This window comes from Streptomyces misionensis, assembly GCF_900104815.1.
Classification (GTDB): domain Bacteria; phylum Actinomycetota; class Actinomycetes; order Streptomycetales; family Streptomycetaceae; genus Streptomyces; species Streptomyces misionensis.
This window is the reverse complement of sequence record NZ_FNTD01000004.1, coordinates 5,131,529-5,186,786: the sequence shown is the minus strand read 5'-3', so window position 1 is coordinate 5,186,786 and position 55,258 is coordinate 5,131,529. Positions and strand designations below refer to the sequence as shown.

Genomic DNA, 55,258 nt, shown 5'->3' with positions numbered 1-55,258 from the left:
CTCGGACCAGAACACGGACGCCTGGCCGTCGAAGCGGTAGATCGAACCCCAGATGTACGGCTTGTTCAGCAGCACACAGGCGTCGTTGACCAGATAGCGGGTGGCGAAGTTGTCCGTGCCGTCCACGATCAGGTCGTACTGGCTGAAGATGTCCATCACGTTGTCGGCCTCGAGCCGCTCCTCGTGAAGGATCACGTCCACGTACGGGTTGATGCCCTTGACGGTGTCACGCGCGGACTCGGCCTTGGAACGGCCGATGTCGGACTGGCTGTGGATGATCTGGCGCTGCAGGTTCGACTCGTCGACCTCGTCGAACTCCACGATGCCGAGCGTGCCCACGCCCGCCGCGGCCAGGTACATCAGCGCGGGCGAGCCCAGCCCGCCGGCGCCCACGCAGAGCACCTTGGCGTTCTTCAGCCGCTTCTGCCCGTCCATGCCCACATCGGGGATGATCAGGTGGCGGGAGTACCTGCGGACCTCGTCTACGGTGAGCTCGGAAGCCGGCTCGACCAGGGGTGGCAGCGACACGGGGACTCCGTTGGTCGGTCAATCACTACGTTTGTTCTCCCGTCAACACTGCCACGCCCTTCTTCATTCCGAGACACCCGTTTCGAGGCGCGAGACGATTTCGTCCCAGTAGCCGGGCATGGCCTCCCAGGGGTCACCCTGGCCCCGGCCGCCGGTGCGGTCCGTGAAGTAGATCGTCGCCGCGCCCTGCCAGCGGGCGATGCGCAGCGCCTCCTCCAGGTGACCGCGGGGCACTCCGTGCACGAAGTGGCAGAACCGGTCGGGCGGGTAGTCCGCCGTCCACTCCGCGACCTGGGACCAGCGGTAGTCGGCCCAGGGCCCCGCGAAGGTCACCAGCTGGTCGGCGCACTCCGCGTAGCCCGGGTGCGGATGGGTGCCGTGACCGAGGACGAGGTGGGCGGGGCCGGCGTCCGTCCGCAGGCCGGCGAGCAGCCGGCGGACGACGGGGAGCTCGGCCGCGCCGCCCGGGCAGTGGTCCAGCAGGAAGCCGTCCACCTGGTACCAGTCGAGGTAGCGCAGGGCCTCGTGGCGCAGTTCGGCGTGGTCGCGGGCGCCCTGGGCGGCATCGAGGCGGCCGAGGACGCGGACGCCCGCGTGGTGCAGCTGGCCCGCGGCTTCCAGGCAGTGCGGGTCGGGCCGGGCGCCCGGGCCCGCGCAGACGTCGAGCGCCACCCAGTCCAGCGGGGTGCCGGGGCGGGCCAGCTCGGCCCACTGGGCGGGGGCGACCAGGGGGTGGGCGTAACCGGGGACACCGAGGGCGGTGCGCACCGCGGTGCTGGTCAGATGCGGCATGCCGCCTCCATCCAGATGTCCGCCAGGGATTCCTCCAGATTGATCCGGGGCCGCCAGCCGAGCCGGTCGCGCGCGGTGCGCACATCGGCCTGCTGCCAGCTGCCGCAGCCGTCCGGGTAGGGGAACGCCGCCGGGGAGGTGTGCTCGGCCTCGGCCCGCGGGTGGCCGAGGGCGCCGCGCAACGGGCCGGGCGGGCCGTCGAGTTCGTGCAGGGCGCCGCCGTAGCCGGCCACGCGGGCGAGGATCCCGGCGGCGTCCCGCAGCCGTACGGCCCGGCCGGAACCGATGTTGATCACGCCCTGTGCGGCGGAGAGCGAGGCGGCGTGCACGGCGCGCGCGACGTCGCGCACGTCCACGAAGTCGCGCTGGATGCCGAGGCCGGCGAGCTTCAGCTCACCGTCGCCGGACTGCATGGCGCGGCGCATCGCCTCGGCGAGCCGGCCCAGCGGGGAGCCGGCCGGGGTGCCGGGGCCCGCGGGCGAGAAGACCCGCAGCACGACGGCGTCCAGACCGGAGCCGAGGACCAGTTCGGTGGCGGCGAGCTTGCTGACGCCGTACGGGCCGCCGGGGCGCGGTACGGCGTCCTCGGCGGTGGAGGAGCCGGGCTGGCTGGGCCCGTACTCGGCCCCGCAGCCGATCTGCACCAGCCGCGCTCCGCAACCGCTGCGGCGCAGCGCCTCGCAGACGGTGGCCGCGGCGACGGTGTTGTGCCGGGTCAGCTCCCGCGCCCCGCCGCGGGTGGCGCCCGCGCAGTTGATCACGACGCCCGGGTGGACCGCGTCCAGGAACCGGGTCAGCGCCCCAGGGCTGCCGGTCGCGAGGTCGAACCGTACGTCCGCGTCGTCGCCCCGCCCGAGCGCGGTGAGCTGGACGGCGGGGTCGGCGAGCAGGCGCTCGGCGACGAACCGGCCGAGGTATCCGTTGGCACCCATCAGCAGGACCCTCATCGGGCGGCTCCCGGGGCGCCGACGGGTTCGGTGGGTTCGGGGACTTTCCGGTGGGCGGTGAGCATGTCGGGTTCTCCTTCAACGGGTGGTGCCGGTGGCTTGTGGGGGGCGCTCACTCGGGGGCTCCGACGGGTGCGTGGGCCGAGGCCCGGGTGAGCGTGCGGCCGGCGTGGAGCAGCAGGGTCAGCGCCGCGATGCCGCAGGCGAGGGCCGGTACGGCGGCCTCGCCCCAGGCGTCCACGAGGGTCCGGACGGGTGTCGCCAGGAAGCCGCAGTGGGGCAGCCGGCCGGCCAGGGGCAGCGCCAGGGCCGCCGCCTGTGTGACCGCCGCGGCGGCCTGCGCGAGGGCGGGGGCGCGCCGGTGGCGGTGCACGGTGAGCAGGCGCGCGAGCAGGAGCAGGGCGCCGAGGGTGAGCGCCTGCGGGCGGGCCGCGGGTTCGCCGAGGACCGGGCCGCACAGCGCGAGCAGTGCGGCGAGCGCGCCGAGGAACAGGGTGAACGTGCCGAAGAGCAGGGGGCGTACGGCCGCCGTGAAGTCCTCCAGGCCCCGGCTGCCGGCCAGTCTCCGGCGGGCGCCCGCGGCGAGGAGGTGCGCGCACCAGGCCGCCGGGGCGACGGCCAGGGCGAGGGCGAGCGGGGGCAGGAGTGCCGTGGGCCAGTCGCCGTCCGGGGTGCCGTCGGGCAGGGTGTCGGGGCCGCCGGTCAGCACGTTGTGCAGCAGGCCGTCGCCGAACAGCGCGTAGCCGAGCAGCCAGAGGGTCCAGGCGCGGGGGCCGGGCGGACCGGCGAGGGGCCCGGTGCGCAGTGCGGCGCGGACGGCGAGGGCCACGGCGAGGAGACCGGCGACGGCCACCAGGAGGCGGGGGTGGCCGTGGGTGAGGCGCAGCCCGGCGACGGTGGCCGCGCCGGCGGCGCCGGGCAGCAGGGCGGTCAGGGCCCAGCGGGCGCGGATTCGGGGCACGGGAAGCGGGGGCGCGGGCTCCGGGCGGGCCTCGCCGGTGCGCGGCACGCGGGCGTACAGCTCCTCGGCCAGCGAGAACACGTCCCGGTGCCGGAAGCGCGCGGCGGTCCGGTCGGTGATCCCCTCGGCCTCCAGCCCGGCCGCGATCTCCAGCGGGTCCACGGCCCGCTCGCACAGTTCCCGGTGCCGGTGCAGCAGCGCTTTGACGGGGTCGACGACGCCGGACCCGGGGGCCGGTGCGCGCCCGCCGCCGGGCGCGCGGACCGCGGACTCGGGCCGGTCCGCCCGCGCGCCCGTGCCGGGGGCGCCCGGTTGGCGCGGGGCGGGCATGTGCGGGGCGGGCGTGCGTGCGGCGGGTGTGTGCGGGGCGTCGCCGGGCATTCCGCCCGGCCGCTCCTCGCCGGCCCCGAAACCGCGCTCCCCCGCCTGCGCCGACCGGGCCCACACCGGCCCGGCGTCCACCGCTCCGGCGGACGGCCCCGCCGGGGCCGGCTCGTCGGCCGTCCCGGAGGAACGTGTGGCCGCTCCTGGCGGGCCGCTCGCGGCGGGTGCCGTGAAGGCCCCCGCCCCCGTGCCCCATGGCTCCGCTCCCCTGGGCGTCCCCGGTGTGTCGGTCATCGGGTGGCCTCCGGGGCGGCCCAGGCGGGGACGTGGGTCCTGGACCAGTGGGCGGGGACGTGGGACTCGGCGGGGGCGGCGAAGGGAAGGGGCGCGCCGGCCGCGTCCAGGACGTCCCGGCGGACCGGGCAGTGCGAGACGATCTCCAGGTAGATGCCGTGGAACGCGGCGATGTTCTGCTCGACCGTGAACAGTTCGAGCGCCCGGGCGCGCGCGGCGGCGCCGAGGCGCGCGCGGCGCTCGGGGTCGCGCAGCAGCGCCACGCAGGCATCGGCGAGCGCCCGCGGATTGCGCGGGGGTACGACGAGTCCCGTGCCGCCGATCACCTCCACCACCGCGCCGACGTCCGTCGAGACGGTGGCCCGGCCGCAGAACATGGCCTCGATGAGCCCGGTGGGGAAGCCCTCCACCACGCTGGACAGCACGACGACCGCGCCGGCCGCGTACGCGTCGGGCAGCGTGGGGGCCTCGGGGCCGCCGATCTCCTCGAAGGAGACGGGGTTGGAGCCCACGGCGTGGGCGCCGTCCGCCTCGTCCGGGAAGAGCTGGGCCGCCAGGGCCCGGCACTGGCTCAGATAGGCGGCGCCGTCGGGGCCGTTCGGCGCGCCGACGACGCGCAGCCGGGCCCGCGGTTCCTCCTTGCGGACCTCGGCGAAGGCGTGCAGCAGCGAGACCAGGTCCTTGGCGGGTTCGACGCGTCCGACCCAGAGCAGGGTGTCCGGGGCCGCGCGGTCCGGGGCCTCGCCGACCTCGGCGAAGCGGGCGGCCTCCATGCCGGGGTGGACCGTGCGGATCCTGGCCCGGTCGGCGCCGCACCGCTGCTGCCAGCGGCGGGCGTGCGCGTTGCCGGGGGTGAGGAGTTCGGCGCGGCGGTAGATCTCCGCGGCCAGCCGGCCGTGGAAGGCGGCGAGCAGGGTGCGGACGGCGGGCGCGGCGGCGTCGGGGCCGAGGGCCAGGTAGTGGGAGCGCAGCTGGACGCCGTACTCGGTGACCAGCAGGGGCACGCCGGAGAAGTGCCGGGCGAGCAGCCCGGGGAGGGCGGCCGGTCCGCCGGAGGTGGCGTGGCAGAGGTCGGCGGCGCCGAGGGCGTCGTCGCCGTACCAGTCGAGGGAGAGGGGGCGCAGGGCGCGTTCGAGGTGTGCGGTGACGGTGAGCAGATCGGCCACGCGCGCCGTGCGCGCCGGGCGCGGCGCGCCGGAGGCGCGGCAGGCGCGCTCCAGGGTGCGTACGGCGGTGTCGGAGCGCAGGGCGGCGCCGAGTCCGCCGTGTTCGCGGGCGAGGCCGGCGAGGCCGTAGAGCGCGTTGGCGAAACGGTCCGCCACCGCGTCACCGGCGGCAGTGTCCGGCGCGGCGCACAGCGCGCCGGCCAGTTCGCCGTAGTGCTCGGCGAAGCTTCGGCGCGCACGCCGTCCGTACGCCACCGCCCCGGCGTCGTCCCCCGCCGTCCACAGCGGTGCCGTACGGACCCGGGTCACGTGGGGCGGCAGCGGGAGCAGTCCCTGTTCCTCCTGGCGCCTGCTGCGGCTGAGCGCGTAGAGGTCGAACTCGTGCCGGTCCAGCCCGCGCACCAGCCGGTCGCACCAGAGGCCGGCGTCACCGCCCACATACGGATAACCACCCTCCGTAAGCAGTCCTGTGCGCACGTGTGCACCCCCGATCTTCCTCCTGGTCGGCCGCCGTCGGCCCGGCGGCTCGCAGCGGGACGAACGTAAGCGGACAAGCGGGTGGCGCGACGGACGGTTGTCCATCGCGCCACCAAAAGGGGTGAACGGCCGTAACTTTCCCGCACGGAGGGCGTTTCGTCGCGCTAGGCGCGCACGCGGGCACGGAACGTCAAGTCCGCGCCGGTGCGTGCCGTCAGGCCGCCGCCGGTGCGCCGCGCGCGGCCCGGCGCCGGGCCGCCGACTCCGGGTCCAGGGAGGGCACCGCGGCCAGCAGTTGCCGGGTGTACTCCTCGCGCGGGCTGTCGTACACCTCGTCGGCCGGGCCGTACTCCACCACCCGGCCCCGGCGCATCACCGCGAGCCGGTCGCTGACCTGGCGGACGACGGCGAGGTCGTGCGCGATGAAGACCAGCGCGAGGCCTAGTTCCCGCTGCAACTCGCCGAGCAGGGCGACCACTTGGGCCTGGGTGGTGACGTCGAGCGCGGAGACGGGCTCGTCGCAGACGATGACGCGCGGGTCGGCGGCGAGCGCGCGGGCGATGCCGATGCGCTGGCGCTGACCGCCGCTGAACTCGTGCGGGTAGCGGTCGTGGTGCGCCGCTTCGAGCCCCACGCGCTCCAGCAGTTCCGTCACCCGCCTCCGGATCCGCTCCTCGTCCTTCTCGCCCCGCGCGCGCAGCGGGTCGGCGATGGACTCGCCCACGCTGCGGCGGGGGTTGAGGGAGGAGACCGGGTCCTGGAAGACCATCTGGACGGCCGGGTTCACCCCGGTGTGCGCGGCCCCCGCGTACCGGATCGTGCCCGCGGTCGGCGCCAGCAGCCCGACCAGCATCCGGCCGAGGGTGGTCTTGCCGCTGCCGCTCTCGCCGACGACGCCGACGGTCTCGCCGCGCCGCACGGTGAGCGAGACGTCGTCCACGGCGGCGAACGCCCGCCTGCCGCGCCCGAACTCGCGCCGCAGCCCGGTGGCCTCCAGCACCACCTCGCCGGTGGCGGGCGAGCCGGTGCGGCGCGCGTCCACGCGGGGTACGGCGTCGAGGAGTTCGCGGGTGTACGCCTCGCGGGGCGCCGCCAGGACCGTACCGACCGTACCGTGCTCGACGGCCCTGCCGTGCCGCATGACCAGCACCTCGTCGACGCTCTCCGCGGCCACGCCCACGTCGTGGGTGACCAGCAGCAGGCCCATGCCGGTCTCCGCGCGCAGGGTGTGCAGCAGATCGAGGATCTGGGCCTGGACGGTGACGTCGAGCGCGGTGGTCGGCTCGTCGGCGATCAGCAGCTCGGGGGCGCAGGCGAGCGCCATCGCGATCAGGGCGCGCTGGCGCATGCCGCCGCTGAACTCGTGCGGGCGCAAGCGGGCCCGCCGGGCGGCGTCCGGGATCCCGACCCGGTCCAGGACCTCCACGGCCCGCGCGCGGGCGGCACGGCGCGAGGCCCGCGCGTGCACCCGGTACACCTCGGCGATCTGGTCGCCGATGGCGTAGTAGGGGTCGAGGGAGGACAGCGGGTCCTGGAAGACCATGGCGGCCTTGGCGCCGCGCAGCCGCCGCAGCTCCCGCTCGCCGGCCGTCTGGACGTCGGTGCCGGCGACCCGTACGGTGCCGCCGACCCGGGCGCCGGTGCCGTGGTGCAGGCCCAGCAGGGCGCCCGCGACGGTGGACTTGCCGGAGCCGGACTCGCCGACCAGGGCGAGCGCGCCGCCCTCGGCGAGGCGGAAGGAGAGTTTGTCCACGGCCCGCAGGGAACCGAACTCGACCGTCAGGTCCGTGACTTCCACCAGGCTCATGCGAGCACCACCCGTCGGTCGGCCACCGCGTACAGCACGTCCGCGACGGCGTTGGCGAGCACCACGAAGAACGAGATGACGAGGACCATGCCGACGACCACCGGCAGGTCCACCACCTCCACCGCGTGGACGAGTTCCTGGCCGATGCCGGGCAGCCCGAACAGGGACTCGGTGAGGACGGCGCCGCCGATGGCGGAGCCGACGTTGTTGGCGTTGAGCGCGATGACCGGGGCGAACGCGCCGCGCAGCGCGTGCCGTGCGACGATGGCCCGCTCCCCCACGCCGTACGCCCGGAAGGTGCGCACATGGTCCTCGGCGAGGGTCTCCAGCATGGCGCTGCGGGTCAGCCGGGCGAAGGTCGCCGCCTCGACCAAGGCCAGCGACAGCCAGGGCAGCAGCAGGTTCCAGGCCCACTGTTCGGGGTCGTCGGTGAAGTTCACGTACTGCGGGAAGGGCAGCAGCTGGAGTTGGCCGCAGACGACGATCATCAGCACCAGGCCGATGACGAACACCGGGGTGGCCATGCCCGCGAGGGTGATCGCGGTCAGCGTCCGCTCGGAGACCCGGCCCCGCCGCCAGACGGACAGCACCCCGGTGCCGACGCCGAGCAGGAGCCAGAGCACCATGGCGCCGACGACCAGGGAGAGGCTGACGGGCAGCTTGCCCAGGATGATGTCCAGGACCTGCTGCCCGGTCTGGTACGACTCCCCGAGGCAGGGCGCCGCGCAGTGCTCCACGGAGGTGCCGGTGGAGAAGTCCTGGCCGACGAACAGGCCCTGGAGGAAGTGCCAGTAGCGCACGGCGAGCGGGTCGTCCAGCCGCAGCCGCTCGGCGACCTGGTGCACCTGTTCCGGCGAGCAGCGCGGGCCGCAGGTGATCTGGGCGACGTTGCCGGGGGTGGCGTAGAAGACGACGTAGACGATCACCGAGACGGCGAGCAGGGTGATCACCGTGGCCACGGCCCGGCGCAGCAGGAATCCGCCGAAGCCGCTCATGCGGTCGCCTCCTTCTTCTCGTCCGCGGCGCCCGCGCGGGCGGGGTCCGCCGGCTTCTTGCGGCCGGTGCCGACGCGCAGCCGGGAGGCGGCGCGCGGGTCGAGGGCGGTGCGCACGCCGTCGCCGAGCACGGTGAGGGCGAAGACGGTGACGAACAGGGCTCCGGCCGGCAGCAGCAGATACTGGGGCGCGGCCTGGTACCAGACGTCGGCGGCGGTGAGCATCTGTCCCCAGGAGGGCGTGGGCGGCTTCACGCCGACGCCGAGGAAGGACAGCGCGGACTCGACCGAGATGTTCATGGGCACCAGGAGCGCCGCGTAGGTGATGACGGGCGCGGCGAGCCCGGGCAGCAGTTCGCGGCGCGCGATGTGCCGGGTCTTCCAGCCGCTGAGCCGGGCCGCCGAGACGTAGTCGAGCCCCTTGGCGGACAGGGTCTGGGCGCGCACGATCTTCGCGACGCCGCCCCAGGCGACCAGGCCGATCACGAGGGTGACCAGGACGGGCCGCGGGAAGCTCGGCGGCACGATCGCCAGCAGTGCCAACGACATGATCATCAGTGGCATGGCGACGATGATGTCGGTGATCCGGCTCAACACTTGATCAACCCATTGATTGCCGAGCGCGGCGCTCACGCCGACGACGACCCCGACGGCGACCTGGATGAGCGTGGCGGCCAGGGCCACCCCGAGCGAGATCCGGGCGCCGTAGACCAGGCGCGCGAACAGGTCGCGGCCGGTCTGGGGTTCGACGCCCAGCCAGTGGTCGGCGCCGATGCCGCCGAAGGAGCCGACGGGCACGCCGCCGCGCGCGGAGTCGATCAGCGACGGGTGGTAGGTGGTGGGGTCCTGGCCCTCGACCGCGGTGAGCAGCGGCGCGGCGAGCGCGATCAGGACGAGCAGCGCGACGACCGCCGCGGCGACCAGGGCGGCGCGCTGCGCCCGCAGCCGCCGCCAGAACAGACGGGCCCCCGAGGCCGCCGGGACGGTGCTGTCCGTCCCGGCGGCCTCGACGGCGACAAGTGCCTCGCTCACGGCGTCACTTCACCGCGACCTGGGAGATGTCCAGCACGCCGGTCCAGTCGCCGATGACGATGTTCCGGACGTCCTTGCCGTACAGGCGCTTGTAGACCGGGTGGAACAGCGGCACCACGAGGGCGCGCTCGCCGATCTTCTTGTCCAGCGCGCCCCAGCGCTTGGCGGCCGCGTCGAGGTCGGTCAACTTGTTGATCGCGTCAATCTCGTCATTGACCGACTTGTCGTCGAGCCGGCTCGCGTTGAAGTTGGCGCCGTCCTTGACGATCTGCCGGCCGTCGAAGATCGGGGCGAGGAACGGACCGCCGGAGGGCCAGTCGGCGCCCCAGCCGGCGAGGAAGAAGCCGGGCTCGGTCTTCACGTTGTGCACGGTGTCCCGGTAGTCGTTGTTCTCCAGACCCTGGAGCTTCACCGTGATCCCGGCCTTCTTGAGCGCGTCCTGGAGGGCGGTGGCGATCTCCGGGCTGGTCGCGAAGTCCTTGGCGTTGGAGTGCGTCAGCGTGACGGTGAGCCCGTTCTTGTAACCGGCCTGCGCCAGCAGCTGCCTGGCCTTCGCCGGGTTGCCGGACGGACCGGCCGGGAACGGGTCGTACGGCGTGTAGCCGAAGGACTTCTGGTTCGGCAGGAAGGTGGTGGCGGGCTCGGCGAGCGCGCTGCCGCCGGCCGCGTTGACCACCGAGGAGCGGTCGACGGCGTAGGCGATGGCCTCGCGCACCTTGGGGTTGTCGAACGGCTTCACGGCCGGGTTGAACGCGATGTAGTTCGTGTAGCCGAAGTGCCCGGTGCCCACGCGCGCGGCGAGTTCCTTGTCGCCGGTGACCTTGGCGAGTTCGGCCGGACCGAGGTTGGTGTCCGTGGTGACGGCGGCGGCGTCCGCGCCCTGGGACGCGGAGAGCCGCTGGTTGATCACCGAGGAGTCGAGCCCGGAGCGGACGTCGATGGTGTCCGGGTAGGCCTTGCGCTGGTCGTCGGTGGCCGCGGACCAGTGGGGGTTGCGCTTGAGCAGCACGTGCTCGCCGTCGTTCTCGTTCTCGACGACCTCGTAGGGGCCGGACGAGACCGGGTGCTCCTCGTACTTGGTGCCCGTGTCCTTGCTCCTGGGCACCGGTGCGAACTGCGTCTGGGTGGCCAGGAACGGGAACTCGCCCTCGGGCTTGTTCAGATGGAAGACGATGGTCCGGTCGTCGGGCGTCTCGATCGCCGACAGGCCCTTCTTGTCCTTGTACGGCCCCTGGTAGCCGGCCGCGCCGGCCAGCCAGTCCCGCAGGTAGGGGGCGCCGCCGGAGAGTTCGGGGGCGAAGGAGCGCTCGATGCCGTACTTGATGTCGGCCGAGGTGATGGGGGTGCCGTCCTCGTACGTGAGGCCCTTCTTCAGGGTGTACGTCCACACGGTCGCGTCCTTGCTGGGCCGCCCGGTGTCGGTGGCCAGGTCCGGCACGACCTTGGCGCCGTCCGCGCCGTCGGCGCGGTTGCGGGTGGTGAGGGTGCGGAAGACCAGCGAGGGGACGTTCCCGCCGCCCGAGGTGTACAGGCGCGCGGGGTCGAAGTCGGTCTGCGGCTCGGAGTTCAGGACCGTGAGCGTGCCGCCCTTGTGGGGCGTGGAGTCGCCACCGGAACCCTTGGCATCGTTGTCCTTCGGGCCGCAGGCGGCGGCGCCCGCTGCCACGACCAGGCTGACGGATGCCGCTGCCACGCGGCGCGCTATGACGGACGGTTGACGCATCGGAATGACGACCTCTCGGGGCTGGTTCGAGGATCTCTCGAATGGTGAGACGTTTGGACGGGGATTGAGACGTCCATGGACAGACGTCGCCCCGGGCGCCGGGTCGTCGGAGAGTCCGCGACCGGGGGTCACGGACGGGGATACGAGAAGGGTCGCGACGCGAACGCCAGGGGGGGCGGCGTCAGCGACAGTCGATGTCGGCCACGCAGAGTGCGGTCACACCGATCAGCGCCAGCTCGATGGCGGCGCTGCAGGAGACGGCGTGACGGGGCGACATGCGCAGAAATATGAACGAACTCGCAGCTCATGTCAATGTGACATAAGCGGGCGGGGTCAACTCCTGGGATAGGGCCAGGCGTTGGGCAGGCAGTGGATTCCGTCGTGGTCGAGGAACTTGGTCTGCTGCTGCATGACCGGCGCGAGTTCGCCGTTCCTCTGGCAGGTGACGTGGTTGTGGCCGAGCCGGTGGCCGACCTCGTGGTTGATCAGCATTTGGCGGTACATGTAGATCTTGTCGCCGTATGTCTTGCTTCCCTGGGCCCACCGGTATGCGTTGATCATCACGCGCTGGGTGGCGGCCGAGTCGCAGGAGACGTTGTCCTCGGTGGTGTCCAGGCCGGACTTGGCGCACCAGGTGGCCGTGGTGCCGGGGCTGGCCAGGGTGATCACGAAGTCGGGCTTGCCGGAGGAGATCCGCTCGAAGGTGCGGGCGCCGCCGTGCGCCCAGCTCCGGTCGTCGTTCAGCGTCTTCTGCACGGCCTGCGCGAACAGCGCGCCGTCCAGGCCCATACCCTGCTCGATGTCGACCCGGTAGCGGTACTTCTGGCCCGTGCCGGGCGCCTTGTCGAAGCCGGGGACCGTGTCGAACTTCCCGGAGCCCTTCAGGGTGGCGCTCAGCGGGTAGGTGCGGTCCATCTTCTGCTGGTACGTCAGCGGCGCGGCACTCGCCGGCGCGGAGGGACGGCCGCTCGCGTCGCCCTGGTCGGGCGCGGACCGGCCCGGCGCGGCGGCGTCGTCCCGCCCCTCGGTCACCTGTCCGGCGACGACCACCGCGAGCACGGTGGTGACGGCGGCCGCGGCGATGCCGGTGAAGGTCCGCCCCTTGCCGCCGCGCTGGGCGGGTAGCGCCTTGTCCCTGCCCTTGCCCTTGTCCGCGTCCGCGGCGGCGGCCTCGACCCGCTCGGCCGGCGCCTCCTTCGTACGCGTGGCCCCGGGTCCGCCGCGGCCCCGGTCGCCGTCGCCGTCGAAGGCGTCCAGGTAGTCCTGGCGGGGACCGCGCCCGGCCGGTCCGCCCGGGCCCGCCTGGCGCTGCCGGGGCAGCACCACACCGGGCGCGCCGGCTCCGGCTCGCCCCGCGAACTCGCCCCAGCCGCCGCCGGGTTCACGCTGCTCGGGGTGTCCGCCACGGGCCGCGGCGGCACCGGGGACACCGGACACGCCGTGGGCCGGGGTGCCCTCGGGAAGACGCGGCACGCCGTGGGCCGGGGTCCCCTCCGGCGAGCGCGGCACCCCACGACCTGGAGTCCCGTCCGGCAGACGCGGCACCCCACGCGCCGGAGTCCCCTCCGGCAGGCGCGGCACCCCGTGGGCGGGCGTCGCGTCCGGTCGTCTCCCCGCACCCGCCGGGCCCGGCGCTCCCCGCACACCGGCCCGCCCGCCGGCACCCGCCCCCGGCGCTCCGCGCTCCGTGTCCCGCTCGCTCCTGGCCGCTATGTCCGGACCGTTGTCCTTGGCGGCCGGCTGGGCCGGCCCTCGGCGGCTGTGGCGTCCCACGGTGTGCTTCAGCTCCCCGCTTCCGTACCGTCGGCGGCCCCGCGGCCGCCCGTGTCCGTGCTGTCGTCCCCGTCGTCGTCAACGACGGCCCCCCGCCCGGCGTTTCCCTCCGCGTCCTGCTGCTGTGCCAGCAGTTCCCGGAACGCCCGCGCCACCACGTCCGGGTATTCCATCATCGCCACGTGCCCGGCGTCCGGCAGGGTCAGCAGACGTGAGTCGCGGAAGGCGCGGGCGGCCTTGGCGGACATGCGGTAGCCGACGAGCTGGTCCCGGCCGCCGTAGACGAGCAGCGTCGGGGCGAGCACGCGCTCGGCCTGCCGCCACAGCCCGTGCTGCCCGCCGAGCGTGTAGGCGTTGACGATGCCGCGCGCCGAGCGGGCCATCGCGTCCCAGAAGTACGGCAGCCGCAGCCGCCGCTCCAGCTCCTCGACGGCGTACCGGAAGGCCTCCGGCGACACCCGGCCCGGATCGCCGTAACAGAGGCCCATGACCCCGCGCACCCGCTGCTCGGCCGTCCACTCCTTGGTGAACCGGGTGAACAGGGCGGCGATGCCGGGCACGCCGAGCAGTCCGGTCGGCACCGCGGTGCGCTGGATGCGCAGCTCCGGCAGGGCGGGCGAGACCAGGGTGAGGGTGCGCACCAGGTCGGGGCGTACGGCGGCCACGCGGGTGGCGACGGCGCCGCCGAGCGAGTTGCCGAAGAGATGGACGGGACCCTGCCCGGCCGCGTCCAGGTAGCGGATCACCGCGCGCGCGTGTCCGGTGACCGAGTAGTCGCCGTCGTCCGGGGGCGGCGAGTCGCCGAAACCGGGCAGGTCGACGGCCTCGCTGTGCACGACGCCGTCCAGGTGGGCCATCAGCTCCGACCAGTTCTGTGAGGAACCGCCGAGTCCGTGCACGTAGAGGGCGCGCGGCAGTCCCTCGCGCGCGGGCGGCCGGCAGCGCACCGACAGGGTGACCCCGGGCAGACCGACCGAGCGCAGCCGCTCCCCTTCGCCGACCCGGACGGGCGCCACCCTGGGGAGCACACTGGCGGCCGGCACGGAAGGCGACTCGGTCGAAGACATGCGGCAATGTTACGAGATGATCACACCGGGGTTCATGTGTTCGCCGTCACAGCGTCCGCCACCGCGCCGGGGACACCCGGTGAGCGAACGGGCGCGTACGGCATGGCATCCGGAACGGCCGCATCCTAGGCTCGTACCGAGGGCACCCGCATGTGGCCGCTGCCGGTTCCAGGGACGTTCGTAGGAAGGGAGCCCAACCATGACCCACGACCCCACCGAGCCCGACACGATCGAGGAGCTGGACGACGAGACGGCCCCCGAGCTGGGTGTCGAGGACCCGGAAGTGGACGCCGTCGAGCAGCAGGCCGACGTCCGGCCGGAGCGCGACGACACGTTGACCGAGGTGAACAAGGACCGGGCGAACGAGGCCGATCTGCTCGAACAGGCACGCGTGGTCTCGCTGGACGAGGACGACTACCGCTGATCCCGCGGGACGCCCGCGGCTTTCGCCGCCGTCCGGTACGTGAAATTCTGCGTTCGCACCGCGCACTCCACGGTTACCGAAAAGTACGATGGCCGCGCGGTCGACACCGCATGTGGACGACTTTGGGAGGCGGCGTGACAGCCATCGAGCAAACTGAGGCAGCACGCCCGCGCGGCACCCGGCTGCCGCGCCGAGCCCGACGGAACCAGTTGCTGGGCGCGGCCCAGGAGGTCTTCGTCGCACAGGGCTACCACGCGGCGGCGATGGACGACATCGCCGAGCGGGCCGGCGTCAGCAAGCCGGTGCTCTACCAGCACTTCCCGGGCAAGCTCGACCTGTACCTCGCCCTGCTGGACCAGCACTGCGAGGCGCTGATCCAGTCCGTGCGCAGCGCGCTGGCGTCGACGACCGACAACAAGCAGCGCGTCCGGGCGACCATGGACGCCTACTTCGCCTACGTGGAGGACGACGGCGGCGCCTTCCGGCTGGTCTTCGAGTCGGACCTGACCAACGAGCCGGCGGTGCGCGAGCGCGTCGACAAGGTGACGAACGAGTGCGCCGAGGCGATCTGCGACGTCATCGCGGAGGACACCGGGCTCTCGCGCGCGGAGTCCATGCTGCTCGCCTCCGGCCTCGGCGGGCTCGCCCAGGTGGTGGCACGCTCGTGGCTGCACAGCGACCGCAGCGTGCCGCGCGACCACGCGGTGCAGCTGCTGGCCTCGCTCGCGTGGCGGGGCATCGCCGGTTTCCCGCTGCACGGCAACGAGCACCACTGAGACCATTCCCGCACGGTGTTCGCTGATGGCGTTCCGGCCGCAGGCGTGTACGTCCCCTCCCCGGGCTAATGTGTGCAGGTACGGCGCGGAAGATCGCGCACATCACTGACCGTCGGAGGGACATAGCCGTGGAGGTCAAGATCGGCGTGCAGCACGCGCCCCGCGAGATCGTTCTGGAGAGCGGTCAGAGCGTCGAGGAGGTCGAGCGCCTGGTGTCCGACGCGCTGGCCGGGAAGACGCAGCTGCTGACCCTTGAGGACGAGAAGGGCCGCAAGGTCATGGTGCCGACGGACCGGCTGGCGTACGTGGAGCTCGGCGCGCCGACCGTGCGCAAGGTGGGCTTCGGCGCGCTCTAGGGCGAGGCCGTGCGAGGGCCCGGCGGCATGCGGCCGCCGGGCCCTCGCACGTCCCGCGTCGCACACAGGAACGACACGACTCCTCCACAGCGGAGGATTGCGCTCCGCAGGTCACGGGTAAGACGGGCTACGACCGATCAAGCAGACCGGCCGTGGGAGGGACCCCTCGTCATGATCCTGGAAACGCTCGGCGCCGCCGTGCTCGGTCTCCTGCTCGCCTGGGCCGCGGCGGGCCGTCTGGCCCACCGTCTTCCGGCCCGCCCCCTGATCTACTCGACCGCGGTCGCGGGCGCCCTTCTGGGCGACTTCGTCACGCGCAGCGCGCTCGACCCCGGCCCGGCCCTCGTCCCGCTCCTGGGCGCCTTCGTCATCTCGGCGGCGTCGCTGTCCCTGCTGCTGCGCCCCGCACGGGTGCGCCGTTCGGCGCCGGCGTAGCGGAGCCCTTTCCGGGGGCGCGCGGACCACCGTCGGCCCGGCGCCCGTGGTCGCGCACTCCCGGCAACCGTCCCTTCGGAGCGCGCCGCCGCTCAGGCCGCGAGGCCGAGCGCGGCCATCCGCTTGGTGTGCGCCTCCGTGATCCGGGTGAACATCCGGCCCACCTCCGCCAGGTCGAACCCGTCGGCCACCCCGCCCACGAGCATCGTGGACAGCGCGTCCCGGTCCGCCACGACCCGCTGGGACTGCGACAGCGCCTCCCCCATCAGCCGCCGCGCCCACAGCGCGAGGCGTCCGCCGACCCGCGGATCGGCGTCGATGGCGGCCCGCACCTTCTCCACCGCGAACTCCGCGTGCCCGGTGTCGTCCAGCACGGCGAGCACCAGTTCACGCGTGTCGGAGTCGAGACGCGCGGCCACCTCCCGGTAGAAGTCGCTCGCGATGGAGTCGCCGACGTACGCCTTGACCAGGCCCTCCAGCCAGTCCGACGGCGCGGTCTGGCGGTGGAAGCCGTCGAGCGCGGCGACGAACGGGTCCATCGCCGCCGTCGGCTCCTCGCCGATCTCGGTCAGCCGGTCGCGCAGTCGCTCGAAGTGGTGGAACTCGGCCGAGGCCATCTTCGCCAGCTCCGCCTTGTCCGCGAGGGTCGGCGCCAGCTTGGCGTCCTCCGCGAGCCGCTCGAACGCCGCGAGCTCGCCGTAGGCGAGCGCACCGAGCAGGTCCACGACGGCGGCGCGGTAGTGCGGCTCGGCGGCGGCCTGCGCCCAGTCCTGGGCGGCGACACCGGTCGGCGCGGGGGCGGCGGACGCCTTCTCAGCCTTGTCAGAGCTAGTCATGAGGCGCACAATAGCCCGCTCCGCGCCCCCCTCAAGCCCCTGGCCGGGCACTGTGACCACGACTACGTGACCTAATCGGCCATCGCATGTGCGCCGATCCGGGGTATGGTGGTATTGCGCATGCTGAGTGCGTCGACGGTGTTCGACGTGCCCTGACAGGGCGCACGCATGAGGATGCCCGGTCGGTGGCCCGATCGGCTCCGACCCGACAGCCCTCCGTGGCCGTACGGCTCAACGTACGACGACCGGAGGGACACCCTCAGCGGTACGAGCGCTAGAGCGTCGGCAGAGGTCCCGTGTCATACGGCTTGCCTTGACTGGTTGGCCCGTACGGCAAGCCGACGTCCCCGGCACGGTCAGCCACGACCCCCGCGCTCGCCTCGCACCGCGCCACACAGAAGAGGCAGCACCCTGACTACGACGTTTCGAGACCTTGGGATTCTCCCCGAGACCGCCGAGGCCCTGGAGGCCGTCGGCATCGTCAACCCCTTCCCCATCCAGGAGATGACGCTCCCCGTCGCCCTTTCCGGCACGGACGTCATCGGCCAGGCCAAGACCGGCACCGGCAAGACGCTGGGCTTCGGCCTCCCGCTCCTCGAGCGCGTGACCGTCCCCGCCGACGTGGAGGCCGGACGCGCCGCCCCCGAAGCCCTCACCGACGCCCCGCAGGCGCTCGTCGTCGTCCCCACCCGCGAGCTGTGCACGCAGGTCACCAACGACCTCCAGACGGCCGGCAAGGTCCGTAACGTGCGCGTGCTGGCCATCTACGGCGGCCGGGCCTACGAGCCCCAGGTCGAGGCCCTGCAGAAGGGCGTCGACGTCGTCGTCGGCACCCCGGGCCGGCTCCTCGACCTCGCGGGCCAGAAGAAGCTGGACCTGAAGCACGTCAAGTGCCTCGTCCTCGACGAGGCCGACGAGATGCTCGACCTGGGCTTCCTGCCCGACGTCGAGAAGATCATCGCCATGCTGCCGGCCAAGCGCCAGACCATGCTGTTCTCGGCGACCATGCCGGGCGCGGTCATCGGCCTCGCGCGCCGCTACATGTCCCGGCCCACGCACATCCGCGCCACCGCGCCGGACGACGAGGGCGCGACGGTCGCGAACATCAAGCAGTTCGTCTACCGCGCGCACAACATGGACAAGCCGGAGATGGTCGCCCGCATTCTCCAGGCCGAGGGCCGCGGACTGGCGATGATCTTCTGCCGGACCAAGCGCACGGCCGCCGACATCGCCGAGCAGTTGCAGCGCCGCGGGTTCGCCTCCGGCGCGGTCCACGGCGACCTCGGCCAGGGCGCCCGCGAGCAGGCGCTGCGCGCCTTCCGCAACGGCAAGGTCGACGTGCTGGTCTGCACCGACGTGGCCGCGCGCGGCATCGACGTCGAGGGCGTCACCCACGTCATCAACTACCAGTCCCCCGAGGACGAGAAGACGTACCTGCACCGCGTCGGCCGCACCGGCCGCGCGGGCGCCAAGGGCACGGCGATCACGTTCGTGGACTGGGACGACATCCCGCGCTGGCAGCTGATCAACAAGGCGCTGGAGCTGGACTTCAACGACCCGGTGGAGACGTACTCGTCGTCCCCGCACCTGTTCTCCGACCTCGGCATCCCCGAGGGCACCAAGGGCATCCTGCCGCGCTCGGAGCGGACCCGTGCCGGTCTGGACGCGGAGGAGCTGGAGGACCTGGGCGAGACCGGCGGACGGGGTGCGCGCGGCCGTGGCCGCGGTGGCCGTCCCGACCGCTCCGGTGCCCCGGCCCCCGAGAGCGAGCGCGAGCGTCCGGCCCGGACCCCGCGCCGTCGCCGCCGCACCCGTGGCGGCGCCCCGGTGGACCCGTCCGCCGCGGCCCCGGCCAGCGAGTCCGCGCCGTCCGTGGAGGAGCCGGCGTCCCCGCGCACCCCGCGCCGTCGCCGCCGTACCCGCGGCGGTGCCCAGGCCCCGGTCGCGGTGCCGGCGGAGGCGACCACCGAGACGCCGCAGGCGGCCCCCGTGGCCGCGCCCGTCGTGGAGTCCGCCGTGGCGGCGCCCGCCGTTGAGGCGCCCGCCGAGGAGAAGCCGCGTCGCCGTCGCACCCGCGCGTCCGCGGAGCGCGCCGAGACGGCCGCGGTCGAGACGCCGGCCCAGGAGGCCGTGGCCGCCGAGGCCGTCGTCGCCGAGGCCCCGGCCGTGGAGACGCAGCCGGAGCCGGAGACCAAGCCGCGCCGCCGCACCCGCAAGACCGCGGAGGCCGCGGAGGCCGCGGTGGACACGGCCGAGGCCACGGAGGCCAAGCCGCGCCGCACCCGCAAGACCGCGGCCGCCAAGCCGGAGACCGAGGCGGAGGCCCCCGAGGCCGAGGCCAAGCCCCGCCGCACGCGCAAGACGGCCGCCGCCAAGGCGGAGGCCGAGGCGGAGGCCCCCGAGGCCGAGGTCAAGCCGCGTCGCACCCGCAAGACCGCGGCGAGCGCCGAGGCCGCGGCGGAGACCGCCGAAGCCACCGAGGCCAAGCCGCGCCGTACGCGGAAGACGGCCGCCGCCACCGAGGCCGCGACCGACGAGGCCGCCCCGGCGGCCAAGCCGCGCCGCACCCGCAAGACCGCGGCCGCCAAGCCGGAGACCGAGGCGGAGGCCCCCGAGGCCGAGGCCAAGCCCCGCCGCACCCGGAAGGCGACCGCCGTCGAGGCGGACGCGCCGGAGGCCGAGGCCAAGCCGCGCCGCACCCGCAAGACGGCCGCCGCCAAGGCGGAGGCCGACGCCCCCGAGGCCGAGGCCGAGGTCAAGCCCCGCCGCACCCGCAAGACCGCGGCGAGCGCCGAGGCCACCGAGGCGGAGGCCGCGGAGGCGAAGCCGCGCCGTACGCGCAAGACCGCGGCCGCGGCCGTGGAGGCGGCCGACGGTGCCGAGCCGGCCGCTCCGAAGGCCCGGCGCACCCGTAAGGCCACGGCGGAGATCCCGGCGCAGGCCAGCGGCGAGCCGGAGACCAAGCCGCGCCGTACGCGCAAGACCGCCGCCGCCACCGAGGCCGCGACCGACGAGGCCGCCCCGGCGGCCAAGCCGCGCCGCACCCGCAAGGCGACGGCGGCCGTGGAGGCCCCGGAGGCCTGATCCGCGCTCGTCGGCGGTAGTCGGCGGTAATCGATGACGGCCCGGTCCACTCAGGTGGGCCGGGCCGTCGCCGTTCCCGGACGCATCCCGCCGCACGGCCGGCCGCCCGGCACGCCCGATAGCCTCTCCCCATGAGCATGCCCAGCACCTTCGTCCCGCCCCCCGGCGCCCAGGCGTACCCGCTGCGTACCGCGCGCGGGGAGTTCGCCGTGGTGGACGCCCCCGTGGCGGCGGGAGTGGAGCCGAGGGGGGTGGTACTGCTGGTGCCGGGGTTCACCGGCAGCAAGGAGGACTTCAACCCGCTGCACGTGCCGCTGGGCGAGCGCGGGTACCGGACCGTGGCCGTGGACGGGCGCGGGCAGTTCGAGTCGGACGGCCCGGAGCACGACGAATCCGCCTACGCACAGGCCGAGTTGGCGCGGGACGTGCTGGCACAGGCCGAGGCGCTCGGCGGGCCGGTGCATCTGCTGGGACACTCGCTCGGCGGCCAGATCTGCCGCGCGGCCGTGCTGCTGGACCACACCCCCTTCCGGTCGCTGACGCTGATGGCGTCCGGCCCGGCCCGGATCTCCCCGTCCCAGCAGGAGCGGGTGAAGCTGCTGCGGGACGCGCTCGCCGTGATGACGATGACCGAGGTGTGGGAGGCGATGCGGGCCATGGAGGCGCCCGAGGAGACGAGGACGCCCGAGCCGGGGGACACCCCGGCCGAGCGGGAGGACATGCGGCGCCGCTGGCTGGGCACGAAGCCCGCCCAGCTCATCGCCACCGGCCGCCAGTTGTGCGCGGAGCCGGACCGGGTCGCGGAACTGGCCGCCCTGCCGCTGCCGTTCCACGTGCTGTCGGGCGTCCGGGACGACACCTGGCCAGTGCCCCTGCTGGACGACATGGCGGTGCGCCTGGGGGCGCGGCGCACGGTCGTCGACGGCACCGAGCACTCCCCCAACACCGAGAGCCCCCTCGAAACGGCGCGCGCGCTCGCCGACTTCTGGGACGCGGCGGACGCGTCCGAACAGCGCGCCTAGCCCTGCTCGTGCCGCCAGTACTGCGCAGTCCTGCCCGTGCCGTCAGTACTGCGCCTGGAGGTGGTCCCAGAAGCCGTCCCGCAGGGCCCGGCGCAGGTCCGCCTGGCCGCGCAGGGAGTACTGGAGCAGGCCCTCGGCCTCGACCAGCAGGTCCTGGTCGACGGAGCCGGGCAGGTACGGGTGGCCGGGCAGCAGTTCGACCAGGGCGTCACGGCCCCGGGAGGCCAGCCATTTGGCGGCGATCTGGGCGCCGACGAAGCGGACGTCCTCGCGGGTGGGCCGGGCCCCCGCGCCGGCCTCGTAGGCGGCGGCCGTGCGTCTGGAGACGTAGGGCTTGAAGAACTCCAGGTCGAGGGTGCGCTGGCTGTCGACCTCCCACAGCAGCGGCTCGGCCTGGTTGCGGCCCTCGGGCGCCTCGATGCCCCACAGGTGGACGCGGGCGCCGTAGCCCTGGGCCGCCTCGACCGCGGAGACCAGGTCCTCGTCGCCGCCGAGCAGGGCCGCGTCGCTGATGGCGCGGTGCCGGGCGAGTGACTCCAGATCCGTGCGGATCAGCGAATCGACGCCCTTCTGCTGGTTGTTGGCGTTGAGGTTGCCGAGGCGGACCTTGACGTCGGGGAGTTCGGCGATGATCTGCTGCTCGGCGGTGTGGATGCGGCGCCGGGCGCCGTCGTACCAGTAGACGCGCAGCAACCGGCTGTCCGCGAAGACGGTGCGGGCACGGTCGATCAGCGCGTCGATCAGTCCTTCCGCGTCGACGTCGAAGGCCCGGCGGTCCTCGGTCCCGGCGACCAGCCGGCCCGCCGCCGCGTACAGATACCCCGCATCCACGAAGATCGCGTGTGTCGAGGGTGTCTTCGCCACCTCGGCGAGCATGCGTTCGAGCAGCTCGTTCGTACGGTCGATACGGGCGGCAAGGGGCGCCAGGTCGTCGTTCATCACCTCCATTCTCCTTGTCGTCACACTGTGAACACAACCGGTCCCGATCTGTCTCGAACGATACTTATCAGTCAGTAATTAGATGCGCGAAAAATTTCCTTAGCGTAGGGAATGTTTGCCACCAGCAGCACGTTGACCAGTACGACACCGGATACACGTCCGGTGCCATCGAGTAGTTCTCCGCAGGAGGATGACCAGACGAAGGGAGAAGCCTGTGCGCTTCGAAATCATGCGACTCGACGAGGTCGACGGCACCACCGTGGACAGCACCGTCGTGGACGCCGCCTCCGTCAACCGGATCGTTCAGCAGGCCGCCGCCGTAGGACAGCGCCTGTGGATCCGCCCGGCCGAGACCCCGGCCTCGTAACGGGGTTCCCGCTCACGCCTTCCGGGGGAACCGGGCCCGCGTCACGACGGCCCGGTCCCCCCGGATCACCTGAGCGTCAGCTTCCCCGGATCACCTGGGTGATCCCGTTGATGATCTGCTGCACGGCGATCGCGGAGAGCATCATGCCCGCGAGCCGCGTCACCAGGACCACGCCGCCGTCCTTGATCAGCCGGATGATCAGCAGCGAGTAGCGCATCACCAGCCACAGCACCACGTGGATCGCGACGATCGCGATCCACACCGATATCTGGGTGTCCACGCTGTGGGCCTTCTGCACGGCCAGGATGACGGAGACGATCGCGCCCGGCCCCGCCAGCAGCGGCATGCCCAGCGGCACGAGGGCCACGTTGACGTCCTTGGTGGCCTTCGGCTCGTCGTTCTTGCCGGTGAGCAGGTCGAGCGCGATCAGCAGGAGCAGCAGACCGCCCGCGATCATCAGGGCGGGCACGGAGACGTGCAGATAGTCCAGGATCTGGTGACCGAGGACGCCGAAGACGGCGATGACCCCGAAGGCCACGCAGACGGCCTGGAACGCCATCCGCTTCTGCGTCTTCGCCGGGCGGCCGGCGGTCAGGGCGAGGAAGATCGGGGTGATCCCAGGGGGATCCATGATGACAAAAAGGGTCAGGAACAGAGAGCCGAAGACGGCGATGTCGAACATGGGGGAAGTACTGGCCTTGCCGAAGGAAGAAGAACTGAGGGTGTGAGTGCGCGCGGGCCGGCCGTCGGAGGGCGGCCTCAGGCTCCGCCGGCCCCCGGGACCGGGAACGCGCCGGTCGCCCGGCGAGTGATCTCCCCGTACACCTCGGGGTCGGTGGTGTACGCGCCGAGCGCCACGGTCTTGCGCGTGCCGTGGTAGTCCGAGGAGCCCGTCACCAGCAGTCCGAGGTCCTTCGCCAGACCGCGCAGACGCTCGCGGGTCTCGGCGTCGTGGTCCATGTGGTCGACCTCGATGCCGTCCAGACCGGCCGCGGCCATCTTCGCGATGGCGGACTCGGGGACCGTGCGGCCGCGCTTGGCGGCGGCCGGGTGCGCGAACACGCAGACCCCGCCCGCGGCCTTGACCAGCCGGATCGCCTCGAAGGGGTCGGTCTCGTGCTTCTCCACGTAGGCCCGGCCGCCGTCGGCGAGCCACTCCTCGGTGAACGCGTCGCTCACCGTCTCCACCACGCCCAGCTCGACCAGCGCCGAGGCGACGTGCGGGCGTCCCACGGAGCCGCCGGCGGCGATCCGCTCGACCTGCTCCCAGGTCACCGGCACACCCAGCGCGTTCAGCTTGGCGACCATGCCCTTGGCCCGCGGCACCCGGTCGTCCCGGACCAGCTCGCGCTCGGCGAGCAGGGCGGGCTCCTCGGGGTCGAAGAGGTAGGCGAGCATGTGCATCGAGACGCCGTCGAGGCGACAGGACAGCTCGGCGCCGGGGATCAGGGTCAGCCCGGCGGGCAGCGCGGCGATCGCCTCGGCGTGGCCGCGGGTGGTGTCGTGGTCGGTCAGCGCGACGACGTCCAGTCCGGCCGCGGCGGCCTCGCGGACCAGCTCGGCGGGGGTGTCCGTACCGTCGGACGCGGTGGAGTGACAGTGCAGATCGATGCGCACGGTGACTCCAGACGGGACCAGGACGGAAGTGGACACCTCAGGATAACCGCCCCGCGCACCCCCTTTGTCACGGCCGCCGCCCGGGAGCGCCCCCTACATCCCTAGGGGCGCATCAGCCGCGGCGACAGGGCGCCGCAGGGCACCAGGTCCAGTTCGGCGCCCGCGTCGCGCAGATCGGTCAGGACCAGCTCGTCGTACAGGAGCAGGCCCGCCTGCTCGGGCCAGATCACCGCCCACAGCCACATGCCCAGTGCCTCGCCGGCGAAGACGGCGCGGTCGTCGGGGGTGCGGTAGACGTGCCACAGCGGGGTGGGGCGGCCGGCCGCGAGCACCTTGGTCTGGGGCGGCTTCTCGACGTTCATGTACGCCCCCGGGTCCGGGCCGTCGATGCCCGCGTAGCGCGCGCCGAGGCCGACGCCCATCTCCTCGGCGACCAGGATCAGCTCGCCCGGTCCGCCGAGCGGGCCCGGTCCGGAGCAGGCGACGGCGGTCGCCCGGCCGCCGCTGCGGTCGTCCCCGGCGTAGGCCGCCCCCGTGAAGAGCCAGCCGACCGGCAGCGGCCACGGCATCCACAGCGGCACATGCGTGCGGTGCACCACGGCACCGAGGGCCTCGACGCTGGGCGGGATCACGGGCTGCAGCGGAAACACCGCGCCGTGCGCATCGCACTGCCACGTATCGGCGAAGAGGCCGGGAGCCCTGACCCGGCCACCACACCGCGGGCAACTGGGTTCGCCCCTCATAGGGCCCCACGGTCCTACCCCGGCCCGTCCACGTCAAGGACGATCACCCGTCCGGAGGGAACCCCCGCGGCCACACCCCGGCCGCGGCCCGCCCACCAGGGATTTAGGTGCATCTTGCATTAATTAGCCGAGCTAACTTACTATGTGTATAAGCCAACTATCTGGACTGCGTGCCACACGCGGATGGGAGAAGCACATGGACCCCCTCGACGCGGGAGCCGGCGGCATCCTGCGGCAGCCCAAGGCGGTCTGGGCCACGGCCGGCGCCTCCGTCGTCGCCTTCATGGGCATCGGCCTGGTCGACCCGATCCTGCCGTCGATCGCGCAGGGTCTGCACGCCACACCCAGCCAGGTGTCCCTGCTCTTCACCTCGTACTTCCTGATCACCGCCGTGGCGATGCTGCTGACCGGCTTCGTCTCCAGCCGCATCGGCGGCAAGAAGACGCTGCTGCTCGGTCTCGCCTTCGTGGTGGTCTTCGCCGGTCTCGCCGGCACCTCCGGCACGGTCGGCCAGCTGGTCGGCTTCCGGGCGGGATGGGGCCTCGGCAACGCGCTGTTCGTCTCCACCGCCCTCGCGGTGATCGTCGGCGCGGCGGCCGGCGGCAGCGCCGCGGCGATCCTGCTCTACGAGTCCGCGCTCGGCCTCGGCATGGCCTGCGGCCCGCTGCTCGGCGCGGTCCTCGGCAACGTCAGCTGGCGCTACCCGTTCTTCGGCACCGCCACCCTGATGGCGATCGGCTTCCTGTGCATCACGGCGTTCCTGAAGGAGCAGCCGAAGCCGGCCCGCAAGACCTCGGTCCTGGACCCGCTCAAGGCGCTCGGCCACGGCGGTCTGGCCTCGGCGGCGATCTCGGCGTTCTTCTACAACTACACGTTCTTCACCGTGCTGGCCTTCACGCCGTTCGTGCTGGACATGACCCCGTACCGCTCCGGCGCGGTGTTCTTCGCCTGGGGCGTGCTGCTCGCGGTGTTCTCGGTGCTCGTCGCCCCGCGCATGCAGAAGCGGTTCGGCTCGCTGAAGGTGCTCGGCGGCTCGCTGGTGCTGCTCGCGGCCGACGTCCTGGTGCTCGGCTACGGCGACCACACCGCCGCGATCGTCTGCACCATCCTGTCCGGTGCGTTCATCGGCGTGAACAACACCGTCTACACCGAGCTGGCCCTCGGCGTGTCGGACGCCCCGCGCCCGGTGGCCAGCGCGGGCTACAACTTCGTCCGCTGGTTCGCGGCCGCGGCGGCGCCCTACTTCGCGCCGAAGATCGAGGAGTGGACCGACATCCACGTCCCGTTCGCGGTCGCGGCGGTCACCGCGCTGCTGGGCGCCCTCGTGGTCGGCGTCCGGCGCCGGGCCCTCACCCACGAGGCCGAGGAGCTGGCGCCCCGGCACGCCACCGAGGACGGCGTCACCGTCTTCGCCGACTGAGCCAGCCGAGCGGCGGCACGGTGAGCTTGCTCACTCCAGCGGCACGGACCTGCGGACCGGATCCCGCAGGTCCGTGCCGTGCGCGAGCCAGCGCTCCTGGAGCGCCTGGGCGCCGTGCACCCGCTTCCAGGCGGCCTCGTTCGGCGTCATGGGCAGCAGCGGCAGGAACCGCACGGGCTCCAGCGGGGCGTCCAGCTCCAGGTCCTCGACCAGCCCGCCGCCCTCGCCCACCAGGACCGAGGTGAAGGGGGCGCCCGGCCACAGCGGCTCGCCCACGTCCAGGGAGCTGCCCGGGGCCACGACCAACCCCTCCACCTGCGGGGACGCGGCGAGCACGGCGAGCGGGCGGAGCACCTTGTCGGTGTCGGCGACGCCCACGCGGAGCGACAGCACCAGTTCGGCCCGGGGGCCCTTGACGGGATCGGCGACCAGCGCGGTGGGATCGGTCATGGGATGCGCGGACATGCCGAGGGTCGCGTACCGGACGACGTCCCCCTCGGTGAAGCGGAGCACCTCGACGCGGTCCGTGCCGAGGAAGGTGACGGCCGCCCGCGCGTCCGCGGCGCCCAGCGCGGTGGCCAACCGTGCCTCGACCAGAGGAAGAACATCAACCATGCGGTGAGCATAGAACTCGTCAGTAGCGGGCAAAGCGGCACCTTGACAGCGAGGGCGGCTGGTACTCTGAGCCGGTGGTTCGGGACGGCACGCGAAGCGTCGCTATCAGGTCCCGGTACCGAAAGGACTCCCTTACGAGGGACCGGCCGGAGGAGGTGGGGCTGTCATGGATCGAAGTCGACCTGGTAGTACCACTCGCTCTTCCGCCCGCTGATGTAGTCACCGGCTCGTAGCCACTGGCTGATTCCCGATCTGGCCGGCTGCCACCTTCCCGTGCGCGTCACTGTCCGGAAGAGCACTTCGTTTCGCTTTGCCTGATCTGCGTCAGTTCTGCATCAGCAGCGAAGTCGCCACCGCAACGGTGCGGTGCTCCCCGCTTTGTGGACGAGCCAAACATCCTTCCCCTGCCTCGCGGGAGGGGAGACCCCTGAAGGACGTCCTCATTCCGGGTAGTTCCACCCGTCACCGGCGGTCTTTCGTTGCCTGCCGCGAAGGAGCCTGCCCATGTCGATGATCCGCGACCTGCGCGCCGTGGTCCGTCCCTCCCGCGTCGCGCCCCGCAAGGCCACGCCCGCGCCGTCGGCGCCGTACGACACCACGCGCGACCCCGCCACGCCCTCGGCCGTGGTCGACTGCGCCGTCTACCGCGACGGCCGGCGCCTGCCGAGCGCGAAGCCGCTGACCCCGCAGGAGGCGATGCGGCTGGTGCGGCGCGACGGGGGCTTCGTGTGGATCGGTCTGCACGAGCCGACCGAGGCCGAATTCGCCGGTATCGCCGGGGAGTTCGGGCTGCACCCGCTGGCCGTCGAGGACGCGGTGCAGGCACACCAGCGGCCCAAGCTGGAGCGGTACGACGACTCCCTGTTCACCGTCTTCAAGACCATCCACTACGTCGAGCACGACCGGCTGACCGCCAACAGCGAGGTCGTGGAGACCGGCGAGGTGATGTGCTTCACCGGCCGGGACTTCTTCATCACCGTCCGGCACGGCGGCCAGGGCTCGCTGCGGGCCCTGCGGCACCGGCTGCAGGACGACCCGGAGCTGCTGGCCAAGGGCCCCTCGGCGGTGCTGCACGCCATCGCCGACCACGTGGTGGACGGCTACATCGCGGTCGCCGCCGCGGTGCAGGACGACATCGACGAGGTGGAGACCGAGGTCTTCTCGCCGGGCCGGGGCGGGGTCTCGCGCGGTGTGGACTCCGCGCGGATCTACCAACTCAAGCGCGAGGTCATGGAGTTCAAGCGGGCGGTGGCGCCGCTGCTGCGGCCGATGCAGCTGCTCAGCGAGCGGCCGATGCGGCTGATCGACCCGGACATCCAGAAGTACTTCCGGGACGTCGCCGACCACCTCGCCCGGGTCCAGGAGCAGGTGCTGGGCTTCGACGAACTGCTCAACTCCATCCTCCAGGCCAACCTGGCGCAGGCGTCGGTCGCGCAGAACGAGGACATGCGGAAGATCACCGCGTGGGCCGCGATCATCGCCGTGCCGACGATGGTGTGCGGGGTGTACGGCATGAACTTCAAGTACATGCCCGAGCTGCACTGGAAGTACGGCTACCCGGTGATCATGGGCATCACGGTGGCGCTGTGTCTGGGCATCCACCGGACGCTGAAGCGCAACGGCTGGCTGTGAGCGGCGCGGATAGGGTGAGCGCATGACAAGCGAGCTGCTCGACCGGGCTCTCATCGAGGAGGCCGCCAAGAAGTCCGGCCTCGTCTGGGTCGCCGGCGCCGGTGCCGCGCGTGCGTTGTGGCACGTGTGGCACGAGGGCGCGGTGTGCCTGGTCGGCGACGGGCCCGGGGAGCAGCCGCTGACCGGGCTGGCCGACGGCGCGACCGCCGAGGTGACCGTGCGCAGCAAGGACAAGGGCGGCCGGCTCGTGTCCTTCCCGGCGACCGTCACCGAGCTGCCCGCCGGCACCCCGGAGTGGGAGGCGGCGGTCGGCGAGCTGAAGGGCAAGCGGCTGAACGCCCCCGACGCGGAGCGGATGCCGGACCGCTGGGCCCGCGAGTGCCGGGTGCTCCGGCTGGTGCCGGCCGGTCCGGTGGCGCCGCTGCCCGCCGGGGACCTCGCACAGAGACCGGTCCCGACCCCGGCGACGACGCGCCGCCCGGTCCCGGCGGCCCTGCCGAGGCTGCTGGCCAAGCGCCGCAAGGGCCGGTAGCGCCGGAGCCGGGCGAGCCCGGCCCACGGGTCGTCGCCGTGACGGCGGATCACCGCCGTGGCGTACGGCCGTCGTCGCGGCGGCGGTGACGCCGGTGCGGGCGAACAGAGGTGGCGGGCGGTCACCGCCCCGGGTTCACGACGCCGGCAGCTGCTGCCCGTAGTCCACCGTCTCCGAGTCCGCGGGCTCGGCGAGCGGGAAGTTCTTGCCCCAGTCGGAGAACCGGAGCGTGCCCGCGTCGCCCGCGCGGGTGAGGGCGAGGGGATAGGGGGTGCCCTGGAGGGAGACGTCCAGGGTGCCACCGGAGCCGTGGTCGCCGGTGATGCGGATGGTGCGGGTACCCGCCTGGGCGTGGTGCCCGTCCGTCGCCAGCGTGCCGTGCAGTGTCAGCAGACCAGCCAGGAGGACGTCCTTGTCCGTGAAGCCGCTGAACTTCTTGTACGCGGGGTCCCCCTGCGGCACCTTCACGTACTTGCCGTCGAGCTTGGCCGCGGCCCCCGCGCCCTTAGAGCCGGTGCCCTTCTCGCCGTCGGCCTGCTGCCAGAAGTCCGCGTCGGCCTTCAGGTACAGCTGGCTGCCCACCCGCAGCAGCCGGAACGTGGCGCCCTCGGAGGTCACCGAGCCGGTCCCGCCGTCGGACTTCAGCCGCATGTCCAGCCGGTACGTGCGGCCGCTGGTGACCACGGTCCCGGCGAGCCGTACCGCGGGCGCCGCGTCGGCCGCCGCCCGGGTCCTGGCCTGGATCTTCCCGGCGGGCAGCCTGCCCACGCCGTTCGTCCCCGCGTCCGGGTCGTCGCCGCACCCGGTGAGCACCGCCGCGCCGGTCACGGCCAGCGCGCAGATCGCGGTCACCAGACGGGTACGGCCGGGGGGAATCGCAGTCACAGGTGAGGTCGCCTTTCCGACGGTTCCTTCAGCGGCGTACCGCAGCGTACCGGTGCCCCGGCCCCCGGCGGAGCCGGTCCGTCCGGACCCCCCACCAGGGCGTATCCAAGCGGTACGGGCTAGCCTGAAGCGCACCCGTGCGGGCAAATCCGAGCAATTCCGCAACGACCCGCCGACCAGGCGGACAACCCGAAACGCAGAGCGATTCCCAGGCCACGGGCGTGCCCCGGGCCGCGGCAGCAGAGGAAGCAGAACCATGGCAGCCGGCGCTCCCCGGATCTTCGTCTCGCACCTCGCCGGGGTCCCCGTCTTCGATCCGAACGGCGACCAGGTGGGCCGCGTGCGCGACCTCGTCGTGATGCTGCGCGTGGGCCGCAGGCCGCCGCGCGTGCTCGGGCTGGTCGTCGAACTCGCCACCCGGCGCCGCATCTTCCTGCCCATGACCCGGGTCACCGGCATCGATTCCGGGCAGGTCATCATCACCGGCGTCATGAACGTCCGCCGCTTCGAGCAACGGCCCACCGAGCGGCTGGTCTTCGGCGAGCTGCTGGACAAGCGGGTCACCCTGGAGGAGACCGGCGAGGAGGCCACCGTCCTCGACGTGTCCGTGCAGCAGCTGCCCGCGCGCCGGGACTGGGAGGTCGACCGCGTCTTCGTCCGCAAGGGGCGCAAGGGCGGCGCCTTCCGGCGGGCCAAGGGCGAGACGCTGACCGTGGAGTGGGCGGCCGTCTCCGGGTTCTCCCTGGAGGAGCACGGCCAGGGCGCCGAGAACCTGCTCGCCACCTTCGAACAGCTGCGCCCCGCCGACCTGGCCAACGTGCTGCACCACCTGTCCGCCAAGCGGCGCGCCGAGGTCGCCGCCGCCCTGGACGACGACCGGCTCGCCGACGTCCTGGAGGAGCTGCCGGAGGACGACCAGATCGAGATCCTCGGCAAGCTGAAGGAGGAGCGCGCGGCGGACGTCCTGGAGGCCATGGACCCGGACGACGCGGCCGACCTGCTGGGCGAGCTGCCGGAGGAGGACAAGGAGCGGCTGCTCAGCCTGATGCAGCCCGCCGACGCGGCCGACATGCGCCGGCTGATGTCGTACGAGGAGCACACGGCCGGCGGTCTGATGACCACCGAGCCGATCGTGCTGCGCCCGGACGCCACCGTCGCCGACGCGCTCGCCTGCGTCCGCAACCCCGACCTCTCCCCCGCGCTCGCCGCCCAGGTCTACGTCTGCCGCCCGCCGGACGAGACCCCGACCGGCAAGTACCTGGGCACCGCCCACTTCCAGCGGCTGCTGCGCGACCCCCCGTACACCCTGGTCAGCTCACTCCTGGACGACGACCTGCAACCGCTGTCGCCGGACGACACGCTGCCGGTCATCGCCGGGTTCTTCGCCACCTACGACATGGTGGCCGCGCCCGTGGTGGACGAGGCCGGGTCGCTGCTGGGCGCGGTGACCGTGGACGACGTACTGGACCACATGCTGCCCGACGACTGGCGCGAGACCGAGTTCCACCTGGAGGAGAGCCCCGAAGGGGACGAGGGGGCCACGCACCATGACGCCTGAGCGCGAAGGCAGCCGCGAGCACGGCCGGGAGCGCGCCCCCTCGGGCGCCACGGCCGCCACCCGCCCGCGCACGCCCCGGCTCGACCAGCCGCGCCCGCCCCGCCGGCGGCTCCTGCCCGAATGGGACCCGGACGCCTTCGGCCGGCTGTCCGAGCGGATCGCCCGGTTCCTCGGCACGGGACGCTTCATCGTCTGGATGACGGTGGTCATCATCGTCTGGGTGGTGTGGAACGTCGCCGCGCCCGTGCACCTGCGGTTCGACCAGTACCCGTTCATCTTCCTGACCCTGGCGCTGTCCCTCCAGGCCTCCTACGCGGCCCCGCTGATCCTGCTCGCGCAGAACAGGCAGGACGACCGCGACCGGGTCAACCTGGAGCAGGACCGTAAGCAGAACGAGCGGTCCATCGCCGACACCGAGTATCTGACCCGGGAGATCGCCGCGTTGCGGATGGGCCTCGGCGAGGTCGCCACCCGCGACTGGATCCGCACCGAGCTACAGGACATGCTCAAGGAGATGGAACGCCGCGGCCACGGGGGACCGGTCGTATTCCCGGCGGAACGGACGGAACGCCCGCCGGGACGTGACGCAGACGACCGCTGAGGTGCTACCCCCAGGCGCCCGAGGGCGCCGTACCATCGTCCTTATGGCTACGGAAGACGCGGTGCGCGAGGCACTGGCGACGGTGAACGACCCCGAGATCAACCGCCCCATCACCGAGCTGGGGATGGTCAAATCGGTGGAGATCGGGGAGGACGGCGCGGTCGCGGTCACCGTGTACCTGACGGTCTCCGGCTGCCCCATGCGCGACACGATCACCCGGCGTGTCACCGAGGCCGTCACGCGGGTCGAGGGCGTCACCCGGGTCGACGTCACGCTCGACGTGATGAGCGACGAGCAGCGCCGGGAGCTGGCCGAGGCACTGCGCGGCGGCCAGGCCGAGCGCGAGGTGCCGTTCGCCAAGCCGGGCAACCTCACCCGGGTCTACGCGGTCGCCTCCGGCAAGGGCGGCGTCGGCAAGTCCTCGGTCACGGTGAACCTGGCGGCGGCGATGGCGGCCGACGGTCTCAAGGTGGGCGTCGTGGACGCCGACATCTACGGCCACTCGGTGCCGCGCATGCTGGGCGCGGACGGCCGTCCCACCCAGGTCGAGAACATGATCATGCCGCCGTCGGCGAACGGCGTGAAGGTCATCTCCATCGGCATGTTCACCCCGGGCAACGCCCCGGTGGTCTGGCGCGGCCCCATGCTGCACCGGGCCCTCCAGCAGTTCCTGGCGGACGTCTACTGGGGCGACCTGGACGTCCTGCTGCTCGACCTGCCGCCGGGCACCGGTGACATCGCGATCTCCGTGGCCCAGCTGGTCCCGAACGCCGAGATCCTGGTCGTCACGACCCCGCAGCAGGCGGCGGCCGAGGTGGCCGAGCGCGCCGGTTCCATCGCGGTGCAGACGCACCAGAAGATCGTCGGCGTGGTCGAGAACATGTCCGGCCTGCCCTGCCCGCACTGCGGCGAGATGGTCGACGTCTTCGGCACGGGCGGCGGCCAGCTGGTCGCCGACGGCCTGACCCGCACCACCGGCACCTCGGTCCCGGTCCTCGGCTCCATCCCCATCGACGTCCGGCTGCGCGAGGGCGGCGACGAGGGCAAGCCGGTCGTGCTGACCGACCCCGACTCCCCCGCGGGCGCGGCCCTGCGCTCGATCGCGGGCAAGCTGGGCGGCCGGCAGCGCGGTCTGTCGGGCATGTCCCTGGGGCTGACCCCGAAGAACAAGTTCTGAGCCGTCGGTCCACGCCGAAGGGGCGCCGGAACGAACCGGCGCCCCGAGGATCACACGTAGGCGGAAACGTCCTCGACCGCGGCGAACCCGAGACCGTACGCGCTCATCCCCCGGCCGTACGCGCCGAGATGCACCCCCGCCTCGGTGGTACCGGCGAGCACCCACCCGAACTCGGACTCCCGGTAGTGGAAGTCCGCGGCCACCCCGTCCACCGGGAGCGAGAGACGGGACCACTCCGGCCCGCCGAGATCGTCGGCCAGCGCCCACGCCGTCTCGGTCTGCTGCTCCAGCCAGTCGTCCCGCAGGGTGTGGTCCAGCTGCCCCGGCCAGGTGAAGGACAGCAGTCCCACCCCCGCGAGCCAGGCGGCCGAGGACACCGACGTCGCCTCCAGCAGACCCGTCCCGTCGTCGGTCCGCCGGGACGGGTGCGCGGCGACGGTCACCACGACCGCGAACTTGTCCCTCGGTTCCCCGGTGACGCCCTCGTGCAGGACGGAGGGCGTGTCACCGTGCCCGATCGAGCCGTGCTCCACGGCGCCGTCGGAGGCCATGCCGACCTGCATCAGCCAGCGCGGCCCCGTGAACGCCTCGTCGAGCCCGTACCAGGGGAAGGGCGCCCGCAGGTAGGCGTCGACCGTGCGGCGGTCGGAGGCGAACCCCTGCCCGCCCTCCGGGGCCGGCGCCGTCGCGCCCACCCGACTCGTCGTCTCCATCTGCCCGGACGCCTCCTCGCTCTCGTCGGACCGGGGCGGCCCGCCCCCCTTCGGGCGTACTCCACCGGTCCGCACAACAACTCGGCAGCATAACCACACCGCTGAGCGCCGCAGGGCAGGCGCCGGATGCGGGGGTACCCCGAACGACCCGTTCACGCCGTTCGCGGCGGGCGCGCGCTATGACACGCGTCACGTGCGCGTGTCGGGATGGGACGGTTCGCGGCTTACGTGGCGTCGAAGTCGAACGGGGGCCGCTCGTCCTTGCCGGGGTCCTCGGACTTCTTGGTCATGTCGATCTTCCCGCCGGCGGCGGGGGAGGCCGCCTCGGAGGAGGACGAGGAGGCAGAGGAGGGAGCGGAGCCGGTGTCGCGGCCGTTCACCGCGTCCGTGATCTCGGCCATCTCCTTCTTCAGGTCGAAGCCGTTGCGGATCTCCTGGAGGCCCAGGTCGTCGTTGCCCAGCTGCTTGCGCAGGAACGTCTTCGGGTTGAGGTCCTCGAAGTCGAAGTCCTTGAACTCGGGACCCAGTTCGCTGCGGATGTCCTGCTTGGCGCTCTCCGAGAACTCGCGGATCTTCCGGATGGTCCGGGTGACGTCCTGGATGACCTTGGGGAGCTTGTCCGGACCGAACACGAGCACCGCGATGACGATGATCGTCAGTAGCTCCATTGGCCCTATGTCATTGAACACCTGACGCTCCTTGCGATGTCCTCGGTCGCTCAACGGTACCCGGCGTTCCCGTCCGACCGGTACCGTCCCGTGGTGAGACTTGTGTCAGTTCTGCTCCGAGGCGCCCAGGACGAGTGAGACCTCCCGCTCGGCACCGCCGTGTACGACCGTCAGCCGCAGCCGGTCGCCGGGCCGGTGGGCGCGGATCTTGACGATCAGCTCCTCACCCGTGTGGACCCGCTCCCCGTCGACCCGGGTGATCAGGTCGCCCGGCGCGAGCCCGGCCCGTTCGCCGGGACCGCCCTTGAGGACGGCGGGGCCGCCGTTCGCGCTGTGGTCGTCGATGCGGGCGCCGTCGCCGGTGTAGCCCATGTCGAGGGTGACGCCGATGACCGGGTGGGTGGCGTGGCCGTCGTTGATCAGTTCCTCGGCGACGCGCCGGGCCTGGTTGACCGGGATGGCGAAGCCCAGGCCGATGGAGCCGGCCTGGCCGCCCTCGGTGTCCGAGCCGCCGTCGGCGGAGCGGATGGCCGAGTTGATGCCGATGACGTGGGCCCGGGAGTCGAGCAGCGGCCCGCCGGAGTTGCCCGGGTTGATCGGGGCGTCGGTCTGCAGGGCGTCCACGTAGGACACGTCGCTGCCGTCGCCCTCCTCGCCGCCCGCGGTGATGGGCCGCTCCTTGGCGCTGATGATGCCCGCGGTGACGGTGTTGGCGAGGTCGAAGGGGGCGCCGATGGCCACGACCGGGTCGCCGACCCGGACGCCGTCGGAGTCGCCCAGGGTCAGCGGGGTGAGCCCGCGCACGCCGTGCACCTGGACCACGGCGAGGTCGTAGCCGCTGTCCCGGCCGACGACCGTGGCCCGGACGGAGTCGCCGTCGCTGAACGTCGCGGATATCTTCCCGCCCGACGCGGCGGGTGCGACCACGTGGTTGTTGGTGAGGATGTGGCCGCGGTCGTCGAGCACGAAGCCGGTGCCGGTGCCCTCCTCGCCGGAGCCGGAGACGTGCAGGGTGACGACGCTGGGCAGGGCGCGGGCGGCGATCCCGGCCACGCTGTCCGGGGCGCGCCCGGCGGGCACGCTCTTGGCCTGCGGCAGGGTCACCTCGCCGCCGAGGCCCTCGCGTTCGACGTAGGCGCCGACGACGCCGCCGATCCCGGACGCCAGCAGGGCGACCACCAGGGTCCAGGCGACCAGGAACCGCGTGCCCCGCCGCCCGCCCCGCCGCGCGCCGTCCGGCACGGCGCCGGCCTGCTGGAGCGGCCCTCGCCCCCACGGGTCGTAACGCCCCCAGGGGTCCTGTGCGGGCCCCGGGGCGGCCGGGGACACCGGGATGGGGCCGCCGGCCGCGACGGGCTCGGGGACCGCCGTGGAGCCCTGGACGGGCGCCGTTTCGGGAAGGGGCGCCGCGGCCGGGGCGGGTGCCGGTACGCCGGTGGACGCCGGGGCCGGGGCGAACGGGGCGGACGGGGCGGCCGGCGAAGGCGCGCCCGGGAACGCGGGCGCGGGTGCCGGGGCCCGGCCGTGCGGGCCGCCCGGTGGCGGCGGCAGCGGTGTGCCGTGCGTCGGGGTGGTGCCCGGGTGCTGGACCGGCGGGGCGGGGGCCCAGGGGCCCGGCTCGCCGTAGGGCGGGGTGCTGTAGGGGTCCGGTTCGTGCAACGGCGTGGGGCGCTCCGGCTTGGCCAGCTCGAAGTCGCCGTCCGGCGTCGGACCGGTCCCCGCCGCCCCCTCCGTACCCGCTCCCGGCGGGACGCGGTTCCCCTCGTTCATGCTCTCCCCACGGCCGGCCGCGGCCGTGCGCTTCGGCGGCCGCGGGACGTCGACTGCGTGCCCGGCCGATCACCACGGGCACGGCCCTCACCGGATTCAACCAGGTTCGCGGGCCGTGGCGCAGCGCCGGTCAGCGCGCCCGCTGCGGGGCGCTCGGGGACGTCGAGGGGGTGGCGGGGGTGCCGGGGAGGGAGTCGGAGAGCACGCCGGGGACCATCGGGGCCGTGGACCACTTGGTCAGCGGCAGGCCCGTGGCCTTGTCCGGCAGGCGTATCAGCGGGGAGACGGCGGTCGCGCCCGCCATCAGCGGTGCGCTCAGCCGGGCGCCGAGGCCCTGGTCCGGTCCGGCCGAGGGAGCGGGGGCGCCGGGCACCAGGGGCGCGGTGACGGCGGTCGGCGGTGTCGCCGCCGTCGTGTGCCCGAGCAGGGTGCCGCCCTGGGCGAGCAGCGGGCCGGGGCGTCGGCGCTGGGTGTCGGCCGTGCCCGCGCCGGTGCCGCCGGTGGCGCCGCCGGTGCCCGTGGTGCCGGCCGGGACCACGTTGCTGCCGGTGCCGGAGCCGCGGGCGTCCGCGGCCGGGGAGCCGGGGATGGCGGTGGTCACGCCGCCGAGGGCGACCGCGGCCAGCGACACCGCGCCCGCGGCGGCGAACGCGAACCGCAGCCCGCGCGAGGCGGCGCGGCCGTCGTCCGGGCGGCCCACGGGATGGATGCGGAAGCCGCCGTCCTCGACGGCGGGGCCGGGGCCGTGCGGGCGCGCCGGGACGTAGCCGAAGGAGAAGCCGCGCCCGGTGCCGAAGACGCCCGGGGAGCCGGAGACCGGGGCCTCGGAGCCGCTGCCGAGCAGTCCGGTGGCCGGGGCGCCGCCGCCGTCGGGGCCGCCGCCGGGCAGGCCCTGGAGGCGGGCCAGCAGGCTCGCCGAGGGCGGGGGCGGGGGCGCCGCCGCGAAGGCGTTCTTCAGCGCGCGCTGGGCGTCCGCCTCCGCCTTGCAGCGGGCGCAGGTGGCCAGGTGGGCGAGGACGCGTTCCCGCGTGTCATGGCCGAGCTCTCCGTCCACCAGGGCGGAGAGCCGGTCTCCCAGATGCTGCTCGGCGAGGCGTGTCCCCTCGGCGGGTTTCTGTCGCGATCCGCTCACGCCGTCGCGCCCCCTCCCCCCAGCGCGGGGACCCGGGCCAGGAACGAGCGCCGCTCGGCCGCGCGGGCCTCCGGTGAGCGGTGCGCGAGGGCCTTGCGGAGCTGGGAGCGGCCGCGGTGGATGCGGGAGCGGACGGTGCCGAGCTTCACGCCGAGGGTCGCGGCGATCTCCTCGTACGACAGCCCCTCGATGTCGCACAGCACGACGGCGGCGCGGAACTCGGGCGCCAGGGTGTCCAGGGCCTGCTGGACGTCCGCGTCGAAGTGGGCGTCGTTGAAGAGCTGCTGCGGGGTGGGTTCGCGGCTGGCCAGGCGCTCGGCCGCGTCCTCGCCGAGGGCGTCGAAGCGGATGCGCTGCTTGCGCCGGACCATGTCCAGGAAGAGGTTGGTGGTGATGCGGTGCAGCCAGCCCTCGAAGGTGCCCGGCGAGTACGTCGACAGCGAGCGGAAGACGCGCACGAAGACCTCCTGGGTGAGGTCCTCAGCGTCGTGCTGGTTGCCCGTGAGGCGGTAGGCCAGGCGGTAGACGCGGGCGCTGTGGGTGCTGACGATCTCCTCCCAGGTGGGCGGAGTCCACGCCTGCCCGTCCGCGTCACTGGTGAAGGTCGCGGTCTGGGGCTCACCCGGGGCGAGTCCGGCGGCGTGGTGGTCAGCAGCGGTGTCGGTCACGGATTTCGGCCTGCCCGCCGACCCGAGGAAGCGCCGCAGCACTCCGCCCCGGTCCTCGGGCGCAGCCGCACCTCCCCTGTCGGCTCTGGTGGTGTCCAGTGGAGCCCCTACCATAGCCACCTCGCCCGTTAGCTCCGGATAAGCGTTTTTACGAGAATTTGATACTTGCTGGTGCGGCTCGTGCCGCTGCGTCAGCAGTTGTGCGCTCTCCTCGTCCATCCCCTGCCCCCGAAGCATTCCCCCGCCACCGTCTCTTCCTTGTAAACGCCTGGTCCCATCTGCGGGTTCCCGACGCCAACGGATACAGTCACGCCGAGGCATCCATGGGGACAGGAGAGGGTCATTACCGGCAACCGGCAGACGAGCTCGGCATTCGCCGACGCCTTTGCCGCCGAGGACGAAGCGCTGCTCTGGGCCCGCGACCGCGCCCGTGACGCGGGACTTCGCTCGGTGTCGCCCGGCACGGGCTCCGCGCTGCGCCTGCTCGCCGCCTCCGTGGACGCGAAGGCCGTCGCGGAGATCGGCACGGGCTGCGGGGTGTCCGGAATCCATCTGCTGCACGGCATGCGCCCGGACGGGGTGCTCACCACGGTCGATTCGGAGCCGGAGCACCAGCAGTTCGCCCGGCAGGCCTTCCGCGCCTGCGGCTTCGCCAGCAACCGGGCCCGCTTCATCCCCGGCCGCGCCCTGGAGGTGCTGCCCCGGCTCGCGGACGCGGGCTACGACCTCGTCTTCTGCGACGGGGACCGGCTGGAGTACCTGGACTACTTCGCCGAGTCGCTGCGGCTGCTGCGCTCCGGCGGCGTGGTGGTCTTCGAGGGGGTCTTCGCGAGCGGCCGCACGGTCGACTCGGGGCCGCAGCCGTCGGAGGTGCTGCGGCTGCGGGAGCTGCTGCGCACGGTGCGCGAGAGCCAGGAGATGGTCACGTCGCTGCTGCCGGTCGGCGACGGGCTGCTGTGCGCGGTCAAGCGGTGACGGCGGCGACCGGGACGGGAGGGCCGGCGGCACCCGGCGGGTGCGGGGCCCCGGGAACGCGGCTGCCCCGGCACCGCGTACGATGCCGGGGCAGCCGTGAGGACTGACTCTCGCGCGTCAGACGACGACCTTCTTGAGGGCGTCACCGAGCGCCTCGGCCTCGTCAGGGGTCAGCTCGACGACGAGTCGACCGCCGCCTTCGAGCGGAACGCGCATGACGATGCCCCGCCCCTCCTTGGTCACCTCGAGCGGGCCATCGCCCGTCCGCGGCTTCATGGCCGCCATGCTCGTTCCCCTTCCTGAAACCAGCTCATCGTCTGCCGATTGGTGGCACCCGGGCGGGCACCGCGGGACCGGATCGGACACGCGACACCGGCATCGAACACATTGCTTCCCAGCCATTATCCCGCATCTCAGGACCCGATGACCAACATCGGTCCGCATCGCTTGGGCAACGCGCGCGAGCAAAACCACTCAATTCGGGGATGTGGCTGCGATACTGCGCCATCGCACACACACCCGTCGGCCAACCTCCGTCCGGTTTTCTTTGACGCAGCTCACACCGCCGGTCGGACCCTCGGCCAGGGATCTCCGCCATGCTGTTCCCGGACACGGACGTACCGAGCAGTACGTCACCACCGCGACGGAGGGGAAGCGCCATGGCCGACACCGTGCTCTACGAGGTGAGCGACGGGCTCGCGACGATCACGCTGAACCGCCCCGAGGCGATGAACGCGCTGAACGTCGAGGCCAAGGTCGCCCTGCGAGAGGCGGCGCGGGAGGCGGCCGGCGACCCGGCCGTGCGGGCGATCCTGCTGACCGCGGCCGGGGACCGGGCGTTCTGCGTGGGCCAGGACCTCAAGGAGCACATCGGGCTGCTGGCCAAGGACCGGGAGACCGGCTCCGGGCAGACGATGAGCACGGTCGGGGAGCACTACAACCCGATCGTGCGGGCCCTCGCCGGGGCGGCGAAGCCGGTGGTCGCCGCGGTGAACGGGGTCGCGGCCGGGGCCGGGTTCGGCTTCGCCCTCGCCGCGGACTACCGCGTCGTCGCCGACACGGCGTCCTTCAACACCTCGTTCGCGGGGGTCGCCCTGACCGGTGACTCCGGGATCTCCTGGACGCTGCCCCGGGTGGTCGGGCCCGGCCGCGCGGCCGACCTGCTGCTCTTCCCGCGCAGCATCGGCGCGCAGGACGCGCTGGAGCTGGGCATCGCGAACCGGGTCGTGCCGTCCGGCGAGCTGCGGGCCGAGGCCGAGAAGGTGGCGCGCACGCTCGCCTCGGGCCCGACGGTGGCGTACGCGGCGATCAAGGAGGCGATGGCCTTCGGGCTGACGCACTCGCTGTCGGAGACCCTCGACAAGGAGGACGAGCTCCAGACCCGGGCCGGGCGGTCCGAGGACCACGCGATCGCCGTGCAGGCGTTCGTCGACAAGGAGAAGCCGCGCTACTCGGGGCGGTGACGCCCCTCCCGGGCGCCACGGGCGACGCACGCCTCCAGGTGGTCGTCCACCAGTCCGCACGCCTGCATCAGCGCGTACGCCGTCGTGGGTCCCACGAACTTCAGGCCCCGCTTCTTCAGCGCCTTGGACAGGGCCGTGGACTGGGGGGTGACCGCCGGGACGTCCGCCAGGGTCTTCGGGGCCGGGCGGGTCGCGGGGTCGGGGGCGTGGGACCAGATCAGTTCGTCCAGTTCGCCGTCGGACCAGCCGGCGAGGACGCGGGCGTTGGCCAGCGTGGCGTCGATCTTGGCGCGGTTGCGGATGATGCCGGGGTCGGCCAGCAGCCGCTCGCGGTCCTCGTCGGTGAAGGCGGCGACCTTCTCGATGGAGAAGCCCGCGAAGGCCGTGCGGAAGCCCGGGCGGCGGCGCAGGATGGTGATCCAGGACAGGCCGGACTGGAAGGCCTCCAGGCTGAGCCGTTCGAAGAGGGCGTCGTCGCCGTGGACGGGGCGCCCCCACTCCTCGTCGTGGTACGAGACGTAGTCCTCGGTGGACAGGGCCCAGGGGCAGCGCAGCGCGCCGTCCGGCCCGGCGACGGCGGCGGTCATCGCTGGTCCTCCGGGTGCTCGGGCTTGTCCTGCCGGGGCTGTGCGGCGGCGGCCCGGGCGCCGGCCAGCGCGGATTCCAGGCCGGCGATCCGGGCGTCCCGCTCGGCGAGTTCGGCGGCGAGCCGGCCGAGGGCGTCGTCCACGTCGGCCATCCGGTAGCCGCGCGGGGCCAGCGGGAAGCGCAGGGTCTCGATGTCGGCGCGGCCGACGGGGCGGTCCTCCGGCAGCGGGTCCTGGAGCCGCTCGGGCGCGGCCTCGGGCAGCGGGGCGCTTTCGCCGCCGCCCACCACGGCGAGGGTCACCGCGGCGACCACGACGGCCAGCGCGACGACCAGGAACAGGAACATCACCATCGTCTCGAGGTCCCCACGCTCGGGTGCCGGCCGCGAGGGCCGGACGCGGAATCTGTCTGGTCCGATCGTGCCATGCGAGTCTGACGGTTAGGGTCACTGGCGGTCGCAGTGCCGGACGTACGAGGAGAGGTCACAGCGGATGCTCAGGCTGGGCAGGCGGGAATTCGGACCGCACGAACGAGTGATCATGGCGATCGTGAACCGGACCCCGGACTCCTTCTACGACCGGGGGGCGACCTTCCGGGACGAGCCGGCCCTGGCGCGGGTGGAGCAGGCGGTCGCCGAGGGCGCGGCGATCATCGACATCGGCGGGGTGAAGGCCGGCCCGGGCGAGGAGGTCTCGGCCGAGGAGGAGGCGCGCCGCACGGTCGGCTTCGTGGCGGAGGTACGGCGCCGCTTCCCGGACGTGATCATCAGCGTGGACACCTGGCGGGCCGAGGTCGGCGAGGCGGTGTGCGAGGCGGGCGCGGATCTGCTGAACGACGCGTGGGGCGGCGCGGACCCCGGCCTCGCCGAGGTCGCGGCGCGGTACGGGGTGGGGCTGGTGTGCACCCACGCGGGCGGCGCCGAGCCGCGCACCCGCCCGCACCGGGTGACGTACGACGACGTCATGGCCGACGTCCTGGACGTGACGGTGGGGCTCGCCCGGCGGGCGGTGGAGCTGGGGGTGCCGCGGGAGTCGGTGCTGATCGACCCGGGGCACGACTTCGGCAAGAACACCCGGCACAGCCTGGAGGCGACGCGCCGGCTGGACGAGATGGTCGCCTCGGGCTGGCCGGTGCTGGTGTCGCTGTCCAACAAGGACTTCGTCGGGGAGACGCTGGACCGGCCGGTCAAGGAGCGGCTGATCGGCACGCTGGCGACGACGGCGGTGTCCTCCTGGCTCGGCGCGATGGTCTACCGCGTCCACGAGGTCGCCGAGACCCGCCAGGTGCTCGACATGGTCTCCTCCATCGCGGGCCACCGCCCCCCTGCGGTGGCCCGTCGGGGGCTGGCGTAGGCCGGGTCTACCGCGCGGCCTCCTTGGAGACCAGGGCCACGGCCTCGTCCACGTCGTCGGTGACGTGGAAGAGCAGGAGGTCCTTCTCCAGGGCCTTGCCCGAGGCCACGAGGGTGTTCTTCAGCCAGTCGACCAGGCCGCCCCAGTACTCGCTGCCGAAGAGGACGATCGGGAAGCGGGTGACCTTCTGGGTCTGCACCAGGGTCAGCGCCTCGAACAGCTCGTCCAGGGTGCCGAGGCCGCCGGGCAGGACGACGAACCCCTGGGCGTACTTGACGAACATCATCTTCCGGACGAAGAAGTACCGGAAGTTCAGGCCGATGTCGACGTAGGGGTTCAGGCCCTGCTCGAAGGGCAGCTCGATGCCGAGGCCCACCGAGACGCCGCCCGCCTCGCACGCGCCCTTGTTGGCCGCCTCCATGGCGCCGGGGCCGCCGCCGGTGATCACCGCCCAGCCGGCCCGCACCAGGCCCCGGCCGAGCCGGACCCCGGCGTCGTACTCGGGCGAGTCCACCGGGGTGCGGGCCGAGCCGAACACGCTGATGGCGGGCGGGAGTTCGGCCAGGGTGCCGAAGCCCTCGATGAACTCCGACTGGATGCGCAGCACCCGCCAGGGGTCGGTGTGGACCCAGTCGTTGGGAGCGCGTTCGTCCAGCAGCCGCTGGTCGGTCGTGCTCGCCGTCACCTGGTCCCGCCGCCGGAGGACCGGCCCGAGCCGCTGCTCGTCCGGTGGCTGCTTCTTCCCCTCGGGGTTCCCGGTAGGCATGTGCGCTCCCTCCGCTCGCCGGTGGTTCCGTCCCAGCGTAGATCCACGCGGGTTACGCGGGGCGGACGTGCGCGTGTCCGCCCGGCGTGTGCCGCGTGGGGGGCTAGTCCGTGAGCCAGCCGCGCAGCCGCTCCTCGGCCGCGAGGATCTTGGCGGTCTCCACGCGCTCGTCCCGCTTGTGCGCCAGGTGCGGGTTGCCGGGGCCGTAGTTGACCGCGGGGATGCCGAGCGCGGCGAAGCGGGAGACGTCCGTCCAGCCGTACTTGGGTCGCGGGGCGCCGCCCACCGCCTCGATGAAGGCCGCGGCGGCCGGGTGGGAGAGGCCGGGCAGCGCGCCGCCGCTGTGGTCGTCGATCACGAACTCCTCGACCCCGCAGTCCGCGAACACCTCGTGGACGTGCGCGATCGCCTCCTCCTCGGTGCGGTCGGGGGCGTAGCGGAAGTTGACGGTGACCACGCACTCGTCCGGGATGACGTTGCCCGCGACCCCGCCGCTGATGCCCACGGCGTTCAGGCCCTCGCGGTACTCCAGGCCGTCGATCACCGGGTAGCGGGGCTCGTAGGCCGCGAGGCGCTCCAGGATCGGCGCGGCCGCGTGGATGGCGTTGGCGCCCATCCAGGAGCGCGCCGAGTGCGCCCGCTCGCCCTTGGTCCGCAGCAGCATCCGCAGCGTGCCCTGGCAGCCGCCCTCGACCTCGCCGTCGGAGGGTTCGAGCAGCACCGCGAAGTCGCCCGCCAGCCACTCCGGGTGGGCCTCGGCGACATGCCGGAGGCCGTTGAGGTGGGCGGCGACCTCCTCGTTGTCGTAGAAGACGAAGGTCAGGTCGCGGTTGGGGGCGGGGACCGTGGCCGCGATGCGCAGCTGGACCGCCACGCCCGACTTCATGTCGCAGGTGCCGCAGCCCCACAGCACGCCGTCCTCGTCCAGGCGCGAGGGCACGTTGTCCGCGATCGGCACGGTGTCGATGTGTCCGGCCAGCACGACCCGCTCGGCGCGGCCCAGGTTCGTCCGGGCGATCACGTTGTTGCCGTACCGGTCCACGGTCAGGTGCGGCAGGGCGCGCAGGGCGGTCTCGACGGCGTCCGCGAGCGGCTTCTCGGTGCCGCTCTCGGAGGGGAGGTCCACGAGCCGCGCGGTGAGCGCGGCGGCGTCCAGCGTGAGGTCAAGCGTGGTGTCGGCCATGACCTCGACCCTAGCGCGCCGCCGTCGGCCGCCCGGCTCACGCGCGGTAACGCACCGCTGGCGTAAGGGTGGTGATCGCTCCAGTACCTTGTACGCGTGTCTGAGCCGTCCCCCACCCGTCTCAAGCGCCGCGGCCGTCTGTTCCGGTTCTCCGCGGCCCTGTTGGTCCTGTGCGGTGTCGCCGCCTACCTCGTGGTGCAGTACGTCACCGGAGGCGGCGGGGCCCATGGCTGCAAGGTGGTCTCGGCCGCCGGCGACGGGACGTCGTACGAGTTCACGCCCGAGCAGGCGGCGAACGCGGCGACGATCGCCGCCGTCGGCACCGGCCGGAACATGCCCGAGCGGGCCGTGACGATCGCGCTGGCCACCGCGATCCAGGAGTCCGGGCTGCGCAACATCGAGCACGGCGACCGGGATTCGCTCGGCCTGTTCCAGCAGCGGCCGTCGCAGGGCTGGGGCACCGAGGAGCAGATCATGGACCCCACGTACTCGGCGGGGATCTTCTACGCCCATCTGGCCAAGGTCCCCGGCTACACCGGGCTGCCGCTGACGGTGGCCGCGCAGAAGGTGCAGCGCAGCGGCTTCCCGGAGGCGTACGCCAAGCACGAGCCGGACGCCGAGCTGCTGGCGGCCGCGCTGACCGGGCAGGCGGCGGCCACGCTGACCTGCGACGGGCGCTTCGACACGAGGGCCACGGCGACCGGTCCGGACGCGGTACGGGCGGCGCTGGTACGGGACTTCGGGCGGGACGCGCTGCAGGAGACCGGTGCCGAGGTCGGCGGCACCCCGGTGCCCTCGCCGACCCCCTCGCCCAGCGTGACGGCGACGGCGAGCGGGCGGACCGTGAGCGTGCCGGTGCCGCTCGGCGCGCGCCGGGACGCGAGCGGGCGCGGCGAGCAGCAGCGGGGGTGGCAGCTGGCGCAGTGGGCGGTCGCCAACTCCGCGGCGCTGCACATCCAGCGGGTGACGTACGCCGGGCGGGTCTGGACGAGCGACGAGGGGTCGTGGCAGCCGGTGCGCTCGGACGGGGCCGGCGGTGCGGAGCGGTCCATGGGCGTTGTCCGGATCGTGACCGGACAGTAGTGCGGGGCGTCGTCCGGGAGGATGGCGTCGCCGTCTTATGCGGGGCCGTACGGGCGAATCGCGGGTCGAACCGGGAAACCCTTGGGAATCAAGGGGCGTAAGGATTCTGCTGGGCGCGCGCAGCCATGCTCTTTGCCCGTTTTTATCCACACCTGATAATGCGATGCGTTATCCATTCGTGACCTGGGGCGTCCGCAACCTTCGCGGGCTTCGAGCGGTAGTCACGGCGTCCGAGCCCGGTGCCGGGTCCGGACGAAGACACCGTTCTCTCCCGTCGAATGGAGCATCATGTCCCTCCCCCTGACCCGCCGGATCGCCCGTGCCGCGCTGCTCGTCGCAGCGGGAGCGGCCGCCGGGGTCGGTGCGGCCGGCTCCGCCGGTGCGGCCACGAACCTGCCGGCCACTCCGAACCTGGGCGGCCTGACCGCGCTGGACGGCGCGCACGTCGGCAACACCGTCGACGGTGCCGCCGAGAACGTCACCGCGCTGGCGGGCAACGCGGGCGGCAACGTCCTCAAGCAGGCGGTGCCGGCCGCGGGCAAGACGGCCGGCGGTGCCGTGCAGAAGGCGGCGCCCGCGGCGCAGCAGGCCGCGGGCGGTCTGACCGGGGCCGCGGGAAGCGCCCTCGGGGACGCGGCGGCCGGCGCGACGAAGGGCGGGCTGCCCACGTCCAACCTGCCGGTCCAGGGGCTGCCGCTCACCTGAGTCCGGGTCTGAGCCGGCGCGTCGCCCGCTGAACGGGGTCCAGGGGTTCCCTGGGCCCCGTTCCGCGTGTCCGGGCCCACCGGGGCCGGCGGCGGTCAGCGAAGCCGGGAGACCGCCGCCTGGACGCGTTCGTCCGTGGCCGTGAGCGCCACGCGCACGAAGTTCTCGCCCGCCGTGCCGTAGAAGTCGCCGGGGGCGACCAGGATGCCCAGCTCGGCGAGGTGGGCGACCGTGGTCCAGCAGGACTCGTCGCGGGTGGCCCAGAGGTAGAGGCTGGCCTCGCTGTGCTCGATGCGGAAGCCGTGGGCGACCAGGGCCGCCCGGAGGGCCTCGCGGCGGGCTGCGTAGCGGGCGCGCTGCTCCTGGACGTGGGCGTCGTCGCCGAGGGCGGCCACGACCGCGGCCTGGGTCGGCGCGGACGTCATCATCCCGCCGTGCTTGCGGATCTCCAGCAGCGGGCCCAGGACCGCCGGGTCGCCCGCGACGAAGGCGGCGCGGTAGCCGGCCAGGTTGGAGCGCTTGGAGAGGGAGTGCACGGCCACGATGCCGTCGTACGAGCCGCCGTTGACGTCCGGGTGCAGCACCGAGACCGGGTCGGCCTCCCAGCCCAGCTCCAGGTAACACTCGTCGGAGACGACCAGGACGCCGTGGGCGCGGGCCCAGGCGACGATGTCGGTCAGCTCCCGGGCGGAGAGGACCCTGCCGGTGGGGTTGGACGGGGAGTTCAGCCAGAGCAGCTTGAGGCCGGCCGGGTCCAGGTCGCGCGGGTCGTCGTAGACCTCGTACGCGGCGCGGGCGAGGCGGGCGCCCACCTCGTACGTCGGGTAGGCCAGCCGCGGGTAGGCGACCTTGTCGCCGGGGCCGAGGCCCAGCTGGGTCGGCAGCCAGGCCACCAGTTCCTTGGAGCCGACGACCGGCAGCACGTGCCGGTGGGTCACGTCGCGGGCGCCCAGGCGGCGCTCCAGCCAGCCGCAGATCGCGTCCCGCAGAGCGGGGGTGCCCCAGACGGTCGGGTAGCCCGGGGAGTCGGCCGCGTCGACGAGGGCCTTCTGGATCAGCTCGGGGACCGGGTCGACCGGGGTGCCGACGGAGAGGTCGACGATGCCGTCCGGATGGGCCGCGGCCGTCTTCTTGTAGGGCTCCAGCTTGTCCCAGGGGAAGACGGGAAGCCGGTCGGAGACTGCGGACACGATCAGTGGCTCACTTTCGTCTGGTGCGGCAAACGCCTCGGTCCCGTGCGGCGGCGATCGGGGCGATCGAGCCGTACGGGACCGAGGCGGCGCGGTTCGGCGCGGGCCGCTTGGCGCTAAACGGTCACTCGCCCTGCGGCGGCAGCGCGGCGACGAAGGGGTGGTCGCGTTCGATCAGCCCCAGCTTGCTGGCGCCGCCGGGCGAGCCCAGCTCGTCGAAGAACTCGACGTTCGCCTTGTAGTAGTCCTTCCACTCCTCCGGGACGTCGTCCTCGTAGAAGATCGCCTCGACCGGGCAGACCGGCTCACAGGCACCACAGTCGACGCATTCGTCCGGGTGGATGTACAAGGACCGCTGGCCCTCGTAGATGCAGTCGACCGGGCACTCCTCGATGCACGCCTTGTCCTTGACGTCGACACAAGGCTGCGCGATGACGTAGGTCACGCTGTCGTTCCTCCTCGATAGGGCGCTGGCGGGCCTCCTCAGGCTCCGCCGCCTGGCGCGCGGGAGCGCGGCGTCGTCGATGCCCGCCCCTAGTATCTCCGTTCCGGAGCATGATCCGAACAGGAGGGGTGAACTGACCGGTGGAAATCTCGGCACAAGGGCGCCTTGTAGTCCGTATCACCCCAGCTGACGTGGGGAAACGCGTCTCCGTACGGCGGTTGAGCGAACCCGGTGCGGCGCGGGAGAAGTTCACCGACACGGTGGGCGTTCTCACATCTTGGGATCATGGCGTGGTCATGATCACACAACGGAGCGGCGAGAGTGTCCGGTTTCCGGAAACCTCCCTCGTGGCGGGCAAGGTCGTACCGGCCGCCCCGGCCCGCCACCGGGGTCCGGCGGCCGGTTACGAGGAGCTGGCCCGGGTCGCCTCGCGCGCGTGGCGGCCGGTGGAGAGCGAGCCGCTCGGGCAGTGGGAGCTGCGGGCCGCCGGCGGGTTCACCCGGCGGGCCAACAGCGTGCTGCCGCTGGGCGATCCCGGCCGTCCGCTCGACGCGGCCCTGGCGGCCGTACGACGCTGGTACGGCGAGCGGGGCCTGCCCGCGTACGTGCAGACCGCGACCGGCGCCGAGGGCACGCAGGAGCTGCTCTGCGCGGAGCTGGAGCGGCGCGGCTGGGTGCGGGAGGTGACCGCCGAGGTGTGGACGGGCGCCCTGGCGCCGGTCGCGGACCGGGCCGGGGGCGCGGACGTGGTGCTCGCCCGCGAGGCGGACGCGGCGTGGCTCGCGCGGTACGGGCGCAAGGGGGTGAGCGAGGTGGCCCTGAAGGTGCTCGGCTCGCGCGCGGACGACCGCGGCGCGGGGCCGTCCGTGTGGTTCGCCTCCGTGCCGGGCGCGCCGGGCGCGGCGCCGGCGGCGATCGGACGGTGTGCCGTGGACGGGCGCTGGGCCGGGTTCGCCGCCGTCGAGGTGGACCCCGGGCGGCGCAGGCAGGGCCTGGCCACCGAGGTGATGGCCGCGCTCGCCCGCCGCGCCCTGGCCGAGGGCGCCTCGGCCGCCTGGCTCCAGGTGGAGGCCGACAACGAGCCCGCACGGGCCCTGTACGGCGCTCTGGGCTTCTCCCGGCACCACGCCTACCACCACTTCCGGGAGCCGGGGGAACACTCGCCGCAGGAGCTCCCGGACCGGTCGTAGAACCCCGTTGAGAGGGCAGGAAACCGCCATGCCGAACCCCCGTCGTCTGCCGCCTCCCCACCCGCCGTCGCCGGAGCGGTCCGCCGAGGTGCGGCGCCGGTTCGGCGAGGAGGCGCGGGCCGAACGGCCGGATCTGGCGGCGCTGTGCCTGCTGATCGGCGCGGAGGCGGACGGCTCGCTGGACGAGGCCGGGATCGACGCCGCGCAGGCCGAGCTGGACCGGCTCGCGGGCGAGCTGCCGTACCGGCCCGGCGGGCCGCGCGCCTGGGCGGAGGCGGTGCGGCGACTGCTCGGCGGGCGCTACGAGTTCCACGGGACGCCCGGCGACTACGAGCGCCTGGAGTCCTCGCTGCTGCACGAGGTGCTGCGGCGGCGGCGCGGGCTGCCGATCCTGCTGTCGGTGGTGTGGCTGGAGGTCGCCCGGCGGGCCGGGGCGCCGGTGTACGGCGTGGCGCTGCCCGGGCACTTCGTGATCGGGTTCGGCGCGCCCGGGGAGCAGGTGCTGGCCGATCCGTTCGAGGGCGGGCGGGTGCTGAGCGGGCCGGACGCCGAGCTGCTGGTGGTCGGGGCGACCGGCGCGCCGCTGGATCCGGCGATGCTGGGGCCCGCCCCGCCGCTGGAGGTCGTCCAGCGGATCCTCAACAACATCCGGGCCTGGGCCGCGGCCCGCCCCGAGCACTCGGACGTCGCGCTGCGGGCGGTGGAGCTCTCGCTGCTGATCCCCGCCCACCCGGCCAGGCTGCGCTACGAGCGCGGGCAACTGCTGGTGCAGCGCGGGCAGTTCCTGGCCGGGGCGGCGGAACTGGACGCGTACGCCGAGCTGATCGAGGTCGTCGACGAGCCGGCCGCCGAGCGGGTGCGGCGGCAGGCCCGCACGGCCCGCGCCAAGCTCAACTGACCCGCTGCCGGTCCTCGTTCACAGCCAGCCCTTCTCCCGGGCGGTGCGCACCGCCTCCGCCCGGTTGCGGACGGCGAGTTTCTGGATGGCCGTGGAGAGGTAGTTGCGGACCGTGCCCTGGGACAGGTGCAGGGCCTTGGCCAGTTCGGCGTTGGTGGAGCCGTCGGCCGCGGCGCGCAGCACCTCGCGTTCGCGTTCGGTGAGCGGGTTGGCGCCCTCGGCCAGCGCGGCGGCGGCCAGCGTGGGGTCGATGACCCGCTCCCCGGCGAGCACCGTGCGGACGGCGGCGGCGAGTTGGGCCGCCGGGGCGTCCTTGACCAGGAAGGCGTCGGCGCCGGCCTCCATGGCGCTGCGCAGATAGCCGGGGCGCCCGAAGGTGGTGAGCACCACCAGCTTCACCCGGGGGAACTCCCGGTGGACGCGGGCCGCGGCCTCGATGCCGGTGCAGCCCGGCATCTCGATGTCGAGCAGCGCCACGTCGACGTCGTGCGCGCCGACCGCCGCGAGCACCTCGTCCCCGCGGGCCACCTGGGCGACGACCTCGATGTCCGGCTCCAGGCCCAGCAGCGCGGCCAGCGCCTCGCGGACCATCGACTGGTCCTCGGCCAGCAGGACCTTGATCGTGCGCGTCATGCCCCGGATCCTACGTCCCCGCCGGCCGCCGCGGGCACGCGGGCGACCAGCCGGAAGCCGTGTCCGCACCGGCCCGCCTCCAGGGTTCCGCCGGCCTTCTCCAGACGCTCGGTCAGCCCGGTCAGACCGTTGCCGAAGCCGCCGCCGCTGCCGCCGGATCCGTTGTCCTCGACGGTGAGTTCGAGCACCGGGCCGTCCAGGGTCTGGCGGTGCAGGAGCCGTACGGCGCAGCGGTCGGCGCCGCTGTGCCGGACCACGTTGGTGACCGCCTCGCGCAGGGCCCAGGCGAGCGCGGACTCGGCGTCCCGGTCCACCCCGTCGAGGTCGGGCTCGTCGGGCAGTTCGGCGGTGACGCCCGCGGCGGTGAGGGCCACCTGGGTGCCGGCCAGCTCCACGGCGAGGCGGGGGCGCCGGTAGCCGGTGACCGCCTCCCGGACGTCCACCAGGGCCTGGCGGCTGACCTGTTCGATGTCGGCGACCTGCTGGGCCGCCTTGTCCGGGTGGTCCGGCAGCATCCGGCCGGCCAGCTCGCTCTTCAGCGTGATCAGCGAGAGCGAGTGGCCCAGCAGATCGTGCAGGTCGCGGGCGAGGCGCAGCCGCTCCTCGTTGGCGGCGAGCTGGGCGACGGTGGCCCGCGCCTTGCGCAACTCGATCGTGGTGCGCACGAGTTGGCTCACCCCGATCATCGCGAACCCGATGAGCACGACCATCAGCAGGTCCTCGTCGACCGCGTACGCACCCCAGCGCATCCTGACGAGGTACATCACCAGACCGGAGCCCGGGATCGCCCAGACCGCGAGCCGCGGCGGCAGCGTGGCCCCGCAGGCCACCGAGAGGTAGACGAACAGCCCGGTCCAGTGCGTGCCGAGGCCGTAGCCCAGGGCGGGGGCGAGGACGGCGAGGATGCCCAGCAACACGGCTCCCGCCCGCGGTGGGAAGGACCGTCCCATGTTCCGGAAGACCAGCGTCAGATACGCGACGACGAAGACCGCAAGGCCCGCCGCGCCCGCCACGGTGCCGGCCGTGGTGTGCCGGCCGCTGGTCAGGTCGTGGACCGGGGAGCTGAGGAAGACCAGCCACACGCCGATCCACAGCAGCTTGATCAGGACGTCGCGCCGGTTGCGGGGCCCCTGGCCGATCCGCACCTGCGGCCCTGGCCCGCGCGCGCCGGCCCGTGGGTCTTCCGTCATCGTGCTCACGCCTTCAGCGTGTCCTTCCGGTACAGCCAGGCCGCGCCGCCCGCGAAGAGGACGAAGTACCCGGCGAGGACGGCGATGTCCGTGGTGTGCGGGGCCTGGCTCTCCTCGATCGCCCGGCCCAGCGCGGCGTACGCGTGGGTGGGCAGCCACTTGGCGATGTCCTGGAGGAACCGCGGGAAGGTGGTGGACGGCATCCACAGGCCGCCGAGGATCGACAGGCCGAAGTACACGATCATCGTGATGGGGCGCACCGCGTCCCCGGAGGCGAGGTAGCCGAGGGCGACGCCGAGCGCGGCGAAGACGAGGCTGCCGGCCCAGATGACCCCGGTGAGGGCGAGCCACTGCCAGGCGTCCAGTCGTACGTGCTTGATCGCGGCGGCGGCCAGGAAGACCACCACGATGGACGGCAGGCTCACCACGGCCGCGCTGGCGGTCTTGGCGAGGACGTAGCCGCGCCCGGGCAGCGGGGTCAGCCGCAGCTGCCGCACCCAGCCGCTCTCGCGTTCCTTGGCGATGCGCTCGCTGTTGCCCATCAGGACGGCGGTCAGGGCGCCGAAGGAGGCCATGGAGACCATCATGTAGGTCGCCAGGGTGAGCCCGGTCCCGTCGATCCTGGTGTCGTCGGCGTTGCCCGCGATGATCAGGAAGAGGACGGCCGGGTAGAGCACCGAGAAGAACAGGAACTTCTTGTTGCGCAGGGCGCGGGTCAGTTCCAGTTTGATGAGCGAGTTCACGACTGCTTGGCCTCCTCGGCCTCCGTGATGGCGACGAACGCCTGTTCCAGCCCGAGGCCGGTGACTTCGAGGTTGCGGGGGTAGACACCGAGGCGGTACAGGGCGTGCACGGTGGCGTCGGCGTCGGCGGACTGGAGGCGCACGGTGTGGCCGAAGCCGCCGTGGGACACGGTGAGGGAGGTCAGCCGCGGCAGGGCGCGCAGGGCGTCCTCGTCGACGGCGCCCTCCAGGTCGAAGGAGATCCGCCGGGCGCCCGCCCTGGCCTTGATCTCGGCGGCGGTGCCGTCGGCGAGGAGCCGGCCGCGGTGCAGCACCAGGACCCGGTCGGCGATGGCGTCGGCCTCTTCCAGGTAGTGCGTGGCGAACAGCACGGTACGGCCCTGGTCGGCCTGCTCGCGCATGGTGGCCCAGAAGGCCTGGCGGGCGGAGACGTCCATGCCGGTGGTCGGCTCGTCCAGGATGATCAGGTCGCTGTCGCCCGCGGTGGCCAGGGCGAAGCGGACCCGCTGGGCCTGGCCGCCGGAGAGCTTGTTGACCTTGCGGTCGGCGATCTGCGTGATCCCGGCGCGGGCCAGCACGTCGGAGACCGGGTACGGCCGCGGGTGCAGCGAGCAGGACAGCTTGACCAGTTCGCCGACGGTGACCTCGTCCATCAGGCCGCCGCTCTGGAGCATGGCCCCGACCCGCCCGGCCACGATCGCCTCGCGCGGGCTGGTGCCGAACACGGTCACCGTGCCGCTGTCGGGCTGCTTCAGGCCGAGGAGCAGATCGAGGGTGGTGGACTTGCCGGCACCGTTCGGGCCGAGCAGGGCGACGGTCTCCCCCGGGTGCAGCCGCAGCGAGAGCCCGTCGACGGCCCGCACCGTCCCGTACGTCTTGGTCACCTGGTCGAACCCGACCACCTCGGTGGAGGTGGCCGGTACCGCTGTCGTTGTCATGGTCCCCATCGTGCCGGGCGGGACGGGCGACCGGCAGTGCCGGTGATCCTGCGTGCGGGATGACAGATGTCATGCGGCCGGGGTGACGTCCCCCGGGGGACGCGTCGGGGGCGCCCGGCGCGGTGCCGAACGCCCCTGCCGCGGACCTCAGTTCGGGTTCGTGGGGATGACCGCGACCCGGTTGGTCTTGCTCATCAGTGCCTGGCGCAGGGCGCCGTAGACGTCCTGCGGGGTGACCGGCGTCTTCTTGCCGTTGCCGCGGGTGATGAGGACGCCGTCGAAGGCCTTGCCGTACAACTGCTTCAGGGCGGCCAGATCGGGCTTGTCGACCAGCTTGCCGTCGACGGCCGTCACATGGAGGAACTTCCACAGCGAGTTCTGCGGGCTCAGGGGAACCGCGTGCGCGGCGTCCGTCATCACGGTCACCTTGGCCGACATCGCCGGCTCCGCGAACTCCTTCATCTCCCGGTCCACCTCGGCGTTGGAGACCGTCGGCTGCCGGTTGGTCGTCGGCACGGTGACCGGGGCCGAGCTGTTCGTCTCCACGGCCGTGCGGTAGGCCTGTTCGATCGCCTGGGCGGAGCCGGCCGCGTCGATGGCCTTGCCCGGCTTGCCGTAGACGGCCACGGCCTGGCCGGGCTTGAACTCGATGCCGCCCTCGACGACCGCGCCGGAGCCGGAGCCCCCGCCGGCCTGCTGGAGGGCGGCCTGGAGCTTCTCCTCGTCCACCGGCATGACCGGGGCGACCACGCGCTTCTGCCCGAAGAGGGTGCCGACCACGGAGACCGGGTTGTAGTCGCTCGTCGCGGCCTGGCTCGCCGTTGCCTGGAAGTCGAACTGGAGACCGGCGTTCGCCGGGGTGAGGGTGACCGTCTTGCCGCCCACGTCCAGCTTGAGCGGCTTGGCCACCCGGCTGCCGAACGCGTCGTCGAGCTTCTTGACGGCGTCGTCACGGGTGCCGCCGCCGATGTCGACGCCGAGCACGGTGGTGCCCTTGGGCACGTCGGTGTGGTTCATCAGCAGCCCGGCGCCGTAGACGCCGCCCGCGATCACCACCACGCCGACGGCCAGCAGCACCAGCTTGCTGCGCCCCTTCTTCTTCGGCTTGGCCGCCGCCTTGGGCGCGGCCTTGGCGGGCTCGGGCGCGGGCTTGGCCGCGGTCTGCCCGGCCGGGCCGCCGGGGCCGCCCGCGCCGAACGGGGCGCCGCTTGCGCCCGGGACGACCGGGATGCCGCTGGTGACGGTGTGTCCGGAGACGTTGTCCGGGGCGCGGTAGCCGGGCGTGCCCGGTTCGGGGGCCGGCTTCTGCGGGGTGAGGATCGCGGTGTCGTCGCTGAGCCCGCCGCCGGGACCGAACCCGGTGCCCGGAGCGCCCGCGGGACCCCCGGGCGCGCCCGGGCCGTCGAGGTCGGCGATGTCCGCGAGGGCGCTGCGCGCGGGCGCGCCGCCCTGGCCGCCGTACCCGCCGGTCCCCGGCACCAGCGGGCTGTCGCCGGTGACCGGACCCCCGGTCGGCCCGGCGGGGCCCTGCGGGCCGCCGCGGCCGCCCGGTCCGTCGGCGCCGTCGGCACCGCCCACGCCGCCCGCGCCCGCGGGGCCGCCGAAGCCGTCCTGGCCGCCGTGCTCCGCGAAGTACGGCAGATCGTCGCGGCGCGGCTCGCCGCCGTTGCCGTCGGCCCGGGAGCCGCCGCCGAGCGGGCCCGCGGCCAGCGCCTCGGTGACGTCGAAGGAGCCCGTGCCGCCGCCGTGCCCGGGGGCCACGGGGCCGCCGGTGGCGCCGGGCAGGCCCGCGCCGTTGGTCTTGCCGGAGCGGCCGGGCACGCTCATGGAGCCGACCACACCGCCGGGGCGTGCGCCGGTGCCACCCGCCGCGCCGTTCGCACCCGGTCCACCCGGACGGGCACCCGGCGCGCCGGAGGCAGCGGTGGAACCGCCGGGGTTCTTGCCGCCGTTGGCGCCGCCCTTGCCGGTCGCGGCCTTGCCCGCGGAGGACTTGCGCGGCGCGAACCAGTCGCTGGTCTTCTCCTCGGCCGGGGCCGCGGGCTCGGCGGGCGCCTGCGG

56 protein-coding genes (2 of these 56 cut by a window edge) are annotated in these 55,258 nt (G+C 73.4%); 20 read left to right on the top strand and 36 right to left on the bottom strand.

All coding sequences use genetic code 11. The annotated features are described in order from the left end of the window. The 12 genes from moeZ to BLW85_RS25330 form a co-directional block, all read right to left on the bottom strand. A protein-coding gene (gene moeZ / locus BLW85_RS25380; RefSeq protein ID WP_070026880.1) for an adenylyltransferase/sulfurtransferase MoeZ crosses the window boundary here: on the bottom strand, nt 1–528 show its start. It extends 651 nt beyond the left edge of the window; the window shows 528 of its 1,179 coding nt (coding positions 1–528); its start codon is at nt 526–528; the stop codon falls past the left edge of the window. Nucleotides 529–591: 63 nt separating this feature from the next. Further along, nucleotides 592–1,320, bottom strand: a complete 729-nt coding sequence (locus BLW85_RS25375) for a spherulation-specific family 4 protein (RefSeq protein WP_074993192.1) — start codon at nt 1,318–1,320, stop codon at nt 592–594. Further along, complete coding sequence (locus tag BLW85_RS25370) at nt 1,308–2,267, bottom strand: NAD-dependent epimerase/dehydratase family protein (RefSeq protein ID WP_070026882.1); 960 nt, start codon at nt 2,265–2,267, stop codon at nt 1,308–1,310. The genes BLW85_RS25375 and BLW85_RS25370 overlap by 13 nt, the downstream gene beginning before the upstream one ends. 112 nt (nt 2,268–2,379) lie before the next feature. Next, nucleotides 2,380–3,609, bottom strand: coding sequence for a hypothetical protein (locus BLW85_RS25365; protein ID WP_425275370.1), 1,230 nt, complete (start codon nt 3,607–3,609; stop codon nt 2,380–2,382). A gap of 233 nt (nt 3,610–3,842) precedes the next feature. Beyond that, nucleotides 3,843–5,489, bottom strand: a complete 1,647-nt coding sequence (locus BLW85_RS25360) for a DUF3492 domain-containing protein (RefSeq protein WP_074993191.1) — start codon at nt 5,487–5,489, stop codon at nt 3,843–3,845. 214 nt (nt 5,490–5,703) lie between these two features. Continuing rightward, a complete protein-coding gene (locus BLW85_RS25355) occupies nt 5,704–7,296 on the bottom strand; it encodes a dipeptide ABC transporter ATP-binding protein (RefSeq protein ID WP_074993190.1) in 1,593 nt (530 codons plus the stop codon). Next, a complete protein-coding gene (locus BLW85_RS25350) occupies nt 7,293–8,291 on the bottom strand; it encodes an ABC transporter permease (protein ID WP_074993189.1) in 999 nt (332 codons plus the stop codon). The genes BLW85_RS25355 and BLW85_RS25350 overlap by 4 nt, the downstream gene beginning before the upstream one ends. Continuing rightward, the gene (locus BLW85_RS25345) at nt 8,288–9,322 is read right to left on the bottom strand and encodes an ABC transporter permease (RefSeq protein WP_074993188.1); all 1,035 of its coding nucleotides are present in this window, start codon (nt 9,320–9,322) and stop codon (nt 8,288–8,290) included. Before BLW85_RS25345 ends, BLW85_RS25350 begins: the two co-directional genes overlap by 4 nt. A gap of 4 nt (nt 9,323–9,326) precedes the next feature. After that, a complete protein-coding gene (locus tag BLW85_RS25340) occupies nt 9,327–11,045 on the bottom strand; it encodes an ABC transporter substrate-binding protein (protein ID WP_074993187.1) in 1,719 nt (572 codons plus the stop codon). A 181-nt stretch (nt 11,046–11,226) separates the two neighbouring features. Then, on the bottom strand, nt 11,227–11,322 hold the full coding sequence (locus tag BLW85_RS40795; RefSeq protein ID WP_341867952.1) for an Ms4533A family Cys-rich leader peptide: 96 nt from the start codon (nt 11,320–11,322) through the stop codon (nt 11,227–11,229). A 56-nt stretch (nt 11,323–11,378) separates the two neighbouring features. Next, on the bottom strand, nt 11,379–12,818 hold the full coding sequence (locus BLW85_RS25335) for a DUF3152 domain-containing protein (protein WP_425275348.1): 1,440 nt from the start codon (nt 12,816–12,818) through the stop codon (nt 11,379–11,381). A gap of 8 nt (nt 12,819–12,826) precedes the next feature. Next, nucleotides 12,827–13,885, bottom strand: a complete 1,059-nt coding sequence (locus BLW85_RS25330) for an alpha/beta fold hydrolase (RefSeq protein WP_071828747.1) — start codon at nt 13,883–13,885, stop codon at nt 12,827–12,829. Nucleotides 13,886–14,084: 199 nt separating this feature from the next. Between BLW85_RS25330 and BLW85_RS25325 the strand changes: the two genes are divergently transcribed. The 4 genes from BLW85_RS25325 to BLW85_RS25310 all read left to right on the top strand — a co-directional run bounded on the left by BLW85_RS25325 (nt 14,085) and on the right by BLW85_RS25310 (nt 15,876). Continuing rightward, nucleotides 14,085–14,309: a hypothetical protein gene (locus tag BLW85_RS25325; protein WP_070026893.1), complete on the top strand. Its 225-nt coding sequence runs from the start codon at nt 14,085–14,087 to the stop codon at nt 14,307–14,309. 134 nt (nt 14,310–14,443) lie between these two features. Beyond that, nucleotides 14,444–15,085 carry a TetR/AcrR family transcriptional regulator gene (locus BLW85_RS25320; protein WP_070026895.1) on the top strand — a complete coding sequence of 214 codons (642 nt, stop codon included), beginning with the start codon at nt 14,444–14,446 and terminating at the stop codon, nt 15,083–15,085. Between the two features lie 128 nt (nt 15,086–15,213). Then, nucleotides 15,214–15,441, top strand: a complete 228-nt coding sequence (locus tag BLW85_RS25315; RefSeq protein ID WP_046421387.1) for a DUF3107 domain-containing protein — start codon at nt 15,214–15,216, stop codon at nt 15,439–15,441. A gap of 171 nt (nt 15,442–15,612) precedes the next feature. Next, nucleotides 15,613–15,876, top strand: coding sequence for a hypothetical protein (locus tag BLW85_RS25310; protein ID WP_070026896.1), 264 nt, complete (start codon nt 15,613–15,615; stop codon nt 15,874–15,876). A 92-nt stretch (nt 15,877–15,968) separates the two neighbouring features. Here the strand turns inward: BLW85_RS25310 and BLW85_RS25305 are convergent, their stop codons facing one another. Then, nucleotides 15,969–16,712, bottom strand: a complete 744-nt coding sequence (locus BLW85_RS25305; protein WP_180329537.1) for a ferritin-like fold-containing protein — start codon at nt 16,710–16,712, stop codon at nt 15,969–15,971. A gap of 504 nt (nt 16,713–17,216) precedes the next feature. Here BLW85_RS25305 and BLW85_RS25295 point away from each other — a divergent pair. Continuing rightward, on the top strand, nt 17,217–19,796 hold the full coding sequence (locus BLW85_RS25295; protein WP_074993185.1) for a DEAD/DEAH box helicase: 2,580 nt from the start codon (nt 17,217–17,219) through the stop codon (nt 19,794–19,796). A gap of 131 nt (nt 19,797–19,927) precedes the next feature. Continuing rightward, nucleotides 19,928–20,818: an alpha/beta fold hydrolase gene (locus BLW85_RS25290; protein WP_107409177.1), complete on the top strand. Its 891-nt coding sequence runs from the start codon at nt 19,928–19,930 to the stop codon at nt 20,816–20,818. Between the two features lie 42 nt (nt 20,819–20,860). Here the strand turns inward: BLW85_RS25290 and BLW85_RS25285 are convergent, their stop codons facing one another. Next, nucleotides 20,861–21,766 (bottom strand): NYN domain-containing protein, encoded by a 906-nt coding sequence (locus BLW85_RS25285; protein WP_107409176.1) that lies wholly within the window; start codon nt 21,764–21,766, stop codon nt 20,861–20,863. 205 nt (nt 21,767–21,971) lie between these two features. Between BLW85_RS25285 and BLW85_RS39500 the strand changes: the two genes are divergently transcribed. Continuing rightward, nucleotides 21,972–22,124, top strand: a complete 153-nt coding sequence (locus BLW85_RS39500) for a hypothetical protein (RefSeq protein ID WP_086805833.1) — start codon at nt 21,972–21,974, stop codon at nt 22,122–22,124. A 76-nt stretch (nt 22,125–22,200) separates the two neighbouring features. On the opposite strand, the gene BLW85_RS25280 is transcribed toward BLW85_RS39500, so the two are convergent. The 3 genes from BLW85_RS25280 to BLW85_RS25270 all read right to left on the bottom strand — a co-directional run bounded on the left by BLW85_RS25280 (nt 22,201) and on the right by BLW85_RS25270 (nt 24,484). Further along, the gene (locus BLW85_RS25280) at nt 22,201–22,806 is read right to left on the bottom strand and encodes a MarC family protein (protein ID WP_070026900.1); all 606 of its coding nucleotides are present in this window, start codon (nt 22,804–22,806) and stop codon (nt 22,201–22,203) included. A gap of 77 nt (nt 22,807–22,883) precedes the next feature. After that, nucleotides 22,884–23,741, bottom strand: coding sequence for a PHP domain-containing protein (locus BLW85_RS25275; RefSeq protein ID WP_074993184.1), 858 nt, complete (start codon nt 23,739–23,741; stop codon nt 22,884–22,886). A 101-nt stretch (nt 23,742–23,842) separates the two neighbouring features. Then, nucleotides 23,843–24,484: a DUF6758 family protein gene (locus BLW85_RS25270; protein ID WP_070026903.1), complete on the bottom strand. Its 642-nt coding sequence runs from the start codon at nt 24,482–24,484 to the stop codon at nt 23,843–23,845. A gap of 196 nt (nt 24,485–24,680) precedes the next feature. Here BLW85_RS25270 and BLW85_RS25265 point away from each other — a divergent pair, with 196 nt between their 5' ends. Beyond that, nucleotides 24,681–25,904 carry an MFS transporter gene (locus BLW85_RS25265; protein WP_074993183.1) on the top strand — a complete coding sequence of 408 codons (1,224 nt, stop codon included), beginning with the start codon at nt 24,681–24,683 and terminating at the stop codon, nt 25,902–25,904. Between the two features lie 30 nt (nt 25,905–25,934). Here the strand turns inward: BLW85_RS25265 and BLW85_RS25260 are convergent, their stop codons facing one another. After that, nucleotides 25,935–26,519, bottom strand: a complete 585-nt coding sequence (locus tag BLW85_RS25260) for a suppressor of fused domain protein (RefSeq protein ID WP_074993182.1) — start codon at nt 26,517–26,519, stop codon at nt 25,935–25,937. A gap of 504 nt (nt 26,520–27,023) precedes the next feature. Between BLW85_RS25260 and BLW85_RS25255 the strand changes: the two genes are divergently transcribed. Beyond that, complete coding sequence (locus tag BLW85_RS25255; RefSeq protein WP_070026906.1) at nt 27,024–28,151, top strand: magnesium and cobalt transport protein CorA; 1,128 nt, start codon at nt 27,024–27,026, stop codon at nt 28,149–28,151. Between the two features lie 22 nt (nt 28,152–28,173). Next, nucleotides 28,174–28,683, top strand: a complete 510-nt coding sequence (locus BLW85_RS25250; RefSeq protein WP_070026907.1) for a hypothetical protein — start codon at nt 28,174–28,176, stop codon at nt 28,681–28,683. A gap of 135 nt (nt 28,684–28,818) precedes the next feature. Here BLW85_RS25250 and BLW85_RS25245 read toward each other — a convergent pair whose 3' ends face one another. Continuing rightward, complete coding sequence (locus BLW85_RS25245; RefSeq protein WP_208624892.1) at nt 28,819–29,568, bottom strand: hypothetical protein; 750 nt, start codon at nt 29,566–29,568, stop codon at nt 28,819–28,821. A 256-nt stretch (nt 29,569–29,824) separates the two neighbouring features. On the opposite strand from BLW85_RS25245, the gene BLW85_RS25240 reads away from it, so the two are divergent. The 3 genes from BLW85_RS25240 to BLW85_RS25230 are packed head-to-tail and all read left to right on the top strand — an operon-like array spanning nt 29,825 to nt 32,904. Next, on the top strand, nt 29,825–31,126 hold the full coding sequence (locus BLW85_RS25240) for a magnesium transporter MgtE N-terminal domain-containing protein (protein ID WP_070026908.1): 1,302 nt from the start codon (nt 29,825–29,827) through the stop codon (nt 31,124–31,126). Further along, nucleotides 31,116–31,727: a DUF1003 domain-containing protein gene (locus BLW85_RS25235; RefSeq protein ID WP_070026909.1), complete on the top strand. Its 612-nt coding sequence runs from the start codon at nt 31,116–31,118 to the stop codon at nt 31,725–31,727. The genes BLW85_RS25240 and BLW85_RS25235 overlap by 11 nt, the downstream gene beginning before the upstream one ends. 43 nt (nt 31,728–31,770) lie before the next feature. Further along, a complete protein-coding gene (locus BLW85_RS25230; protein WP_074993181.1) occupies nt 31,771–32,904 on the top strand; it encodes an Mrp/NBP35 family ATP-binding protein in 1,134 nt (377 codons plus the stop codon). A gap of 50 nt (nt 32,905–32,954) precedes the next feature. Here the strand turns inward: BLW85_RS25230 and BLW85_RS25225 are convergent, their stop codons facing one another. The 5 genes from BLW85_RS25225 to sigE all read right to left on the bottom strand — a co-directional run bounded on the left by BLW85_RS25225 (nt 32,955) and on the right by sigE (nt 37,897). Further along, nucleotides 32,955–33,617 (bottom strand): hypothetical protein, encoded by a 663-nt coding sequence (locus BLW85_RS25225; RefSeq protein WP_070026911.1) that lies wholly within the window; start codon nt 33,615–33,617, stop codon nt 32,955–32,957. Nucleotides 33,618–33,841: 224 nt separating this feature from the next. Further along, nucleotides 33,842–34,306, bottom strand: coding sequence for a sec-independent translocase (locus BLW85_RS25220; RefSeq protein WP_070026912.1), 465 nt, complete (start codon nt 34,304–34,306; stop codon nt 33,842–33,844). A gap of 84 nt (nt 34,307–34,390) precedes the next feature. Next, on the bottom strand, nt 34,391–36,055 hold the full coding sequence (locus tag BLW85_RS25215) for a S1C family serine protease (RefSeq protein ID WP_074993180.1): 1,665 nt from the start codon (nt 36,053–36,055) through the stop codon (nt 34,391–34,393). Between the two features lie 130 nt (nt 36,056–36,185). Beyond that, nucleotides 36,186–37,187, bottom strand: coding sequence for a zf-HC2 domain-containing protein (locus tag BLW85_RS25210; protein WP_079172417.1), 1,002 nt, complete (start codon nt 37,185–37,187; stop codon nt 36,186–36,188). Further along, the gene (gene sigE / locus BLW85_RS25205) at nt 37,184–37,897 is read right to left on the bottom strand and encodes an RNA polymerase sigma factor SigE (RefSeq protein WP_070026913.1); all 714 of its coding nucleotides are present in this window, start codon (nt 37,895–37,897) and stop codon (nt 37,184–37,186) included. The genes BLW85_RS25210 and sigE overlap by 4 nt, the downstream gene beginning before the upstream one ends. Nucleotides 37,898–38,131: 234 nt before the next feature. Between sigE and BLW85_RS25200 the strand changes: the two genes are divergently transcribed. Continuing rightward, nucleotides 38,132–38,830, top strand: coding sequence for an O-methyltransferase (locus tag BLW85_RS25200; RefSeq protein ID WP_071828745.1), 699 nt, complete (start codon nt 38,132–38,134; stop codon nt 38,828–38,830). A 117-nt stretch (nt 38,831–38,947) separates the two neighbouring features. Here the strand turns inward: BLW85_RS25200 and BLW85_RS25195 are convergent, their stop codons facing one another. Continuing rightward, entirely contained in the window at nt 38,948–39,115 is a 168-nt protein-coding gene (locus BLW85_RS25195) for a DUF3117 domain-containing protein (protein ID WP_018544333.1), read from the bottom strand. Between the two features lie 374 nt (nt 39,116–39,489). Here BLW85_RS25195 and chcB point away from each other — a divergent pair, with 374 nt between their 5' ends. Next, entirely contained in the window at nt 39,490–40,293 is an 804-nt protein-coding gene (gene chcB, locus BLW85_RS25190) for a 2-cyclohexenylcarbonyl CoA isomerase (RefSeq protein WP_070026915.1), read from the top strand. On the opposite strand, the gene BLW85_RS25185 is transcribed toward chcB, so the two are convergent. Together BLW85_RS25185 and BLW85_RS25180 are read right to left on the bottom strand one after the other, a co-directional pair. Then, nucleotides 40,278–40,880, bottom strand: coding sequence for a DNA-3-methyladenine glycosylase I (locus tag BLW85_RS25185; protein ID WP_074993179.1), 603 nt, complete (start codon nt 40,878–40,880; stop codon nt 40,278–40,280). The genes chcB and BLW85_RS25185 overlap by 16 nt on opposite strands. Then, entirely contained in the window at nt 40,877–41,233 is a 357-nt protein-coding gene (locus BLW85_RS25180) for a DivIVA domain-containing protein (protein ID WP_070026917.1), read from the bottom strand. Before BLW85_RS25180 ends, BLW85_RS25185 begins: the two co-directional genes overlap by 4 nt. A gap of 139 nt (nt 41,234–41,372) precedes the next feature. Between BLW85_RS25180 and folP the strand changes: the two genes are divergently transcribed. Continuing rightward, the gene (gene folP, locus BLW85_RS25175) at nt 41,373–42,233 is read left to right on the top strand and encodes a dihydropteroate synthase (RefSeq protein ID WP_070026918.1); all 861 of its coding nucleotides are present in this window, start codon (nt 41,373–41,375) and stop codon (nt 42,231–42,233) included. A 7-nt stretch (nt 42,234–42,240) separates the two neighbouring features. On the opposite strand, the gene BLW85_RS25170 is transcribed toward folP, so the two are convergent. Both BLW85_RS25170 and dapE read right to left on the bottom strand, forming a co-directional pair. Beyond that, nucleotides 42,241–42,999 (bottom strand): LOG family protein, encoded by a 759-nt coding sequence (locus BLW85_RS25170; protein ID WP_070026919.1) that lies wholly within the window; start codon nt 42,997–42,999, stop codon nt 42,241–42,243. Between the two features lie 103 nt (nt 43,000–43,102). After that, nucleotides 43,103–44,182: a succinyl-diaminopimelate desuccinylase gene (gene dapE, locus BLW85_RS25165; RefSeq protein ID WP_070026920.1), complete on the bottom strand. Its 1,080-nt coding sequence runs from the start codon at nt 44,180–44,182 to the stop codon at nt 43,103–43,105. 96 nt (nt 44,183–44,278) lie between these two features. On the opposite strand from dapE, the gene BLW85_RS25160 reads away from it, so the two are divergent. Together BLW85_RS25160 and BLW85_RS25155 are read left to right on the top strand one after the other, a co-directional pair. Further along, nucleotides 44,279–45,265: a VldE C-terminal domain-containing protein gene (locus BLW85_RS25160; RefSeq protein ID WP_177330065.1), complete on the top strand. Its 987-nt coding sequence runs from the start codon at nt 44,279–44,281 to the stop codon at nt 45,263–45,265. 288 nt (nt 45,266–45,553) lie between these two features. Continuing rightward, on the top strand, nt 45,554–45,970 hold the full coding sequence (locus BLW85_RS25155) for an ATP-binding protein (protein WP_070026921.1): 417 nt from the start codon (nt 45,554–45,556) through the stop codon (nt 45,968–45,970). 95 nt (nt 45,971–46,065) lie between these two features. On the opposite strand, the gene BLW85_RS25150 is transcribed toward BLW85_RS25155, so the two are convergent. Together BLW85_RS25150 and fdxA are read right to left on the bottom strand one after the other, a co-directional pair. After that, complete coding sequence (locus tag BLW85_RS25150; RefSeq protein WP_070026922.1) at nt 46,066–47,160, bottom strand: bifunctional succinyldiaminopimelate transaminase/glutamate-prephenate aminotransferase; 1,095 nt, start codon at nt 47,158–47,160, stop codon at nt 46,066–46,068. 124 nt (nt 47,161–47,284) lie between these two features. Next, nucleotides 47,285–47,605 (bottom strand): ferredoxin, encoded by a 321-nt coding sequence (fdxA, locus tag BLW85_RS25145; protein ID WP_014674796.1) that lies wholly within the window; start codon nt 47,603–47,605, stop codon nt 47,285–47,287. A 140-nt stretch (nt 47,606–47,745) separates the two neighbouring features. Between fdxA and BLW85_RS25140 the strand changes: the two genes are divergently transcribed. Next, nucleotides 47,746–48,795 (top strand): GNAT family N-acetyltransferase, encoded by a 1,050-nt coding sequence (locus BLW85_RS25140; RefSeq protein ID WP_070026923.1) that lies wholly within the window; start codon nt 47,746–47,748, stop codon nt 48,793–48,795. A gap of 28 nt (nt 48,796–48,823) precedes the next feature. Further along, complete coding sequence (locus BLW85_RS25135; protein ID WP_070026924.1) at nt 48,824–49,693, top strand: SirB1 family protein; 870 nt, start codon at nt 48,824–48,826, stop codon at nt 49,691–49,693. Between the two features lie 18 nt (nt 49,694–49,711). Here BLW85_RS25135 and BLW85_RS25130 read toward each other — a convergent pair whose 3' ends face one another. From BLW85_RS25130 to BLW85_RS25110, 5 genes are all read right to left on the bottom strand, one after another. Continuing rightward, nucleotides 49,712–50,326 (bottom strand): response regulator transcription factor, encoded by a 615-nt coding sequence (locus BLW85_RS25130; protein WP_070026925.1) that lies wholly within the window; start codon nt 50,324–50,326, stop codon nt 49,712–49,714. Beyond that, entirely contained in the window at nt 50,323–51,516 is a 1,194-nt protein-coding gene (locus tag BLW85_RS25125) for a sensor histidine kinase (protein ID WP_074996201.1), read from the bottom strand. The genes BLW85_RS25130 and BLW85_RS25125 overlap by 4 nt, the downstream gene beginning before the upstream one ends. Before the next feature lie 5 nt (nt 51,517–51,521). Further along, a complete protein-coding gene (locus BLW85_RS25120; RefSeq protein WP_070026926.1) occupies nt 51,522–52,259 on the bottom strand; it encodes an ABC transporter permease in 738 nt (245 codons plus the stop codon). Beyond that, the gene (locus tag BLW85_RS25115) at nt 52,256–53,197 is read right to left on the bottom strand and encodes an ABC transporter ATP-binding protein (protein WP_177330064.1); all 942 of its coding nucleotides are present in this window, start codon (nt 53,195–53,197) and stop codon (nt 52,256–52,258) included. The genes BLW85_RS25120 and BLW85_RS25115 overlap by 4 nt, the downstream gene beginning before the upstream one ends. Nucleotides 53,198–53,344: 147 nt before the next feature. Next, nucleotides 53,345–55,258, bottom strand: the 3' portion of a protein-coding gene (locus tag BLW85_RS25110) for a hypothetical protein (protein ID WP_074993178.1). 312 nt of this gene lie beyond the right edge of the window; the window shows 1,914 of its 2,226 coding nt (coding positions 313–2,226); its start codon lies off the right edge, out of view — the gene reads right to left on this strand; the stop codon is at nt 53,345–53,347.

Coding starts and splice junctions, on each gene's coding strand:
- BLW85_RS25375 (WP_074993192.1), bottom strand. CDS start 1,320: ATGCCGCATCTGACCAGCACCGCGGTGCGCACCGCCCTCGGTGTCCCC.
- BLW85_RS25370 (WP_070026882.1), bottom strand. CDS start 2,267: ATGAGGGTCCTGCTGATGGGTGCCAACGGATACCTCGGCCGGTTCGTC.
- BLW85_RS25365 (WP_425275370.1), bottom strand. CDS start 3,609: ATGCCCGGCGACGCCCCGCACACACCCGCCGCACGCACGCCCGCCCCG.
- BLW85_RS25355 (WP_074993190.1), bottom strand. CDS start 7,296: ATGAGCCTGGTGGAAGTCACGGACCTGACGGTCGAGTTCGGTTCCCTG.
- BLW85_RS25350 (WP_074993189.1), bottom strand. CDS start 8,291: ATGAGCGGCTTCGGCGGATTCCTGCTGCGCCGGGCCGTGGCCACGGTG.
- BLW85_RS25340 (WP_074993187.1), bottom strand. CDS start 11,045: ATGCGTCAACCGTCCGTCATAGCGCGCCGCGTGGCAGCGGCATCCGTC.
- BLW85_RS40795 (WP_341867952.1), bottom strand. CDS start 11,322: ATGTCGCCCCGTCACGCCGTCTCCTGCAGCGCCGCCATCGAGCTGGCG.
- BLW85_RS25330 (WP_071828747.1), bottom strand. CDS start 13,885: ATGTCTTCGACCGAGTCGCCTTCCGTGCCGGCCGCCAGTGTGCTCCCC.
- BLW85_RS25325 (WP_070026893.1), top strand. CDS start 14,085: ATGACCCACGACCCCACCGAGCCCGACACGATCGAGGAGCTGGACGAC.
- BLW85_RS25310 (WP_070026896.1), top strand. CDS start 15,613: ATGATCCTGGAAACGCTCGGCGCCGCCGTGCTCGGTCTCCTGCTCGCC.
- BLW85_RS25305 (WP_180329537.1), bottom strand. CDS start 16,712: ATGACTAGCTCTGACAAGGCTGAGAAGGCGTCCGCCGCCCCCGCGCCG.
- BLW85_RS25295 (WP_074993185.1), top strand. CDS start 17,217: ATGACGCTCCCCGTCGCCCTTTCCGGCACGGACGTCATCGGCCAGGCC.
- BLW85_RS25290 (WP_107409177.1), top strand. CDS start 19,928: ATGAGCATGCCCAGCACCTTCGTCCCGCCCCCCGGCGCCCAGGCGTAC.
- BLW85_RS25285 (WP_107409176.1), bottom strand. CDS start 21,766: ATGGAGGTGATGAACGACGACCTGGCGCCCCTTGCCGCCCGTATCGAC.
- BLW85_RS25280 (WP_070026900.1), bottom strand. CDS start 22,806: ATGTTCGACATCGCCGTCTTCGGCTCTCTGTTCCTGACCCTTTTTGTC.
- BLW85_RS25270 (WP_070026903.1), bottom strand. CDS start 24,484: ATGAGGGGCGAACCCAGTTGCCCGCGGTGTGGTGGCCGGGTCAGGGCT.
- BLW85_RS25265 (WP_074993183.1), top strand. CDS start 24,681: ATGGACCCCCTCGACGCGGGAGCCGGCGGCATCCTGCGGCAGCCCAAG.
- BLW85_RS25260 (WP_074993182.1), bottom strand. CDS start 26,519: ATGGTTGATGTTCTTCCTCTGGTCGAGGCACGGTTGGCCACCGCGCTG.
- BLW85_RS25255 (WP_070026906.1), top strand. CDS start 27,024: ATGTCGATGATCCGCGACCTGCGCGCCGTGGTCCGTCCCTCCCGCGTC.
- BLW85_RS25250 (WP_070026907.1), top strand. CDS start 28,174: ATGACAAGCGAGCTGCTCGACCGGGCTCTCATCGAGGAGGCCGCCAAG.
- BLW85_RS25240 (WP_070026908.1), top strand. CDS start 29,825: ATGGCAGCCGGCGCTCCCCGGATCTTCGTCTCGCACCTCGCCGGGGTC.
- BLW85_RS25235 (WP_070026909.1), top strand. CDS start 31,116: ATGACGCCTGAGCGCGAAGGCAGCCGCGAGCACGGCCGGGAGCGCGCC.
- BLW85_RS25230 (WP_074993181.1), top strand. CDS start 31,771: ATGGCTACGGAAGACGCGGTGCGCGAGGCACTGGCGACGGTGAACGAC.
- BLW85_RS25225 (WP_070026911.1), bottom strand. CDS start 33,617: ATGGAGACGACGAGTCGGGTGGGCGCGACGGCGCCGGCCCCGGAGGGC.
- BLW85_RS25215 (WP_074993180.1), bottom strand. CDS start 36,055: ATGAACGAGGGGAACCGCGTCCCGCCGGGAGCGGGTACGGAGGGGGCG.
- BLW85_RS25195 (WP_018544333.1), bottom strand. CDS start 39,115: ATGGCGGCCATGAAGCCGCGGACGGGCGATGGCCCGCTCGAGGTGACC.
- chcB (WP_070026915.1), top strand. CDS start 39,490: ATGGCCGACACCGTGCTCTACGAGGTGAGCGACGGGCTCGCGACGATC.
- BLW85_RS25185 (WP_074993179.1), bottom strand. CDS start 40,880: ATGACCGCCGCCGTCGCCGGGCCGGACGGCGCGCTGCGCTGCCCCTGG.
- BLW85_RS25180 (WP_070026917.1), bottom strand. CDS start 41,233: ATGGTGATGTTCCTGTTCCTGGTCGTCGCGCTGGCCGTCGTGGTCGCC.
- folP (WP_070026918.1), top strand. CDS start 41,373: ATGCTCAGGCTGGGCAGGCGGGAATTCGGACCGCACGAACGAGTGATC.
- BLW85_RS25170 (WP_070026919.1), bottom strand. CDS start 42,999: ATGCCTACCGGGAACCCCGAGGGGAAGAAGCAGCCACCGGACGAGCAG.
- dapE (WP_070026920.1), bottom strand. CDS start 44,182: ATGGCCGACACCACGCTTGACCTCACGCTGGACGCCGCCGCGCTCACC.
- BLW85_RS25155 (WP_070026921.1), top strand. CDS start 45,554: ATGTCCCTCCCCCTGACCCGCCGGATCGCCCGTGCCGCGCTGCTCGTC.
- BLW85_RS25135 (WP_070026924.1), top strand. CDS start 48,824: ATGCCGAACCCCCGTCGTCTGCCGCCTCCCCACCCGCCGTCGCCGGAG.
- BLW85_RS25130 (WP_070026925.1), bottom strand. CDS start 50,326: ATGACGCGCACGATCAAGGTCCTGCTGGCCGAGGACCAGTCGATGGTC.
- BLW85_RS25125 (WP_074996201.1), bottom strand. CDS start 51,516: ATGACGGAAGACCCACGGGCCGGCGCGCGCGGGCCAGGGCCGCAGGTG.
- BLW85_RS25115 (WP_177330064.1), bottom strand. CDS start 53,197: ATGACAACGACAGCGGTACCGGCCACCTCCACCGAGGTGGTCGGGTTC.